Source organism: Raoultella sp. T31 (assembly GCF_002806725.1).
In the GTDB taxonomy this organism is placed as follows: domain Bacteria; phylum Pseudomonadota; class Gammaproteobacteria; order Enterobacterales; family Enterobacteriaceae; genus Klebsiella; species Klebsiella electrica.
Map to the genome: position 1 here is coordinate 57,672 of NZ_PIBO01000012.1, position 57,671 is coordinate 115,342.

A 57,671-nucleotide genomic window follows, 5' to 3' on the forward strand; every position below is an offset into this window, starting at 1 on the left:
GCGGTAAGCCCGAGGCGACGCCTGGCGCTTCGCTGCCGGAAGTATTGCGGCACGATGCCAGTGAGCGTTATATGCCCTTCCCGCTGACACCCATTCAGCACGCCTACTGGCTGGGGCGCACACATCTCATTGGCTATGGTGGCGTTGCCTGCCACGTCCTGTTTGAGTGGGACAAACGCCACGATGAGTTCGATCTCACCGTGCTGGAGAAAGCCTGGAACCAACTCATTGCCCGTCACGATATGTTGCGCATGGTGGTGGATGCCGACGGGCAGCAGCGAATCCTGGCGACAACGCCGGAATATCGCATCGCCCGTGATGATCTGCGCACGCTTTCCCCGACAGAACAGCGCATAGCGCTGGAAAAACGGCGGCATGAACTGAGCTATCGCGTTTTGCCTGCCGACCAGTGGCCTCTCTTTGAGCTGGCGGTCAGCGAAATCGACGATTGCCACTACCGCCTGCACATGAACCTCGACCTTTTGCAGTTCGATGTGCAGAGTTTTAAAGTCATGATGGACGACCTGGCGCAGGCCTGGCGCGGCGAAACGCTGGCGCCGCTCGCTATTACCTTCCGTGATTATGTGATGGCTGAACAGGCGCGTCGACAGACCCCGGCATGGCACGATGCCTGGGACTACTGGCAGGAAAAACTGCCGCAATTGCCCTTAGCGCCCGAGCTCCCGGTGGTTGAAACAGCCCCGGAAACGCCACGCTTCACCACCTTCAAATCGACGATCGGCAAGAAAGAATGGCAGGCAGTAAAACAGCGCTGGCAGCAGCAAGGCGTCACGCCGTCTGCCGCGCTGCTCACGCTGTTTGCCACCACCCTTGAACGCTGGAGTCGCACCCCGGCCTTTACGCTAAACCTGACCTTCTTCAATCGCCAGCCGATCCATCCGCAAATCAACCAGTTGATTGGTGATTTTACCTCCGTCACGCTGGTCGATTTCAACTTCTCAATACCGGTGACGCTGCAGGAGCAAATGCAACAGACCCAACGGCGCCTCTGGCAAAACATGGAACACAGTGAAATGAACGGTGTTGAGGTGATCCGTGAGCTGGGTCGCCTGCGCGGGTCACAACGTCAACCGCTGATGCCGGTAGTGTTTACCAGTATGCTGGGGATGACGCTGGAAGGGATGACTATCGATCGGGCAATGAGCCATCTGTTTGGCGAACCCTGCTATGTGTTCACCCAAACGCCGCAGGTCTGGCTGGATCATCAGGTCATGGAGAGCGACGACGAGTTGATGTTTAGCTGGTACTGCATGGACAACGTACTGGAGCCAGGCGCTGCTGAAGCGATGTTCAATGACTACTGCGCCATTCTGCAGGCCGTCATGACCAGCCCTGAAAGCCTGAAGACTAGCACCAGTGGCATCGCCGGGCATATTCCCCGCCGACGCTGGCCGCTGAGCGCGCAGGCCGACTACGATCTGCGGGATATTGAGCAGGCGACGCTCGAATATCCGCACATCCAACAGGCCAGGGCGGAAATAAGCGATACAGGCGCGTTAACGCTGGATATTGTGATGGCCGACAATCCGCCGCGCTTAACCGCCGTTTCTGACGGGCACGATCTCGCCCGGCTGGCGCTGCCGTTGCCTGAGCAGGCGCAACTTGATGAGCTGGAGGCGACCTGGCGCTGGCTGGAAGCGCGTGCGCTGCAGGGTATTGCGGCCACGCTAAATCGCCACGGCTTGTTCACCACGCCGGAGATCGCCCATCGCTTTACCGGGATAGCAGAGGCGCTGTCCGCGCAAGCGTCTCACCAGCGCCTGCTGCGCCAGTGGCTACAGTGTCTGACGGAAAGAGAATGGTTAATCCGCGAAGGTGAAAGCTGGCGCTGCCATATTCCGCTCAGCGAGATTCCTGAGCCTCAGCAGGCATGCCCGCAAAGCCAATGGAGCCAGGCGCTGGCGCAGTATCTGGACACCTGCATCGCCCGGCACGACGATCTCTTCTCCGGGCGCTGTTCTCCGCTGGAATTGCTGTTCAACGAGTCGCTGCGCGTCACTGACGCACTGTATCGGGACAACCCTGCCAGCGCCTGTCTGAATCGCTACACCGCGCAGATTGCCGCCTTGTGCGGCGCAGAACGGATTCTGGAGGTTGGCGCCGGAACCGCGGCCACTGCCGCACCGGTGCTGGAAGCCACGCGGAACACGCGGCAGTCGTACCACTTTACTGACGTCTCTGCGCAATTCCTCAACGATGCCAGAGGCCGTTTCCACGATCAATCACGCGTCACTTACGCATTGTTCGATATCAACCAGCCGCTGAATTTCAGCGCCCACCCGGAGGCGGGTTACGACCTGATCATTGCCGTCAATGTGCTCCACGACGCCAGCCATGTCGTCCAGACGTTGCGCCGATTAAAACTGTTGCTGAAAGCCGGCGGACGCTTACTGATCGTTGAGGCGACGGAGCGAAACAGTGTATTCCAGCTGGCGAGCGTGGGCTTTATTGAGGGATTAAGCGAATACCGCGATTTCCGCCGCCGGGATGAGAAGCCGATGCTCACCCTTGCGGCGTGGCAGGAGGTTCTTGTTCAGGCCGGGTTTGCCAACGAGCTGGCGTGGCCCGCGCAGGAGTCGTCACCGCTGCGCCAGCATCTGCTGGTGGCCCGTTCACCCGGTGTAAATCGCCCGGACAAAGAAGCCGTGCGCCGCGATTTACAGCAGCGTTTTGGCAGCGGTCTGCCCGTTTTACAGATCCGGCAAAGAGAAACGCTGTTTGCGCCGCTGCATGCTCCATCTGATGCGCTGGTTGAACCTGCTGAACCCATGCCAGCTGCCGGGGGGAACCCGGCGCTGGAAAAACAGGTGGCTGAACTCTGGCAATCGCTGCTGTCTCGCCCTGTGGCAAGACATCACGACTTTTTCGAGTCGGGAGGCGACAGTCTGATGGCGACAAGGATGGTGGCGCAGTTGAACCAAAGAGGGATTGCGAGGGCCAACCTTCAGGATCTGTTCAGCCATTCGACGCTGAGCGACTTCTGCGCCCATCTACAGGCGGCTACGTCAGGAGAGGACAACCCGATCCCCATTTGCCAGGGCGATGGCGACGAAACCCTGTTTGTCTTTCACGCTTCGGACGGCGATATCAGCGCCTGGCTGCCGCTCGCCAGCGCGCTGAATATGCGCGTTTTCGGCCTGCAAGCAAAATCGCCGCAGCGTTTTGCCACGCTCGACCAGATGATCGATGAGTATGTCGGGTGCATCCGTCGCCAGCAGACTCACGGCCCTTACGTGCTGGCGGGTTGGTCGTACGGCGCTTTTCTTGCGGCGGGCGCCGCACAGCGCCTGTACGCCAGGGGCGAGCCGGTTCGGATCGCGTTAATCGATCCCGTGTGTCGACAGGATTTCTGTTGCCAAAACCGGACAGCCCTGCTGCGCCTGTTAGCTGCAGGACAAACGCCTCTGGCGCTGGCGGAACATTTCGACCAACAGGCGCCCGACAGCCAGCTGGCCGACTTTATCAGCCTCGCTAAGACGGCCGGTATGGTGTCGCCAAACCTGACGCAGCAAGCGGCAGAAGCGTGGCTCGACAACATCGCGCATCTGCTGCGTTTGCTGGTTGAGCATACGCCAGGCGAAAGCGTTCCGATCCCCTGTCTCATGGTCTATGCCGCCGGGAGACCCGCGCGCTGGACGCCGGCAGAAACCGAATGGCAGAGCTGGATAAACAACGCTGACGACTATGTGATTGAAGCCAGCCACTGGCAAATCATGCTGGAGCCTCCCCACGTTCAGGCTTGTGCGCAACACATTACGCGCTGGCTTGGCGCCACCTCAACGCAACCGGAGAACACGTTATGATGCCGTCTGCCTCCCCAAAACAACGCGTACTGATTGTGGGCGCCAAATTTGGCGAAATGTACCTGAATGCCTTTATGCAGCCCCCGGAGGGGCTGGAACTGGTTGGCCTGCTGGCGCAGGGAAGCGCCCGCTCAAGAGAGCTGGCCCATGCGTTTGGCATTCCGCTGTATACCTCGCCGGAACAGATAACCGAGATGCCGGATATTGCCTGTATTGTCGTGCGTTCGACCGTCGCCGGTGGCACCGGTACGCAGCTTGCCAGACACTTTCTGACGCGCGGTGTGCACGTTATTCAGGAGCATCCCCTCCATCCGGATGACATCAGTTCATTACAAACGCTGGCGCAGGAACAGAGCTGCTGCTATTGGGTCAACACGTTTTATCCGCATACGCCTGCAGGACGCACATGGCTTCGCGATGCGCAGCAGCTGCGGCGCTGCCTGGCGAAGGCGCCGCCGGTAGTCCACGCCACCACCAGCCGACAGTTGCTCTACTCGACCCTGGATTTGTTGCTGCTGGCGCTGGGCGTGGATGCCGCCACCGTAGAGTGCGACGTGGTCGGCAGCTTTAATGATTTTCACTGCCTGAAACTCTGCTGGCCGGAAGGAGAAGCCTGCCTGCTGCTTCAGCGCTATCTCGACCCTGAGGATCCGGATATGCATAGTCTTATTATGCACCGTCTGCTGCTGGGCTGGCCGGAAGGCCACCTTTCGCTGGAGGCGAGCTACGGCCCCGTCATCTGGTCATCCAGCCTGTTTGTCGCAGACCATCAGGAGAACGCCCGCAGCCTCTATCGCAGGCCGGAGATCCTGCGCGACCCACCCGGTCTGACGCGCAGCGTAGCCCCTCTGAACTGGCGTGACTGTTGCGAAAGCGCCGGGCCGGAGGGCGTCAGTTGGCTGCTGCAACAGCTGTGCGGCCATCTGGCGGGCGAACATCCGCCAGCGGCCTGCCACAGTGCTCATCAGATAGCGCTATCCCGTTTATGGCAGCAGATATTACGTAAGGCTGGCAGCGCGGAGATCAGACGCCTTACGCCGCCGCACCACGACCGCTTAGTCGGTTTCTACACCGATGATAAGGAGGCGCTGTGATGCAATCTACAATGTGTATCCCGCTGTGGCCCGCCCGGAGCGCCAATACTGCGCATCTGGTCATGTGCCCTTTCGCTGGTGGCAGCAGTAGCGCGTTTCGCCACTGGCGAGATGCTCAAATGGCGAACTGCGCGCTTTCCCTGGTGATCTGGCCGGGGCGCGATCGCCTTCGCCATCTGGCGCTGGTCAGAAGCATTATGCAACTGGCGGAGCTGCTGGCCAACGAACTGGAAGAGACGCTATCGCCTGATACACCGCTTTTACTCGCCGGGCACAGCATGGGCGCTCAGGTGGCGTTTGAAACCTGCCGACTTCTGGAACAGCGGGGGCATGCGCCGCAAGGACTGATTATTTCCGGGTGCCATGCCCCGCATCTGCGTTCTGAACGCCAGCTCAGCCACCGCGATGATGCTGACTTTATCGCTGAGCTGATAGACATTGGCGGATGTTCTCCTGAACTGCAGAAAAACCAGGAATTAATGTCGCTGTTTCTTCCTCTTCTGCGCGCTGATTTTTACGCCACCGAGAGCTATCACTACGACTCGCCCGATGTCTGTCCCACCCTGCACACGCCCACACTGTTATTGTGCGGCAGCCACGATCGCGAAGCCTCCTGGCAACAGGTCGATGCCTGGCATCAGTGGCTGCGCCACGTTACAGGCCCGGTCGTGATTGACGGTGACCATTTCTATCCCCTTCAACAATCCCGATCTTTTTTTACGCAGATTGTCCGCCATTTTCCCCACGCATTTTCTGCAATGACCGCTTTGCAAAAACGGCCCAGCATTTTAGAAAGGTGATGTATGCATTCTTCTTTTGAATCTCTGATTAAACCGTATCCCTTCCCCATTGCCGAGCAGTTGCGCCACTGGGCGGTCCGCTATGCCTCGCGAATTGCCGTCGTTGATGCACAGGGTTCACTTACCTACAGCGCGCTTGATGCACGGGTCGACGAACTTGCCGCAGGTCTGTCATCACTGGGTTTGCGTTCGGGGGAGCAGGTGATTGTGCAGCTTCCTAACGGCAACGCGTTTGTTACCCTGCTGTTCGCCTTGTTAAGACTGGGCGTTATCCCCGTGCTGGCGATGCCCTCCCAACGGGCGCTGGATATCGACGCGCTGATTGAGCTGGCTCAACCCGTCGCTTACGTTATTCACGGGGAAAACCACGCAGAGCTGGCCCGACAGATGGCGCACAAACACGCCTGCTTACGTCATATTCTGGTTGTAGAGGAGCGCGCAGGAGACGATTTTACGCCACTCTTCTCCCTTCACGGTGAGCGACAGGCGTGGCCGCAGCCTGATGTTTCCGACACCGCGTTGCTGCTGCTTTCAGGCGGCACAACCGGCACGCCCAAACTCATCCCGCGCCGACATGCCGACTATAGCTATAACTTCAGCGCGTCTGCTGAACTGTGCGGCATCAGTCAACAGAGCGTATATCTCGCCGTCCTCCCGATGGCGCATAACTTTCCGCTGGCCTGTCCCGGCATTCTGGGTACGCTTGCCTGCGGCGGAAAAGTGGTGCTGACCGACAGCGCCAGCTGTGATGAGGTAATGCCTTTAATCGCGCAGGAAGGAGTGACTCACGTCGCCCTGGTTCCGGCACTGGCGCAATTATGGGTGCAGGCCAGGGAGTGGGAAGAGAGCGATCTCTCCTCTCTGCGCGTCATTCAGGTGGGCGGCGCCCGGCTCGACCCGACGCTTGCTGAGCAGGTTATCGCCACCTTTGACTGCACCTTGCAACAGGTCTTCGGTATGGCGGAAGGGCTGCTCTGTTTTACCCGGCTGGACGATCCGCGAACCACCGTTCTCCACAGCCAGGGACGTCCGTTGTCTCCCGAGGATCAAATCCGAATCGTTGATGAAAACGAGAACGACGTCGCGCCGGGCGAGATCGGGCAGTTGTTAACACGCGGCCCTTACACCATTTCGGGCTATTACCGCGCTCCTGCTCACAACGCGCACGCCTTTAATGCGCAGGGGTTTTACCGCACTGGTGACAATGTCAGGCTGGATGAGGCGGGAAACCTGTGCGTTGAGGGGCGCCTAAAAGAGCAGATCAATCGTGCCGGAGAAAAAATCGCCGCGGCGGAAGTCGAATCGGCATTGATGCGTTTAGAAGAAGTGAAGGATTGCGCCGTGGTCGCCGCGCCGGACACGCTACTTGGCGAGCGGATTTGCGCATTTATCATCGCGCAACAAACACCATCTGACTATCAGCAGCTACGTCAACAGTTGACCAGTATGGGGCTCAGCGCGTGGAAAATCCCTGACCAAATCGAGTTCCTGAACCACTGGCCGCTCACCGCCGTCGGCAAGATAGACAAAAAGCGCCTGACGGCTCTCGCCATCGACCGCTATCACCATTCTGCCCAATAAGCGTAACCCTACCCAAAACAGGTTGAAATAAACCCGTTTCGGGTAGCAGCTCGATTAGAAATGGTTATCATTTTCAACTCAATATTGTCGGTATTTTGGCGCTTCGCCGTTTTACAGGGACTCATAACAATGAAAATGACACTGTTTTATCCTCTGGTTCTGGGAGGATTTTTGCTTCCTGCCATTGCCCATGCCCAAACTTCACAGCCGGACGAAAGCACGATGGTGGTCACCGCCAGTAAACAATCTTCTCGTTCGGCCTCAGCCAACAATGTCTCTTCTACCGTTGTCAGCGCGCCGGAGTTAAGCGACGCCGGCGTGACCGCCAGCGACAAACTCCCCAGAGTCTTGCCCGGGCTCAATATTGAAAATAGCGGCAACATGCTTTTTTCAACGATCACGCTACGTGGCATCTCTTCAGCCCAGGACTTTTATAACCCTGCTGTCACCCTGTATGTCGATGGCGTCCCTCAGCTTTCCACTAACACCATCCAGGCGCTAACCGATGTACAAAGCGTGGAGCTGCTGCGTGGCCCGCAGGGAACGTTATACGGCAAAAGCGCTCAGGGCGGGATTATCAACATCGTCACCCAGCAGCCGGACAGCACGCTTCGCGGCTATATTGAAGGTGGCGTCAGCAGTCGCGACAGTTATCGTAGCAAATTCAACCTGAGCGGCCCCATTGAGGATGGCCTGCTGTACGGTAGCGTCACTCTGTTACGCCAGGTTGATGATGGTGAGATGATTAACCCCGCGACGGGAAGCGATGATCTAGGCGGCACCCGCGCCAGCATAGGGAATGTGAAACTGCGTCTGGCGCCGGACGATCGGCCCTGGGAGATGGGTTTTTCCGCCTCACGCGAATGTACTCGCGCCACCCAGGATGCCTATGTGGCATGGAATGATATTAAGAGCCGTAAGCTGTCGCTCGGCGAGGGTTCACCAGACCCGTACATGCGGCGCTGCACTGACAGCCAGACCCTGAGCGCGAAGTACACCACCGCTGACTGGGTTTACAATCTGATCGGCGCCTGGCAGCAGCAGGATTATTCGCGCACCTTCCCTTCCGGTTCGTTAATCGTCAATATGCCCCAGCGCTGGAATCAGGATGTGCAGGAGCTGCGCGCCGCAACCCTGGGCGATGCGCGTACCTTTGATATGGTGTTTGGCCTGTATCGGCAGAACACCCGCGAGAAGTTAAATTCAGCTTACGACATGCCGACAATGCCTTATTTAAGCAGCACCGGCTATACCAGCGCTGAAACTCTGGCCGCCTACGGTGACCTGACCTGGCATTTAAGCGATCGTTTTGATATCGGTGGCGGCGTTCGCTTCTCACATGATAAGGCCAGCACGCAATATCACGGCAGCGTGCTCGGTAGCCCATTTGGCGACCAGGGTAAGAGCAATGACGATCGGGTGCTCGGGCAACTCTCCGCAGGCTATATGCTGGCCGAAGACTGGAGAGTGTATACCCGCGTAGCCCAGGGATATAAACCTTCCGGATATAATATTGTGCCTACGGCGGGTCTTGATGCCAAACCGTTCATGGCAGAGAAATCTATTAACTATGAGCTTGGCACTCGCTACGAAACCGCCGATGTTACGCTACAAGCCGCAACGTTTTATACCCATACCAAAGACATGCAGCTCTACTCTGGTCCGGTCGGGATGCAAACTTTAAGCAATGCGGGGAAAGCCGACGCCACCGGCGTTGAGCTTGAAGCAAAATGGCGGTTCGCACCGGGCTGGTCATGGGATATCAATGGCAACGCGATCCGTTCCGAATTCACCAATGACAGTGAGCTGTATCGCGGTAACCGGGTGCCGTTCGTACCGCGTTATGGCGCAGGAAGCAGCGTAAACGGCATGATTGATACCCGCTATGGGGCGCTGATGCCCCGACTGGCGGTCAATCTTGTCGGGCCGCATTATTTCGATGGCGACAACCAGCTGCGGCAAGGCGCTTACGCCACCCTGGATAGCAGCCTGGGCTGGCAGGCGACTGAACGGATGAATATTTCCGTTTATGTCGATAACCTGTTCGATCGTCGTTACCGCACCTATGGCTATATGAACGGCAGCAGCGCCGTCGCGCAGATCAATATGGGGCGCACCGTCGGTATCAATACGCGAATTGATTTCTTCTAAGAATTAATGCAGGGATGCGGTGACCGCATCCCTGCCAATTTTCTTTTTGAAATTGACAAAAATTATTCTTTTCTCGACAACAAGATCTATTAGGAATGATTTAGGTATTCTGATATGACAGCCCCCATATCATGCCTCTCTCTGAATAGGCTATCGCAAATGTATATTCCGATGAATCCGACCACTGACTGTAACGCTCAGAAACGTTACTTTTGACGCAGCCAAATCAAGTTACTATTAAACAGTATATTACAATTATGCGCGAGCGCTTCTGAGTGATACAGATAAACCTATTCTGGATATCATGTTCGCATCAGGTTTTGATTCCAGCAGTCGTTTTTATCATGCATTCAAAAAATTATCCTCCCTCCTTGTTTATGCTATAGAGCAAGCACTGAGTCACCATACACGGCCGTACATCTGGAAGTCCGCAGGGCCAGTGCCCCATCGAATCTCTCACAGTTTATGCCGGCACGGCTTTATTGATTTATCCGACAATGTAAAAAACGATGACTGATTCCCGGACATACCTGTCATCCGGCGAAAAAAGGTAGCCAACGATCGCCGAAGATGATAGCTACTTTTAATCATTCGCTGCTATACTCTTTAACGGAATGTTTTATTTCTTCGGTATTTCAGTAATACTGATTGATATCGTTTCAGGAACAGGAGGCAGGGATCGTGTTCAGAATTCAAAGCTTCAATCGAACCGATGAAACACAGTTTTCATTGCCAACCAGTAATGTCAATTTACTTTATTATGACCTGCCAAAGAATTTTAGCGATGAGTATCGCTCTTATGATTCAGCACGGCTCTGTACGATTATCCAGGGTAGCAAAGAAGTCAGCATTAATAACTCTGAACGATTCGTTTATAACCATAAACAATTTGTTCTCCTGCCGCCGCATTCCACCGTATTCATGTCAATGACAGAATATACCAAAGCCCTGGTTTATGAATTTAATGATGAGATCATTGATGAGGTATATCAGAAAGTATCTGACATACTTAGAATTGACGCGGTCCAGGAGATCTCTTATTCGGCCTTCCGGCTGGAGACGTTAACCGACCGACTCTGCTCGCTACATCGCAGAACGCAGCAAATCATCATCGAAGAGGATGTTAACATCGATTTTTTGCTCGGGCTGACCAGCCAGGAGATCATCTATGAATTAATTAAGATAAAAGGATGTCATGAAATCATTCACCATCATCAGAAACATCCGATAAATAAAGCGATTCGTATTATGAACTCTTCAGAGGGTAATCGGATGTCAATTTCTGAAATCGCCGAGAGTGTCGATATGTCGCTGTCATTATTCAGTCAAAAATTTAAAACCATCACTTTACTGACGCCCAGAGACTATATAAAAAAACTTCGCCTAAGAAAATCCCTTGAGTATTTACAGAAAATGTCTGTGACGGATACTGCCTATGAGTTAGGTTTTGAAAACATCTCTCACTATATTAAAATTTTCAAACAAGAATATGGCATTACACCTAAACAATATCAATTAACAAAACCAGAAATTCTTCCGCTATTCGCCAGCAAATAAATTAACCTGAAGAATAGCGGAGCGCCAATCACAACGATTGAATGCATTCGCCACTGACGGTCAGGGTCGTTTCCCGGGCGACCTTATCTACCTGTTGTGCCTGAATAGCGGTCAGCGCAATGGTATAAACGATATCGTCCACCAGCGCCCCGCGAGAAAGATCGTTGACTGGCTTACGCATTCCCTGTAAGACGGGACCCATTGCAACGACATCTGCCGAGCGCTGCACTGCTTTATAAGCCGTATTCCCGGTATTCAAGTCGGGAAAGATGAGGACAGTGGCATTGCCAGCCACCGGTGAGCAAGGCGCTTTAGCCATCGCAACACTTCGTACCACCGCCGCATCATATTGTAACGGGCCATCAATCACCAGCCCGGGGCTTTTCCGCCTGGCGATGCGCGTGGCTTCCCTGACTTTATCGACGCTACTTCCCTGCCCGGACTCGCCTGTGGACCAGGAGATCATGGCCACTCTCGGCTCAATACCGAATATTCGGGCGGTTTGTGCCGATTGTATGGCAATATCAGCAAGCTGTTGGGCATCTGGACAGGGATTAACCGCACAATCCCCGTATATCAGGACACGATCCGGCAGTAACATAAAAAAGACTGAAGAGACGCCTGACACCCCAGGCGCAGTTTTAATGATCTGCAGTGGAGGCGTCAGCGTCATGGCGGTCGTATGCCCGGCACCAGATACCAGACCATCGGCATCGCCATTTTCCAGCATCATCGTTCCAAGATAGTTGGGATCCATTAACTTTTCCCGGGCTTTTACCTCATCCATGCCTTTTCCTGCACGTAACGCCACCAGACGGTCAAGATATTTTTCCCTGATGCTGTCAGGATCGATAATAATAATACTTTTACTTATTTTACATCGCGACTGCTCGGCAATCCGGCGCACCCGTTCAGGTTTACCGAGTAAAATACAGGTCGCCAGCCCCCTTTCAGCGCAAATCGTCGCCGCCTGAATCGTGCGGATTTCTTCCCCTTCCGGCAGGATAATTCGCTGCACCGTCTGACGGGCCATTTCTGCTATGCGATAACGAAAGAGAGACGGGGTCAGCGGCAGGCGTCGGTCAGGCGTATGTTTCAACCGCGCCAGCCAGTCGCAGTCAATATAACCGGCGATATAATGGCTGGTATTTCTGATCCTGACGCTATCATCCACTGGCAGTCCCATCCCTATCTCCGCAAGTTTTTGCGACAGCTGCCAGCTCGCTTTTTTAATACCCAGCACTGGCAAGCCACTTTTCATCGCTTTGCGGCACAAGCTTTCCATATTGACAGACAAGTGAGTTTCGCCCAGCAATAACAGCGCGCCAAATTCAATCCCTGCCATAGCAGCCAGCGAGACGGAAGCAATAATATCCAGACGATCTGCGGTCGTGACCAGCAATGTGCCGGGGCGATAATAGTCAATGACATGCGAAAGCGCATGGCCGCAAAAAACAGTCTCACGTATCCGGCGAGTCATCATATCTCCGGGATTAATTATTGATGCGTCGAGCCCGCGGGCGACATCAACAGCCCGCAATAGCGTCAGCTCTTTACATGCCGGAATGCAGCCTATAATGGGCAGCGCGCAGTTCCTCAGCACCTGCATCACGTGATCATGTCTGGTATTCACCGGATAACGAAGCGTCGTGGCCTGTAAAGGCCCGATACCCCCCTCCTCATCATCCGGCACAATATATCTATTGATGATAATCCCGGAAATTTGCGATTTTAACCCACGCATCGCGGTACACGCCCATTCAACACGCGTCTTAATATCAATAATTCTTTCTCCGCCCTGAGATGCAACCAGAATCACATCCGCGCCTGATGTTTTCGCCAGTGCCTCATTTATCTGGTAGGCTCCAGGAAAATGGTCAGCCGGATAGATGCCTTCAACAAGGATAATATCAGCCGTCTGTGCCTCAGCATGATTTTCAATACGATAGATAACCTCTTCCAGAAATAGATTAAGTTGTTCGCTGCGCAGAGCATGATTCAGATGTGCGACTGAAAAAGACGCTATAACATGTGCACTACTGTTTAATCCAACCAGCATGCTGGCCATATTGCCAGGTATGACATCCCGGGTCTCCTGTGCGACAGGCCGAAAATAAGCACAGGTCATGCGCTGTTGCTCAATTGCCCGCAACAGACCAAGGCTCACGCTGGTTAATCCCGCTTCCTGGTCGATCGGGATCAGAATAATTATCTTAGGCATAATAAACTCTTTTATTAACCATCACTCCAGAGATAATGACCGTAGCGATCTCATCTCTCCCATATCAACCCATATTTAGTGGCAGCCCCTGATACGATGAATATTTTCACATAGCGGCAGACAATATTTCTTTAATTTGCTGTTTTGTTGCTATTCTGGGGTTAGTTAAGCTGCAGGAATCCGCAAGTGTATTCTCGGCGAGGATATCGAAATCCTTCTCTTTAACACCTAATTCTGCTAACCCTTCCGGAATACCAATATCAGCAGAGAGTTGTTTAATTGCCGCCAGGGTTATGTCGACATTACGCGCGTGATCTACGGATAGTTTAAGTCCCATCGCGTTAGCGATATCCATTAAACGCTGCGCGACCGCGGGAAGCCCGGCATTAAACCGCTGAACATGTGGCAGCAAAATAGCATTACATACGCCATGCGGCAGATTGTAAAAGCCCCCAAGCTGGTGAGCAATCGCGTGCACATAGCCAAGGGATGCGGAGTTAAACGCCATTCCAGCCATAAATTGCGCAATGGCCATATTTTCACGTGCTGGTAAATTATCTCCCTGAAAGACCGTCGTACGCAGATTCTGCTGAATAAGATTAATCGCCTTCAGCGCCAGTCCGTCGGTCACGGGAAATGCCGATGTTGACATATAAGCTTCTATAGCATGGGTTAAGGCATCCATACCGGTAGCGGCAGTCAGCGATTTGGGCATATCCAGCATCAGTTCTGGATCATTAACCGACATAAGTGGGGTAACATTCTTGTCGATAATAGCCATTTTGATATGCCGCTGCTCATCGGTAATAATACAGAATCGGGTAATTTCTGATCCCGTACCGGCGGTGGTATTGATTGCGAAAAGAGGCAGTTGTTCTCTTTCTGAACAATTAATACCTTCATAATCTTCTATTTCACCGCCATTAGTAGCAAGCAACGCAATCGCTTTTGCACAATCATGGGGTGAACCACCACCAAAAGAGATAACCGCGTCGCAATGATGCTCCAGTAATACATTAAGCCCCGCTTTGACGTTGCTTGTAGTCGGATTAGGTAAGGCCCCTGGGAAAATGATGGTATCGACATCATGTCGATTAAGTAGCATTTTAAGCCGCCCCATCATCACTGATTCACTCAGAAAAACGTCCGTAACAATAAGACATTTATGAATACCAAAATCGCTAATTTGTTGAACCGCTTTGGCGATACAACCCGCTCCCATCATATTAATGGGAGGCATGAAAAATGTACTCTTCATAATATCCACCCTGATTTCAGGCAACATAAAGTTAAGCGAAAGCCGCTATTGCCATTTTAAATGGCAGCAATATTCATGATGTTTAGTAGAATTGGATAATTATAATGACATTAATTTTTCTGCATCATAGGCGACTCTTTTTATATTAATTAAGTGCTCCGGGCCGATATTATCCGATACCGAACTTCCTCCGATGGCACCGCACCCCAGCGTCAGCGCGGGCACCAGTTTTGTCGTCGCGCCGATCGCCCCCAGCGCACTGGGCGTATTAATCAAACAACGAGATACCGGCACCCGAGCAGCGTACTCACGGATCACCTGCGCATTTTGCGCATGAATTGATGCCGTATGACCGCTACCTTCGTTTTCCAGTAGCTCAACGCAACGGTCGATTGCATTCCCGGCATCTTCTTCGACATACAAAGCCAGAACCGGAGCCAGTTTTTCCCGTGAATAAGGATTTTGATGAGAAACGGAAAATTGCTGTGAAACTAATACTCTGACATCTCCCGGGATCTGGATACCCGCCATATCCGCAATATAACCAGCAGTACGACCGACAATTTCCGGATTCATCGAGCCATTGTCACGCAGGAGAATTTTGCTAATTTTTTCTGATTCCTGTTGTGAAAGGAGGTAACCGTCATTAATTTCAATAGCGCGTTTCACCTGATCCTCAATAGATTTTTCAATCACAATAGATTGTTCAGAAGCACAAATCACGCCATTATCAAATGTCTTACTTTTAAAGATTTTCTTGATGGCCTCTTCTGTATCGGCTGATTTATCAATAAATGCCGGGCAGTTTCCGGGACCAACACCGATAGCCGGGTTTCCCGAACTATAAGCTGCCTTAACCATCGCTTCGCCGCCCGTGGCAAGGATCATGGCAATATCCGGGTGACGCATCAGTGCCTGCGTACCGTCCAGGGAAAGAAGGGTCATACAACCGATAATCCCTTCCGGGGCCCCCGCTTTAAGGGCTGCCTGATACACCACATTTACAGCTTCAATAATGCTATTTCGGGCAGAGGGATGGGGGGAAAGAACAATCCCGTTAGCCGATTTGATCGCAATAATCGTTTTATAAATTGCCGTTGATGTCGGGTTAGTGGATGGAATCAGAGCTGCCAGCACCCCCATTGGTGTCGCGATTTCAACGGTACTGGTCATCGGGTCTTCTTTCAAAACGCCGACGGTCTTCAGATCTTTGATGTATTGATAAAGCGTAGTGCTAGCGAATCTATTTTTTACCACTTTATCTTCTACATTGCCGAAGCCGGTTTCATAGACGGCCATCTTCGCCAGCCGTTCCGATGCTTCTTCCGCCGCCGCAATCATCCCTGCGACAATAAAGTCAATTTTCTCCTGAGGATACATGTTCAATATTCGTTGAGCCTGTTTGGCTTTTTCGATCAGAGTAATAGCCTCATTTACAGAATCATTATGACAATTCATATCTTTCATCATTGGCTCCCGACAGCATCACTGTCTTTCTGGTTGGCTACACATATCTGCCTGCTTGCTTAGCAGCATAACGACCGGGAGAAATCGCAACTAATCTCCGTTAAAAAAAAATAGCTCTCATTTTAATCCAGCAGAAAAATATCCCTTATGCAGTTCACATTTTTGCTGTTTTTCTGATTTTACCCATTATGAACGCTACTCCGGCGGACAACGATGTGCCGCCCGTGCCACATGCATCCACAAAGCAGAACATCGGGATACTCGTCATGTTGTGATCCCTGCGCGATCAGATCACCCGGATGATTGCTGGAAAGCGTTCATCCCATCATATATTTACATGCAACATCATCGTTTTTAGCAGACAAAATTTGCACAATTTATTATATTTCATGATGTTAAATAAGCTACGAAGGGAGATGGAATACCGGAATGAAGGCGTAGGTAATTTTTTAATAGCAATATTTCTTTTTGCGTTTCAGATCACGGATTGTTTTTTTGATCAATGGAGTGAGGGCTCTATTAACCCAAGAGGTCGATCTCATGACACATTTTAAAAAGTCTTGTCGCCTCATCTCATATGGCGAGAAAAGCCAGGCCTGGTATAAAAATCAAGCCTGTCAATCACTGAAAGATATTGAGGAAATTCTAAAAAAAAGTCATGCATCGCTGGATACTGTAATTAAAACTACCTGTTTTCTTACCGATATGTCCCACTTTCCACAGTTCAATGAGGTCTATAAAAAATTTTTTAATGGTAAAAACCCACCCGCAAGATCCTGCATAGCCGTCGCTGGCCTGCCAAAAGAGGCTTTAGTGGAAATAGAGATAATAGCCTATATACCGTAAAGGCGATAAATTTTACCTTGGCGATATTCTGGTGCAATATTTTATAAACACTAAAAATATCCACCCTGCCTGATGTATAATGGGGATAGTTATCTTTCTGCGTTGATGGCGTCACTATCCATCAACGCAGCTTATTAATGGCAGACAGTGCCAGTAGAATAACGCCTACTCTCTGCTGTACAAGTCAGAAAAGCACCTCGACCTGCGCACCAAAACTTATCTGATAATTTTTATCGTCATTAAATCTCTGATGATCAATCTCATTTTCCAGCGCTTTCAGATAAGTACTATAGAGACGTAACTCGGGGCGGGAGTTGAGGATACTGGTATCCACTTTATATACCTGTGCCAATGTCACCTTATAACCAGACTCATTCAACGAGGTATTATTGGTGCGATTTTCCTGTGTAAACCAGCCTAGTTCCAGGGCGGTCTGCATGTTTTTGTTCCAGATCCATGACGGGCGAATTACCGCGCGTGCGGTTTTAAAATCAGTATGCGCGCCGGTATAGGGTGAATACAGATCGTAACCACGGCCATATATCAATGCATGTGCCATGATGATTTTCTCTCCCAAATAAATCTCTCCTTGATCCACCAGTCGCCACCCGATTCCACCACGGTGAATACCATAGTAAGAACTATTGAAATCAAAATCAGGATTGGCGCTGGAGATATTCATAAACTGGCTAGCCAGAGAGTTGTTGGCTATCTGCAGTGTTAACTCATTTGCCCCTTCCAGTACCGGGGTACGTAAAATCGCCTGCCCGAGCCAGGAGGATTTCACCTGATAATAGTCATTATCCGCCTGTGCTTTTTTCTGTTCATTCGTCTGGTTGGCGAAAGCATATTTCGCTCCCAGTTCCAGAGTTGAATGATCGGTTACTGGCAGGTTTTTATAACGAACTTCTGCAATATTAATGTTCACCTGTGTCGTATCGTTGCATGCGGAAGAGCCTGACGCGCAAACCGTACTGTAGTTATCTACATCATTACGCGTCAGCGCCATGCTGAGTGCGCCCACCGGTAGCTTCCAGTTTTCTATCCCTACGCCAGCACCTGATGAAGTCCGGTTGCTTTTCCAGTCCAGAAGCTGAATTTCATACTGAGGCAGCGTATGTTTGCCTACCCATACTGAGGCTTCAGGAGCAAACGGCAGCAGCCCGTTCCCCTCCACGTAGAGCTTACTGAGTTTGCCCATTCCACCGCCCGACATTCCTTTCTCAAATGACTCATTGCTCTGCGTGAGCCCCAGATCACCTTCGAATTGCACGATACGCCGGCGGAATTTCCGACAATAATTGCGAAAGAACATCAGCCAGACCTTCTGATTTTTTGATAAACTGACTCTCAATCTGGCTATTGTCGATCACATCTCCCGCTTTTTTGCCAAAACCAATACCCCGCCCAATTGCCACAATCTCTTCTTGCTTAGAGTTGGAGAGCAGGACAGCGTTGTTGCTGAGTATTTTTTCTACTTTCATTTCAGCCATCTCACTGTTTAATTCTGGGACCCTTTCTGACGAAGGCATACCAAAAAAAGCAAAAAAAAACCTGGTTCCATTGTTGCCGGATAAAGCAACAATGGAACCAGGTTTCGCTCAGGTCATTCTGATTACGTCCTGAGCATCCTTACAACGAATCACTGCATACAGCTCAAGTGCTTGTAGTGGAAAGTGTGACGATAATCATGGTTGGTTTGGCTACCGATGAAAAGCCGCGGTACATCGAAGGCAGGGAGAGGTGCCTGTCCCATCAGGCGGCGCAAGTAAAAAGTACAGGTGGGATCGCTTTCCTCATGTAGCGGACAGGGAGCATCGCTCCCCTTAGATGACAATCCCATAGCCCTCTTGCAGAGAGTACAGGAACATACCAGGAGAGATTGTTGTCATTTGTATGTCATGAAAATGACATTTAATGAGTGTTGTAAAAGACATCGCCATGACAAGGGTTAGATTATGACAGTGATAAAAGCTGTGAATATTGAACAAACGTATGAACTACTCAACTCTAATCAGCACGAAGAAATAGAGCTTGATTTTGATATAGATACTGATGACTTTTTTAATATCGCAATCACCTATGGCGACAGAGGCGCAAAAATCAAAAGGAAAAAAGGCCGGTTTGTTATTAAACTCAAAAAAAGTAACCCTGTAAATAATTCTGTGTAACTGCCACCACGTCAAAGGTGATCGCTCAGGCGGTCACCGAACTCGATAATAAATCGACTCATCGCCAGTCGCCAGTTCGGGATCGGCATACTCCATTTTTTCGATACGACCTTGATTGCCAGGTAAATAACTTTTCGTACCGAGTCATCCGTCGGGAACACCTTGCGCTTCTTGATAGCTACGCGGATCACGCTGTTCAGCAATTCGATGGCATTCGTGGTGTAGATAGATTTTCGGATGTCAGGCGGATAGCCGAAGAACGTATTGAGGTTTTCCCAGTACGCACGCCAGCTTTTACTGATTGTGGGTATTTATCGTCCCAGGCATCCGCGAATGTATCCAGCGCCGTTTCAGCGGTCATAACACGCCATGTTCGCATACTGACTTACAGCGATCCTGCCCCGATGCCTCTGCTGGTGGCAAGTGAGAGCGTGGAAGTGGAAGCCATTAGCGCTTTACGCAATGCGTTTCTGTCTTTGAATATGCCGCAGGATGCCGTATTTTTACAGGTACTGGCGCTACAAGGCTTTATTGCTCCGCCTTCCGATGCCTGGAAAATTGTCAATGATCGGGCACAAATCTCATTCGCGCGAGGCTATGGAACGTTGCAATAAAAATAAAATCTCTCCCGAAAGTCATCGCGATTAAAACAGAAACAGCTAATCAAGATTACTGGGTAAATCAGGTAACCGACGAAACTTTCGCCTCATACACGCTTGTTCAACCTTCCCATGTCATCCTCTCAGTAAGGGCATCTATCACGACACTCAGGTGACACATCCTGATGTTTCCTTCGCGGTACCGTCCACTCCTCGCGCTCACCCGGTTTTCGTCACGACTCTATCTTTATTCAAAAACTGTGATCTTATACATTATTTTTTAAAACCATATAGTTTTAAAATGCATCGCAACACAACAGGGATAAAGATGAACAACACACAATGACGGAATGAATCATGAAAAAAACAATACTGACAATTACATTAGCACTTGCTTCGTTCAATAGCTCAGCAGATATAAATTTCGATACCTCTTCCGGAAAACTTAAGCTGTACGGGGACGTCGAGTTCAATACCGATGCAGCCAGCAGCTCGAAGCAACTGACCTCCACACGCACCAGCCCAAATAAAGACTGGAGCGCAAGTGATAACGACCGCTGGAGCATTAATGGCCGCATATTACTGGGCCTGGACGGCTATCGGGAATTATCCAGCGGTAATTTTGCAGGTTTTACCGCTCAATCGTTGGCAGACATGAGTGGCCATATGAATCTGGATGATGCGGCCTTTTACTTCGGGCAGAAAGAGGGGAACAAAGATAGCTGGCGCGCCACTATAGGGCGCTTCGAAGCTTATGATATGTTCCCGCTCAACCAGGATACCTTTGTGGAATATTCAGGTAATACGGCTAATGACCTGTATGCCGATGGGTTTGGATATATCTATATGATGAAAGAAGGCCGCGGACGTAGCAACAGTGGCGGTAACTTCATGTTAAGTAAATCCATTGATGAATGGTACTTTGAACTGAATAGTCTGGTGGAGGATGGCAGCGACCTGTTCGCTGGCGGCTCTTATCATGGAAATACCCTGACCAGAAAGAAAAACACGATCTACCTTCGACCCGTTATCGCCTGGCGTGGAGACAATTTCACTACCGCCGTTGCAGCAGAAAGCAATGTCATTAACAATGCCTATGGTTACCATGATGCCAGTGGAGAATGGCAGGATCAGTCCAGACGCAACGGTTTTGGCTGGACGTCAACCCTGAAAGTTGATAACGATATTACCACTAACATAAATCTCGCGTTTATGGATGCTGAGGATGAAAAAGATTTCACCGCAGGTGCGAATATTTTGTGGGATAAATTTGAAGTAGGTTATATCTGGGCCAGGAATAAAATCGCCTCATTTAGTCCTACCCTGCATGTAAATAATGATGATTTTATCGATCGGGATGGAAAGTACCAGATTCACACTATCCACACCTCATATCGTTTCGCCCACGTATTAGATATGGATAACTTTGATATTTTCCTGGGAGCGTACTGGTCACAAATAAAACGCAATTCAGACAATCTCTATTCTGGTGAAGATAATTCTGACGATCGTTACGGTGTACGTGCACGTTTTAAATACTATTTTTAAACTTATTGTCATCCATTCACATTTTGCCGTAGTGAATGGGTTACAGGGGCCATGATGAAACATCAATCTCTGAAAACGGCATAGGTATTGAGAACGAAGAAAGCCGAATAGCCGATGGCCAGGTAAATAACGACTATCGTATCAGTTTTATGCGTCAGCAGCTGGTGGCAGCCCACCAGCAGAAGAATTAAAGGAGCCTTATGAATATCTCATTAGACAGTATTGCCAGTTTTTCACAAAAACTGGCGGGACAGGTTCATCTGAGAAGCCTGCGAGATAGTTTTATCATCGCGATCCCCTTTCTGGTCCTGGCTGGTCTGGTCATTATGGTTAACTATGTTTTTCTTGATCCCAACGGATTCATGAGAAATATTATTTCTGCCGAAACCATGACCTATTATCGCGGGATCGGTGAGCGGGCATTAAACGGCACCATGAATATATTGTCCGTTATGCTCGCGGTACTGGTAGCTTATTCTCTGGCCAGTAAACGCAAAGCCGAAAGTCCAATTATTGCCGCAATGGTCTCGCTTGCCTGCTTCTATGTGATAATGCCAACCACGGTACAAGTCACAGCACCGGATAGCGATGCCATAATGGTAAGCGGCGTCGTACCCTATGCGCTGACCAATGCAGGAGGGGTATTTCTCGCCATTATTTGTGCCTTCTTATCCACCACTTTGTTTCTGAAGATATCAGCCAGTTCGACGCTGAAAATCTCTCTGGGCGAAGAAGTACCGCCTATGGTGCAGCAATCATTTAATGCTCTGTTCGCCATTATGATCACCGTGGCGCTGTTTGCCTGCGGTACGTTCGCTATCACCTGTTGGTTCGATACCGAACTGTTTGCGCTGATTCAGACCGTGGTGCAAAAACCCCTGGTGCATCTCACTACCAGTCTGCCGGGCTTCATTACGTTAACCACCCTAACCAATCTGCTGTTTTCGCTCGGCATTCATCCTTCCGGGATTATTAACCCAGTTCTGGAACCCCCCTTATTGGTTGCCATGCAGGAAAACATGGCGGCATTCGCCGCCGGACATATACCGCCGCATATCATTGTCCTGCCATTTCGTGACCTGTACGGTCATATGGGCGGTACAGGCTCTACGTTAGCTTTGTTGCTGGCCATCATGTTCCGCACTCGCATGAGCAGCCATAAAAAATTCGCCCGGACGGTGATTGCGCCAGGCGTCTTTAATATCAACGAGCCGGTCATTTTCGGTCTACCGGTGATCCTCAACCCGCTTTTGATGATCCCTTTTATCATCTACCCACAAATCAACTTTATCATCGCCTACTTCGCCACCTCATGGGGCTGGGTATCACACATTGTTGCCTACGTCCCCTGGTCCGTACCGCCCTTCCTCTCCGGATGGTTGGGCTCTGGTGGTGACCTACGTAACGTTGTGTTGCAGGGGATACTGATCATTATTGGTGTCGCCGTTTACCTGCCGTTTCTGCACGCCTACGAACGCGCAATCATGAGCAAAAACACCCGAAAAATTATTGAGGATATCGAACAAACGCCCTCAGACACGACAGAGATAAATAACACATCGGACGGCCATGTGCTGGACGGCAAAACTATCATCCTGATGTGTAACGAAGGTATGTCCACCTCAATGGTGGCTAAAAAAATGCGCCTGTATGCTCAAAGTATCAATTGCACGGCCAATATCAGCGCAACCAACATAGGCAGTCTTGAAGATATTTATCCGCACACGGACCTTATATTCCTCTCACCACAATTGTCTTATATGGAAAGTAAAATACGGGAAACCGTACAGGATCAGTGTCGAGTTGCGCTGGTCAACCCACAACATTTCTCCCATATGGATGGTCAATCCATTATCGAACATGCCGTAACGTTGTTTAAATAAGGAAGCAGTATGATTAATTGTGCATTTATTGGGTTTGGGAAAAGTGCCACCCGATATCATTTACCCTATGTATTGATCCGCGATAAATTTAACGTCAAAACTATTTTTGATATTACACCAAAGCCGGAGGTAGAGTCACAGTTGCAATACCGCGGCATTCAGTTTACCCGTGATGTGAATGACATATTAAAGGATAAATCGGTTCAGCTTGTGGTTATTTGTACACATCCGGACAGCCATTTTGAATATGCCAGAATATGTATAAGACATGGCAAAAATGTGATGGTCGAAAAACCCTTTACCACCACTCTGGCAGAGGCAAAAGAACTGTTATGTCTGGCTAAAGAACATGGGGTAACGGTAACCCCCTTCCAGAATCGCCGCTTTGACTCCTGCTTTCTTACTGTCCGGGAGGTGATTAAAAGTGGCCTGATTGGCGATATTGTGGAAATCGAAAGCCACTTCGACTATTACCGCCCCGAGGCTGAGCCCCAGGAGAATCATCCGTTTAACGGTGCGTTTTATGGCCTGGGTATTCATACCCTTGATCAGATGTTGTCCCTGTTTGGCAGACCTCGTCAGGTCGCTTACGATATCCGCAGTCTGCGTCGGGATGGAAATCCGGATGATATATTTGAAACCCAGTTGTTCTATGGTGATCTGAAGGCGATTATCAAAACCAGCCACATTGTCATGACCCCATATCCAAAATTCATTGTCCATGGAACCCGCGGCTCGTTTATCAAAGGACAAATCGATCGGCAGGAAGCCTGTCTGAAAAACAACATTATGCCGGATGATCCTTTATTCTGCGCAGACAGCGAGCCAGGTATCATTGAGTACATCAACGAAAAAAACGAGATCGTTAAACGAGAAGTCCCGGCCGCTCGCGGAGATTATGGCGGTGTCTACGATGCGCTTTATGAGACCATCGTCAACGGTGCGCCAGGTTACGTGAGTGAGACCGACATTATCACGAACCTCGAAATTCTTGAGCGCGGCTTTGAGCACGCTTCACCATCAATAATCACACTGGATTACTGACATGAAACGTCTACTAAACTGTCGTGCGTCAGATTTTCGGAACCAGCCCACAGCCAGCGGTCTCTTTACGGCCATCCAGGCATCGGAAGGGCGAGTCGTTCTTGCCGAGGTGGCCGCAGAGAGCACCCCGCTCTATCCTGATATCACGGGTGCGGAACTGGTCAGCGCATTCGGCGCCGATATGATTTTACTCAAGAGCTATAACACCGATACCCACACCATAGCAGGTATGCCGGAAGGGGGCGGCTGGCAGCGAATAAAAGATCTGACCGGCAGGCTGGTGGGTATTAGCCTTGAAATCGGCGATAAGCAGAATACTGAAAATCCACGTCGGCTTTCGCTCAGGACACTGGAAAATATTCAACAAGCCGATTTTCTTTGCCTGACAGGGTATGACAAACCAGAACTGAATATGCAGACTATGCTGGAGGCGATAGACCTGGCGCAGGCGCATTTCCCTGGTTTCATCATCGCCGCGAAATTTTATGCCGCTGGTCTGGCTTCAGCAAAAGAGTATGCAGGCTATATTCACGCAGGTGCGCATGCCATCATCGTTCCGGCCCCTGGTACCTGTCAGGGGAGCAGTGAAAGTGTCGTAGCCGATATTATCCACGCGGTTCATCAGACCGGCGGACTGGCGATAACCACCATCAGTAGTAGCCAGGAAGGAGCGGATGCTGAGACGGTTAAGCTAATTGGTCTGGCAAGCAAGCGCTGCGGCAGTGATATACATAACTTTGGCGATGCCGGTTGTTGCGGGATAGCCGATCCGGAAGCGATTCGGGCACTTTCTGTTGCAATACGTGGTAAAAGACATACTTATGTGAGGATGGCAGCATCCATCTTACGTTAGGATGTTTATCTGCCGTAAACTATAGTATAACAGACCTATGTCTATAGGTCTGTTATGAAAAGTATATGCCTAAGTATATTGATATATATAATGAATTAAAAAAGAGAATTATTTCTGGTTATTATGAACAAAACAGCCAACTGCCTGAAGGACGAAAGCTTGCGCTGGTTTTTGATTGCAGTGAACTCACAATCACCAAGGCGCTTGATATCCTTGTCAAGGAAGGTTTCGTCGTCAGAAAAAGAGGATTAGGCTCTTTTGTAAAACTTCCGTTCAATGCTTCTTTCAATAACCATCTGACAGGGACAAAGGCACGCTGCCTGGGCTCCGGGAAAAATATTGAAACCCGGGTAATTGAATTCTCCGCAATCCCCGCGCCTCCTGAGATTCAGGAAAAACTACAGCTTAACAGCGATGAAATGGTTTATTCAATTCTGCGTGTAAGAGTGATCAACACGCTCCCCTCGATCATTGAAAAAACCTATATGCCGGTAAATATTATCCCCGGACTCAACTATAGTAACGTTGCCGATTCAATCTATGCTTATATTACCGAGGTACTGGGTTATAACGTACACAGTAGCCATATGATGATCACCGCAGCCCTGTCAGATGAACGACAATGCACCCTGCTTGAGTTCCCTTCCCCTGAAGTTGTTATTCACGTTGAACAAACAGCTTATTTAGATAACGGGAAGCTATTCGAATATTCTGTAGCCTCCCATCGCTATAATACATTTCAGTTTGCAACAGAATTTATCAAATACAATTGATCCCTGTTTTTTTTCCAAATCAATTCCGGGAGGAAATGGTGGCCTCCTGGTTTTTAAACTCTCATCACTGCTAAAGGCTGGTTGCCTGACGGCAAACCGATTTTAGCTTCTGGGTCCAGACATCGCTGAATTTTCTGATTAGCGATCTCCACGGGTTCAGCCAGCCGCCGGTACACAGCAGCGATATTTCTACGGATGAGACTATCTCTTTGCGGATTGATGCCAGTGATAATCCCCCCTCTTTTGCTATTCTCCTGGTGAAAAGTGTGGTGCCCGCCGGGTGGCGATGTGGAATACAGTAAGCTGGCAGACGAACACTTTACAGAACGTGGCGATGAGCGTTTTACCGGCGCATTTGTCGGCATTTGCTGTCAGGCATTCACCGATAAAAACATCCACACGGATTTCGATGACTTTGCCCATAGCACGCTGTAACCCGCCTCTCCGCCCACTCAACCTCATCACCCCTTCGTGGTTCTGACCGCTCCGAACGGCGGTATGGCGGGAACGCTCGCCTGGCGGCCCCTCGCTCTTTTTTACCCGGTTCAGGGGCTATCCTCTGATCCGCGCTCAACAAGTCTGTACATTTTTTAGCCCCACCGCCACGGATACACCGCGGCATTCATCGAATAATGTCCTGTGCAAACATAAGTTTTATTTTACTAATAAGATGCGAAATATGATTTTCTTATTTACACCGCAATAATAGCTCCGCGCGGAAGGTGAGATGCCATTAAAAGCCGTATCATTTCTGTCTGACGAGGATTATGATGATGGTCATTTCGCTATTCGGTGGTTGAGAGTTAAATGGATCTTATCGGCATTATTATGTCGGCGGGAAAATCCTCCGTTGATGTCGCACTTTATACGCTATTACCCATTATGGTCGTCATGCTGATGATCATGAAATACCTGGAAGTCCGCGGTGTGCTGGACGTTATCGTCCGCTGGGTCGCGCCGCTGCTCAAGCCATTTGGCCTTGGCGGCATGAGCGCATTCGCATTGATTCAGATAAACTTTGTCAGCTTCGCCGCGCCGTTGGCCACGCTGGCCATTATGGATAAGCGCGGCGTCTCAGATAGACAGATGGCCGCCACGCTCGCCATGGTCTTTGCCATGGGCCAGGGCAACGTCTTCTACCCTCTCACCCCTTTCGGCCTGCACTGGATGGCCTCGATTTGCATTTCGATTATCGGCGGTCTGTGCGCGGGTGCGGTCACCTGGCACGTCATCGGGCGCCGTCTGTCAGTGATGGAGAATGCCCGGGCGGAAGCGCTGCCCAACGCCGAACAAAACAGCCAGGGCGTGATTGCGGTCATTAACAATGCGGGATCTGATGCCATTCGTCTTGCGCTCGGCGCGGTGCCGATGTTGATCCTGTCATTAACTATCGTCGGGGTGCTACAGGCGGCCGGCATTATTAACATGCTTCAGCACCTGCTGATGCCGCTACTGCAGTGGCTGCATATTCCAGTCAACTTCGTCCTTCCTGCGCTGGTCAAATGTATCGCAGGCGGTATGGCCTATTTTGGCGTGGTCTCTGAACTGGTGCAGCAAGGCAAAGTCACCATCAGCCAGCTCAATGCCTCCGCCGGACTATTCATTCAGACCTTCGATCTGCCCGGCATTGGTATATTCCTCGGCGTGAGCTCGCGATTTGTTCGTCTGTTCCGCTTTGCCGCTCCCGGTGCTATCATCGGTATTCTTATTCGGACCATTATGCACGTGACAATATTCTGAATCTTTGTAAATTAAACGCAGCCTAAACCATTAGGCTATTCTTATTGTCATAAAAAAGGTAACGGGCAATTATCGTCGGAAATAGCGCTGATCAGGGAATGTCTTATGGAATGGTGGGTAAAAAAAGTACAATCTTCGGAGAAATCACCAGATTATTGCGCAGTATTACAAAGCTCGCATTTATTGGTTATTGCCGAAATCACCACCCGGCAGTGCGCTTTACAGTGCGGAGATAAACTCACGCCGCTGGCAAATGCCCTGTATTGCCTCAATGACGATCCGGCAAAAATACTAAAAGTGATAAAAGCCACGTACTTCAGCAACGAACGCTGGGCGGAAATCGCCAAATCTGAGTAATAAATAAGCACCATCCCCTTCAGCAATAATATTTAATGCAAACACCTTCACTGTACTGCGGATGAAATTCCCCTTCGCTCTTTTCCGTCTGTGACATACTATCAGGCATGTCAGCAGACCTGAAAAAAGGAGCGAAGATGAACCACAAGGCCGCCAGTCTGACCCCGGAACAAGCGCTGAATCAGCTTGAACTGCAATATGAGCGTTCGGTCAATGCATTACGTAAAGCCATCGGCGAATATATCAACCACAGCGTTCTCCCGGATGACGACGCTCGTGCTAACGGCTTGTTTGTTTATCCGCAACTGTCCGTGTCGTGGGACGGCACGGACCATAAAGCGCTAAAAACCCGGGCCTGGGGACGCTTCACCCATGCCGGTTGCTACACTACCACCATTACCAACCCTAAGCTGTTTCGCGCCTACCTGCTGGAGCAGCTAACATCGTTGTATCAGGATTACGGTGCGCATATCAGCGTCGGGTTGTCGCGGCATGAAATCCCTTATCCGTATGTCATCGACGGCTCCGCTTTAACGCTCGATCGCTCGATGAGTGCTGGCCTGACCCGCTACTTTCCGACCACCGAGCTGTCGCAAATTGGCGATGAAACCGCGGACGGACTGTTCCATCCCACCGAACACCACCCGCTTTCCCATTTCGATGCCCGCCGCGTCGATTTCTCTCTCGCGCGCCTGCGCCACTATACCGGGACGCCGGTCGATCATTTTCAGCCGTACGTTCTGTTTACCAACTACACCCGCTACGTTGATGAGTTCGTGAGCTGGGGATGCAGTCAGATTCTCGATCCTGACAGCCCCTATATCGCACTTTCCTGTGCCGGCGGGATCTGGATAACAGCCGATACGCAAGCGCCGGAGCAGGCCATTTCCGATCTGGCGTGGAAAAAACATCAGATGCCCGCCTGGCATCTGATCACCAAAGAGGGTCAGGGAATTACGCTGATTAATATTGGCGTCGGTCCGGCCAACGCCAAGAACATCTGCGATCATCTGGCGGTGCTGCGTCCTGACGTCTGGCTGATGATTGGTCACTGCGGCGGTCTGCGTGAAAGCCAGACCATCGGCGACTACGTGCTGGCCCACGCTTATCTGCGTGATGACCACGTTCTGGATGCGGTGCTGCCGCCGGATATCCCGATTCCCAGCATTGCCGAAGTACAGCGCGCGCTGTACGACGCCACCAAGCAAATCAGCGGCATGCCTGGCGAAGAGGTTAAACAGCGACTGCGTACCGGCACGGTGGTCACCACCGATGACCGCAACTGGGAGCTGCGCTATTCCGCCTCGGCGCTGCGCTTCAACCTCAGCCGCGCCGTGGCCATCGACATGGAGAGCGCCACCATCGCGGCCCAGGGCTACCGCTTCCGCGTCCCGTACGGCACGCTGCTCTGCGTGTCTGATAAACCGCTGCATGGCGAAATTAAGCTGCCGGGCCAGGCCAACCGCTTTTATGAAGGAGCTATTTCCGAGCATCTGCAGATAGGCATTAAAGCCATCGATCTGCTGCGTGCGGAGGGTGACCACATGCATTCGCGCAAGCTGCGTACCTTCAACGAACCGCCGTTCCGCTAGCCCTTCCCCCTCTTTGCCCGCCGCCACGGCGGGCAAAGATCAAGCGACGAACCGGCCTCGCCACCAACCACTATCGGCCCGGCAGCGGGTCCCGGTCAGGGTAAATCCTGAGCGCGGTATAACTCATCGCCTTCCGTTATAACGCCTGTTAATCAAAGCGCGATAAAATCGTTTCTTTCTATTGGGAGTGGATATGCGACCACTTGCGCAGGCATCACAGGGTTTATTCTCCTCGGTAAACTATGTTCTGACCGATATGGATGAGACGCTCACTTTCCGCGGGCGGCTTTCTGCCGCCACCTATGGGGCATTAGAGCGGCTGCAATCTGCCGGGATCCGGGTGATACCGGTCACTGGCGCCCCGGCAGGATGGTGCGATCAGATGGTCAGAATGTGGCCTGTCGATGGTGTCATCGGCGAGAATGGCGGTTTTTTCTTTCAGCGTGCCGCCGAGGGTCATGGGGTAACACGCCATTTTTGGCATGCGGACAAGCAGGCCGATGAGCAGGAAAAACTCACCGTGATGGCACGGAAAATCACCGCACAATACCGCTGGGCAACCCTTGCGGAAGACCAGCCTTTCCGCCTGTCCAGCCTGGCCTTTAACCTGCCTGCTAATACCACGCACCTTGGCGCTCTGCGTCAGTCATTGCACGAGGCCGGGTTAAAGACCACGGTGAATAATTTATGGCTGCTGGCCTGGTCCGGGGAATACGATAAATTAATCATGAGCCGTCACGTCCTCAGGACGTTTTACCACCTGGATGAACGGGCCGCACAGGATAGCGTCTTTTATAGCGGAGACTCTGAAAATGACGCCCCGATGTTTGCCGGATTCCGGCATACCCTCGGTATGAGTACCCTGCGCCATCAGCGGGCTTCCATCCCGGCGCTACCGGCATGGATAAGCCAGGGTCCCGGGGGAGACGGTTTTATCGAAGGGGTGGATAAAATACTGGAGCACAAAAGAGCACGGGCATCGCAGCTTAATGCCAAGCTTTAATCCGCCGGCTGCCGTTAGCAGGCATAGAGAGTTTACCTTCCTGCCAGGCGGAAATCGTTTTATCCCGGCCGGTCGCTTTGGGGGCGGGTGTCGGCACTCGCTTTTCACTGCCCAGCATCCGGAGCACATCTTGCGGGAATGGCGAAGCCAGCAGATGAAAGCGAATGCCTGACGGCGATAGCAGCGCCACTCTCAGGGCCCTGCAGTCGCGTGGGTAGGACGACGCGGGATTGTGGTCGGCTATCGGGGATACCATTGAAAGCAAAAAACCCGCTTAAGTTTCCTTAAGCGGGCTTTTAAAATATGGCTCCTCTGACTGGACTCGAACCAGTGACATACGGATTAACAGTCCGCCGTTCTACCGACTGAACTACAGAGGAATCGTGTGAACGGGGCGAATATTAACGGCGCTGCCTGACCTTGTCAAAGGCTGTTTTCACAATTTAAATCGTTTGCCGATTTATTCTCCACTTTGGGCAAAAAGTATCGTTTTGCCTGAAAAAGGGTTATGTTTCGTCCACTTGAATCTTGCTGCGCGGATATTTCCATAGCCAGCGCCCGCTGACCATTCGGCAATAGAACAGCACGCCACGCACCGCCCAATCGAGCACCATTCCCAGCCAGACGCCAATCACCCCCATTCCCAGCACAATGCCCAGGGTATAACCCGCCACGACACGGCAACCCCACATTCCTAGCATCGATACCCACATGGTGTAGCGTACATCACGCGCGCCTTTAAAGGCGCAGGGCAGGATCCACGAAGTCGCCCAGATTGGCATAAAGAAGGCGTTGAGCCACAGTAGATCTTTGACCACCACTTTGACATCTTCTTCGCTGGTGTAAAAAGAGGCGATCAGATTGGCAAACGGCGCCGTCCCCCACGCAATCACCGTCAGAACGATGGTTGATAACCAAAAGACATGCCACGCCTGACGCTCCGCCTGGCCGATTTGCCCTTTTCCCAGCCGTTTACCGGTAATAATCGTCGAAGCGGAACCCAGCGCGTTCCCCGGCAGGTTAATCAACGCGGCGAAGGAAAAGGCGATGAAGTTGCCGGCGATAACGTTGGTCCCCATCCCCGCAACAAACATCTGCGTCAGCAGCTTGCCGCCGTTGAACAGGACCGATTCAATACTCGCCGGGATGCCAATGCCCATCACTTCCCAGATAATCGCCAGGTTGAACGGCTGAAAGTAGCTTTTCAGCGAGATGCGCAGCGCCGGGTTAAAACCAATGGCCAGCACCCAGACTATCGCCACGGCGCCAATATAGCGGGCGATGGTCAGCCCGAGACCGGCGCCGACAAATCCCAGCCCCGGCCAGGAAAAAATGCCGTAGATCAGGATGCTGCTGATAATAATGTTGAGGATGTTCATCCCTCCATTGATCAACAGAGGGATTTTGGTATTACCCGCCCCGCGCAATGCCCCGCTGCCAATAAGCACGATGGCCGCCGCCGGGTAGCTTAATACCGTCAGCTCCAGATAGGTCAGCGCCATGGCCTTCACCTGCGCAGAAGCCTCGCCGGCGACAAAATTAATGATCTCGCTGCCGAATGCATGGATCGCGGCCGCCAGCAGAACAGAGAACAGCGTCATGATCGCCAGCGATTGTCTTGCCGCCGCCCTCGCCCGCCGCCGGTCGCGTTTGCCGAGGCTAAAGGCGACCACCACCGTCGTGCCGAGATCGATGGCGGCAAAGAACGACATAATCACCATATTAAAGCTGTCGGCCAGCCCCACCCCGGCCATGGCCTCTTTTCCCAGCCAGCTGACCAGGAACGTACTCAGTACGCCCATCAGCAAAACGCAGGTGTTTTCGAGGAAAATAGGCACCGCAAGAGGGCTGATTTCACGCCAGTAAAGAACCCGATAACTTTTACGCTTTTTGAACCAGGAGGTGCGTGTAAAGACCTGGCTTACTGCGGAGGTGACGTTCAAAGGAGACCTTAGTGAGAAAAGTTGAAACTACATTTCAAATAATGATAGAGAATGGCGGATCCTGCAAAACATTTTTCCTGATTAATTGTCGTTAATAGCAACAAATTGTTGACGGAAGCGGCAGTTGAACATTTGCGGGCAAATTGATGTTTGACAAAATTTTTTTCGCCGCTAAGATACGACCCCACAACGATTCCTCTGTAGTTCAGTCGGTAGAACGGCGGACTGTTAATCCGTATGTCACTGGTTCGAGTCCAGTCAGAGGAGCCAAATTCCTGTTTTCAGGCGTACTTATAAGTCCCTATTCAATTAGGTTTCAATAAGTTAGCGTGAAAATATTTCCCGATGCGTATCTAGTTTTCCCTGCGCATCCGGCGAAATTGGTAGTCTGATTTGGGGTCATTTCAGTTCGATAATGGAGTGACCACCACATGTCCCTGTCCGACACGAAAATCCGCAGTATCAAGCCTTCTGATAAACCCTTTAAACTGACCGATTCTCATGGTCTGTATCTGCTTGTCAGTCCGGGCGGTTCACGCCTCTGGTATCTCAAATATCGCTTCAACCGAAAAGAATCCCGCATCGCATTAGGTGCATATCCGCAGGTCTCGCTTTCCGACGCCCGCCAGCAGCGCGATGGTATCCGTAAACTGCTGGCGCAGAATATCAATCCCGCGCAACAACGCATGACTGAAAAAGCCGCCGCGTCCCCGGAAAAATGCTTTGAAGCTGTTGCGCTGGCATGGCACAAAACCAACAAGAAATGGTCAGCTGACTACGCTGAACGCATCCTTGCCAGTATGAAAAATCATATCTTTCCGGCTATTGGTCATCTGCCCGTCATTCTGCTGAAAACACAGCTTTCCCCGGCGCGCAGGCCGATAGCTCCTGTTTTTGTCGGGGCTGCGAACGATACCTTAGCGCCGGGGCGGCAGCCGTTGAGGTATTCTGGGGTATCGGTTGTGCTCTCTGAGCAGCCGCCCGCGTTAGCGGGTTATCCCCCGGATCGTCCTGATCCACCTCCGGTATCGGTTCATGTTCTCCTTATGGGTAAAATGGCCTGAAAAGGCAGTGTCAGAATCCAGCCATGAGCTGGCATAGTTGAGTTATCTGGTGCAGGTCGAAAGGGCTGCGTGCGTCACTTTCCCGCTTCGCGCGGGTAAAAGTGACGCACGGGTCTGGTGCAGTGTTAAAAATTATGGTACGGGTGCAGTTTTACGGCCATGCGGCAGCAAAGCCTGACGGCAATGCAGGCCGCTGTCCGTCAGGTAAAAGGCGCTAAGAGTGCCAGAAGATACAGGTCAGCCGGGATAATTCCGGTGCGGGACAGAATCGGGTCAGCAGGCTGGCGCAGTAAAAGGATATATCGTGTTAAAACAGGGGCCTCCGTCGCGATAATCTGCGACCCGGTGTTTGCAGAGGTCTGCACCGATAAAGGGCTCAACCATCCTGATAACAGGCGCTTCTTTCAGGTTGTGAAGCGAGGGAACCGTCCGCAGACAGTGTATGGCAAGAGGGAGATTATGCCGGTATTGCAGGTGCAGAAAGGAAAAACTGTTTTTACCTGCAAAAAGATTTTTAATCACCTGTAGTGATTAAAAATGAAGGAGCTGTATGTGGCAGCGCCCTCACTCAGTTTACATAAAAAGGATCAGCTCAGAATGGTTACCGGTCGGACAAAACGTCATTCACAACAGCGCCGGGTATACGTTCCGGTCGCATACCCGGCCTGGCGTGCTGCTCTGCTTTCATGTGTTCATCCGCTCCAGTGAACTGCACCTTCCCTGCAGGTCAGTGATTGATTGCAGAAACCGGGTCCGGACGATACCCGCCACATGTGAAGCCGTTCAGGGCCGTTCTTTTGGCATCATTATCTCCTCGGATGTTACGATGTACTCCCGGACGAAATCAGCCTCCGATAATCCAGGGGCGGATTTGTTGCCGCAGGTTTTGTCCGGGGCTTTACTTCTTCGATAAACGGGATGTTATATGAAGATAAACTGGACACGAAAGAGTATTCCTGAACTCGCAGATCTTCCTCCGCGGCTGAGGAATAAAAACTTTAAAGACGCACATAATGCCATTTCCACCCACATTGAATACTGGGCTGGTGCAGCGATTGCTGTCATTTGTAACTTAATTATTTTCAGAATATATGAATATTTCTTTCCGGCTCAGAATACATTTCCTTATAATATAGTCAGGATGTTGTATGTCATCTTTCCCGGAATGATAATCTGGTATCAATTCTGTATTTATGGATGAGGAAACATTATCATCATATACTGGAAAGAGGAAAGGCAACAGATAATGAAAGTGATTCAGAAAAGCTAATAAGGGAAGCGGACGCCAGAGAGTATTACCAGTGGAGAAATGCGCGTCGCTTTATATTTATACTTACCATTATTATGGTATTTTATCTGTTCTGATGCTGACTAAAACAGTAAGGTAAGTGGAAAATGAATGCGAACCCTGTCAAGACAATTCAGATACAATGGTGGAGCGCGCCACTTGCCGTATTGTTTACAGTAGTGCTCTTTTTTATTTTAGATAACACCGGGTTATCGGAAGATATTCATCCTGTGATTCGAACACTGATGCTTAGCGCTGTCTCAGTTATTATGCTATGGGGCATTAACATGTTTTATGGCCGTACGAAGAATGGGAGAACATCGCCATGATAAAATATGCCATTATCGGAGGGATAGCCGGAAGGCTGTTCTTTAGCCTCTGGTCATTGTGCAAAACACTGTCCTGTGATACACCCGTGAATATTGTTTATGCGCTTCCCCTTATTTTGGTATTTGCAGCAGGTGCCGTGGCTGCATACCTCACCAGGAATCGACAGTCGTCACTATAAAAACGGCAATCAGGAATAGAGATTGATATCACACCCCGGTCTCTGCGGCGTCGTACCGGTAATGAGGTAAGTGATAAAAGGTGTCTGGAAATACAGGGGCGAATACAGCACAGCTTGTTGATATTGACTTACTGAGACTAAGGATATTGACAGTAAGGCTTTGCAGGCGCATCTTATACAGGTGAATCAAACAGTTGCATTTTCTCTGGAATTCAGCGGGATGTCCTGTGGTCGTTCAGCTTTAGTTGAAGTCTTACCATCCCGACATGGTTCCGTCAGGTTGGTTCCAGAGTTATGTGCTTTTCCAGTGACTGGATTAAGTTCGTAAAACGGAGAAGGATTTTCTCGTGCGTATTCTCTTTATTGGACCGCCTTTGTATGGGCTGTTATACCCGGTAATTTCCCTGGCTCAGGCTTTTCGTGTGAACGGGCATGAAGTCGTGATTGCCAGTGCAGGTAAATTCACGAATAAAGCGGCAGAAGCTGGTCTGGTTGTTTTTGATGCAGCGCCAGAACTGGATTCAGAAGCGGGCTATTGCTATCAGGAAGAGTTGAGAAAGAAAAGTAACATTGTGGGGCGTTTCTCTTTTTTCAGTGATGAGATGGCGGACCGTCTCGTTGATTTTGCAGGACAATGGCACCCGGATTTAATCGTCTACCCTCCACTTGGTTTAGCCGGACCGCTGATTGCCGCTAAATATGGGATCCCTTCGGTCATGCAGACGGTTGGATTCGCCCATACTTCTGCCCATATCCGGATGGTAACCCGTTCTCTGACCGATGCTTACAGGCGACATGGTGTCAGTGGCCCTGCGCGTGACCTTGCATGGATTGATGTCACACCACCGAGTATGAGCATTCTTAAAAATGATGGTGAGCCTGTTATTTCGATGAGATATGTCCCTTACAACGGAGGCGCTGTCCGGGAGGCCTGGTGGGACAGAGTATCGGGAAGAAAACGTTTGTTGATCAGCCTTGGTACAGTCAAACCAATGGTAGACGGGCTGGATTTGATATCATGGGTGATGGATTCTGCAAATGAGGTGGATGCTGACATCATTCTGCAACTGGGGATGAATGCACGTGCCGGATTGCGAAAACTGCCATCAAATGTGCGTCTGGTTGAGTGGATCCCTATGGGGGTATTTCTCAACGGCGCTGACGGGTTTATTCATCATGGCGGAGCGGGTAATACCCTGACAGCTCTGTATAACGGGATACCTCAGATTGTGTTTGGTGAAGGTGCGGATCGCCCTGTTAATGCAAAAGCAGTTGTGACGCGTGGATGTGGGATCATTCCTGGAGACAATGGCCTGACCAGTGATTTGGTCAATACCTTTCTTTATGATGATTCACTGCGCTTATGTTCAGCACAGGTTGCTGCTGAAATGGCTGAACAGCCCAGCCCTGCTGAGATCGCTGGCCTCCTGGTAGCGAAACTGAAAACCAACTGGCAATAATTTCAGCAGTTGTACAGCATTGCTGGAATTATCTACGCAAGCTGTCATTGGCAATAGTATGTCCTTCATCATATGAGTGAAGGACATTGTTGTGGGGAATGAACCTAAAATAATGATGCAGAAAGGGCTACCAGAACGGTGGAATTATTGCTGGTAAGGCGTTACTCTCTGGTATCTGCTCACGATTATATATCTGTTAATCCATCGATAATTGCCCCACGCCACCAGGCATAATCGTGACCGCCGGTATAGACAGAAACTTCACTTTTCAAACCAGCGGCGAGCAACGATTGATGTAACTGCTGAACATGCGGCACTGTTGCACCTTCTAAAGAACCGACCCCTAACCGGATATTAACATCTTTTGGAAGCGTAGAAAGTACCTGTTTACTTACCCATGAGGTATCATTATCAGTAAACATGATCGGTGTGTTCCTGTCGGGACTCCACCACATTGAAGGGGAGTGGCTGATTACCGTACCAAATATGTCCGGTGCATATAAGGCTGCCATCAGCGCGGTGACTCCGCCGAGGCTTTGCCCGGCCAGGATTGTATTCGAACGACCAGCCCATACGATATCAGGATAATCCTTATATAATCGGGGTATCAGATTCCCTGCAATATCGAGAATCAGTTTTTTGTTACCCCCCAGGATATTCACACGATCAGATTCATTAATATTGTCTATCCCCAGAATGGCCATCGGCGCGATACGTCCAGTAGTAATGGCAATATCTATTGCCCGGGTAATACCGATACGGCCAAACCATGTTTCTGCATCAGGTAATACAAGTAATCCAAGAGGATCTGAGGTTGGATTCTTCGGAAGATAGAAACGAATCTGGCGCTGGTGTCCCGCAACAAAGGAATATGACGTTGAGAGTATACCGGAACAGGTGTGGGAAGTATCATCCCATTCCGTTTGTTCAGGAGCCAGATCAAGAGAAAGGACCGATTCCCCAAACCCTCGTATATTAATTTCTGATGTTTTGTTAAACGGGTCAGACTGGCCGGGTAACGGTGAGAAGCGACCTCCAAGCTGAGAAATTTCTTCCGAAGTCATTCCTGGCGGGATTTCAATGAAGGAGTATGAACCTCGATATGAGGCTGGTAACTCCAGAGTCAGTGTCCAGATATCTGTTGAAGGGATATGAGTCATAAGTCCTTTTTTGACATCTTTTTTATCTGTAACACGGTTCAGGCGAAGATATACGCCTTGTAGCGCCTCTTCCGAGCGCCACAGAAATGTGACCTCCCTATTTTCTGTGTTGCTGCTGCTTTTTGTCATCAGAGGAAAAGCAGCAGACTCAACTTCATGCCAGAAGTGGGTGATATCTATTGGTAGACTTGTGGACAACTGTGCGCGTATTCGTGCTTCCGCACAGATATCATCAAGATTTCCAGGAATAAGAGCCCTCATAAATGGTATACCTTGTAGATAAAATTTATATATTTTATATGATACTGATATGCGATCTTTTTTCAATGACTCAGTACTCATAAATAACTTTAACTATGGCCAACGCAGGCGCGGTTATTTTATTAAATTGTGATGTGGCGATAACTATTTACATCGTCAGGATTTCTCATCCTATGAATTACATAAGATTGATTGTTTTTTCACCGTTAAAATGCCATCTGGATGGACAAAATTCTTTAGGATGTGGCAAAACTATAATTCATAAAACGTAGTTAAACCAATTATATTACTGGGAAGTATAACGCGAATTATAGAGAAGAGATCCGGAGGGTTACAATTACTATTTGAGTACATATCGTTATCTGTGTTTTATCGATAAGGTTATGCAAATTGCGTATTCTGCTCTGAGCGCTCATGGACTGGCATCGACATGTCCTTATCCATAAGTATTTTTTAGCCACTTCTATAGCATTTATTGATAATATTAATCGGGTTAATCCTGACCATATAAATTTAGATCAGAAACACAAATCAAGCGACTTTCCCATCGGACAAACTGCTTTTCAACGTCTGCTGAGATGCACGCGAAGGTCATCGGAGCCTTCATCGAGAGATACATGTTTTACTGACTGGAGTCATTACCATCACCACCACAATTGATTATTCAAAATAGCCCGCATAAGTTACATGCGGGCTTAATTACTCCTCTTGAAATAAAGACATTCCTGACTAAACTCAATAAAAATTCAGTTACAGATCACGCGAATTCACGCACCAATTGTTAAAATCAGGAACATATTGAGGGTAAATCTCAGCTGTTATCTTTCACCAGAGACTGCATTTTTTTATCTTCAGCAGAAGAATCCTCTCCCATATAATCAACGCCCCAACGATGAATACCAGCCACTCCTTATCTGGTAAAAGATATAATGAAAACATTAAAAAAACGGTTACTATAGCTGTTATTAGAATGTTAATTTTTTCATTTGAGAAAAATAGAAAGCTTATCTCAAAGTTAATTAATCTATCCAGCATATATTCCCCCAAATTCTGTTATGAGCCGCCACCAGATGAGGCTGAAGAGGATGTGCAGGCCCCAATTGCTCCAAGAACACCAACAAACGCAGCACCGGGACCAAGAAAGGCTGAAGCTACAGCACCTGCGGCACTAAAGAAACAACTGTTATCAACGCTTTCATACAAAGCACCCGATGCAACTTCTAATTCACTTTCAGTTAATTGTCTCAAGGTCATCACGTTATCCTGGGGATTTAATAAAATATCCATTTATACATGATTTAAAATCTAACAACATGGTTCAGAGATCATGCCCACAACCACAACAGCAGTCACAACCACAGCCGCAAATATATTCATCGTATTCATGTAATGGTTCATTTTTATTGTTATCTTCTCCGGCAGGGACATGAGTGCTATTAGTAGCCTGAATTACAGGATTAAAAGATAAAGGATCCATTTGTCGAAAATGAGGATGAAATTGAGAGTCTTTTACGATCTGGTGCATATCTATTACTGACGGGATATACAGTTTTTCAGCCATTGTAGCATCCTTACTCCGGTTTTGCGCGTTATCAAAATTCATCCTGATATCTCCTTTGAAAGCCGCCATCATTGACAACTGATTAAATTGCCCATGTCAGGAATGGGCTGCTTACCCAGGGTTAACCACTGAAGGTTTATCTAAGGTTACACACCTATCCCTGAACAACGATGAAGATAGTAGCCTTCCAAAAAAACATTTGACTTAGTGTGGTTACTATGTCAGCCTTGCAATGAAAAGTAAATGCTAATTATTATCTTTTACATAAGCATTTCGGGGAGGGGGTATGTGGCTTATTCTTAAAAGACATAATAACAACAGCAGTGTTCCTGGTATGAGACAGCAGATGCAGATTGCCTTAATAATGACGGCAACATTACTCGAGTATTCTTTGTCAATGTTCTGACATTTTGTAACCCGGAGAGAGATATCTTATACGGTCTTATTCCGTATAGCCCCCTTGTCTTTATTGGGTTGGGTTACATAACTGATTTGAGTATGCAAGAAAAGGGATGAAGCCTGTCCGGAGTCAACGGCTCTTTAGGCCATTGTAACGGAGAATACACTGTGATGAACCAGCAATGCTCGCTTGCTGAACTCAATGAAAACCTGGTGCCTTTCACTGCACGACGAGTAACCTCATCGTTGATCTGGTGCGCTGAGGATGCCTTGAATATCGAGGCTTTACAAAAAGCCTGCAGCTATATAATAGATCCTGTCAGTTCAACTCATTCTAAAATATTCCATGCAGAGCGCTATGGTGGGAGTGGTATTCAGCGTAATGGCGGTGGCGCACGTTGTGGGTTTGATAGTAACTATCAGGTCAAAGGCATGGGAGCCAATCCTTTAGTCGGTGACGGGACTGACGGACGTCATTCTAACGGCGCGCTCGGCGCCATCCATGCAATCTATGAGGCTTTATGGGGAGAGGTGCTGGCGCAAATATTACCCTATGGCGCAGTGCGTGCCCGGGCAGTTTTACTTACGGATGTCTATACCGACAAAGCATTTGACCGCTCCCACGGGAAATCCCGACGAGCGCTGTTGGTACGCGAACCCGCGGTTCGCCCGGCGCATTTTGAACGCGCGCCTTATTTCCGACCACAGCAGGAATATGCCGATCGGTTGATTCATGATGCCCGCCGGGTCAGGTCCGTGATCCGCATGCTTCCCGGAAATTTACCTGTACCAGCAGAGGGGGTCAGTGAAGAAGCCCGACATAATCCCCGACTTTATTGTATTGAGGGGTTATGTGAACTGGCTCACCGTGAAGCATGGCAGATGGCATTTTGTCGTACACGTTTCCTGAGACTGACGACTTCGCCTTCCAATATTGCGATGGATGGCAGATTAATGGATTTTAACGGGCTCAGTTGTCTGTTCCCTGGAGATTATCCCGATAATTTTGGACATCAACTCAGACTCACCGAACTGGTAAAAGAACCGATGGTGCTGATGCAGGGACTGTCCGATCTCTGTCTGTACCTCGGAAAATACCTGTTTGAACCTGATTTCACACTGGTGGCCCGTCAAAAGGTTGAGGAGACCTTTCAGAAAACATTCCGTGAAGCATGTTATTACTGTTATCTCGAACAACTGGGTATCCCCGCAGAGTTTATACCACAGGAAGGGATCCCGGAGACGCTGAAACAACTGGTCAACAGCTTCGTTGTATTGGTCAATAAACACAGCGGGCGGTTGTACCGTCCGGATGCTGGAAGTAAAGATGATTCACCACTGCAAAGGCTGGTAGTGGAACTGATTCGACGGAGCCAGAACCCAATCCGCCTGGCGGATAACAACGATAAGCGTGATGTCCATTTCACAGAAGCACAACACTGTTTTACCCGGGCAATCCACTGGCTGACGCAGGTGGGTATCAGACGCCCGATTAATGCTTCGTCCCTCCGTAAAGAAATGGAAAACCATACAAGGAAGAGACTGCAGCCCAGAAAAGGTCTGGGTAAAGCATATATGTCCGAGAAAATTGCCGCCCTGCTGGATAAACACGGAGATGATCACCAGTTTTTGCAGGAGGCATTTTCTGATATGGAAACCCGGATGAAGGCATTTTCCAGAGAAGCGTTCGGCCATGTAAACCCGATCAGAATTGCAGAGTAATATACAAGGATAATGACAATGATGTCGCATATACGAGAAACCATCAGAGGCAGAGATGAATGGACCGTCTATGAGCAGATGGGTTTTGCCGTCACTTGTATGCTCCATAACCGTAATTATAGTCTGTATCCGGTGTTAACCATTCAGCTCTGGACCGAATATGCGATACAGCACCATCAGATAAAGTTCCTGTTTGATTCACGAGGTTTTCCCCTGGCGTATATTACCTGGGCGTATCCTGAGACAGATACGGAAGCGCGTCTGCTCAACGATCCGGAGTTCAGACTGCATCCTTCTGAATGGAATGAAGATGGAAGGATCTGGATCCTCGATTTTTGTTGTAAGCCAGGATTTGGGCGAAAGGCCATTGAATGTTTCAAAGAGCTTCGACCATGGGGAGAAGGAGAAGTACGATGGCTGAACAGAAGAAAGAAAATCATGACACGCGCGCCAGAGCGACAGAAGAAATCACGTGGTATCCCTAAGCTACAGGAAAAACGGTAAATATCGGGGATGGATGCAGTCTGCATTGTCCTGGTGGGTTTACTGAATTATTGAATTTCTATGTATGCCTGTTCATGCAAGTCGTAAAGGCATAGCAGAACACGGATGATTAAGGACATGTATTTTGTTTCGTCAGGATGCGTTAGAAAACAGGAAAATGAAATGGCGTGGGCGGGCTATTTTACTTCCCGGAATACCTCTGTGGTTAGTCATGCTGGGGAGTATTATTTTTATCACGGCATTTCTGACGTTTGTTATCGCAGGCACTTATAGTCGTCGCGTCAATGTCAGTGGCGAGGTTTCGACTTTGCCGCGAGCCGTAAATCTATACTCAGGTGTGCAGGGCGTTGTGGTCGGACAGTTTGTTCATGAAGGGCAGTTGCTTAAAAGAGGTGACCCGATTTACCAGATCGATGTCAGCAAAAGTACACGCAGTGGCGTGGTCAGCGATAATCAGCGCAGAGATATTGAAAACCAGCTGGTTCGCGTGGATAACATCATTTCCCGGCTCGAAGAAAGTAAAAAAATCACCCTACACACACTGGAAAAACAACGTCTGCAATACAGTGAGGCCTTCCGTCGTTCATCGGATATTATCCGACGGGCAGAGGAAGGGATAAAGATAATGAAGAACAATATGGAGAACTATAGAAGCTATCAGTCAAAAGGTCTGATTAACAAGGATCAGTTAACTGACCAGGTGGCACTATATTATCAGCAACAAAATAATTTACTCAGTCTGAGTGGGCAAAACGAACAGAATGCTTTGCAGATCACTAGCCTGGAGAGCCAGATTCAGACCCAGGCTGCGGATTTCGATAACCGCATCTATCAGATGGAACTGCAACGCTATGAGCTTCAGAAAGAACTTGTTAATACTGATGTGGGTGGGGAAATTATTATCCGGGCGTTGTCCGACGGAAAAGTGGATTCCATGAGCGTCACCATCGGGCAAATGGTCAATGCTGGAGACAGTCTCCTCCAGGTCATCCCTGAAAATATCGAAAACTACTACCTAATCCTCTGGGTTCCTAATGATGCGGTTCCTTATATTTCCGCAGGGGATAAAGTGAACATTCGTTATGAAGCTTTTCCTGCAGAAAAATTTGGCCAGTTCTCTGCAACAGTGACAACTATGTCCAGAACGCCTGCCTCAACTCAGGAAATGCTGACCTATAAGGGGGCTCCCCAGAATACACAGGGTACCTCTATTCCCTGGTATAAGGTCATTGTGAAGCCTGAAAAACAGGTGATCATCTATGACGGTAAATCCCTTCCTCTTGAGAATGGGATGAAAGCCGAAAGTACATTATTCCTGGAAAAAAGGCGAATTTACCAGTGGATGCTTTCTCCTTTCTATGACATGAAACACAGTGCCACAGGACCGGTCAATGAATAACGGAAATTTCAGACGATTGATAAGCCAGCTTGATATGCGATGGCGTCGTCGGGTTCCGGTTATTCATCAAACGGAAACCTCCGAGTGTGGTCTGGCCTGTCTTGCAATGATATGCGGACATTTCGGAAAGAATATCGACCTGATCTCCCTTCGCCGACAGTTTAATCTTTCGGCTCGTGGAGCCAATCTCGCGGGGATTAACGGCATTGCGGAACAGCTGGGGATGGTAACACGGGCACTCTCACTGGAGCTGGATGAACTCGCCATACTTAAAATGCCCTGTATTCTCCACTGGGATTTCAGCCATTTTGTTGTATTGGTCAGCGTGAAGCATAACCGTTTTGTACTCCATGACCCGGCCAGAGGAAGAAGAACAGTTGGACTGGAGGAAATGACCCGGTATTTTACCGGAGTTGCGCTTGAAGTCTGGCCTGGCAGTGAGTTTTCGGCAGAGACAGTTCAGAATCGTCTCAGTTTCCGTTCACTGATTAACAGCATTTATGGCATTAAAAGTACACTGACAAAAATCTTCTTCCTGTCGGTGGTTATTGAAGCTATTAACCTTGTGATGCCAGTGGGTACACAACTCGTTATGGATCATGCGATCCCGGCTGGAGACAGAGGACTGCTGACACTCATTTCCGCTGGCCTGATGTTCTTCATTCTTCTCAGGGCTGCAACGGGTATGCTTCGGGCATGGTCCTCACTGGTCATGGGCACGCTCATCAATGTGCAATGGCAATCAGGCCTGTTTAACCATTTGCTTCGGTTACCATTGGGGTATTTTGAACGTCGCAAATTAGGTGATATTCAGTCTCGTTTTGGTTCGCTCGATACCTTGAGAGCCACCTTCACCACCAGTGTGGTGGGGGCCATCATGGACAGTATTATGGTGGCAGGCGTTTTCGTGATGATGCTGTTATACGGCGGATATATTACCTGGATTGTTCTGGTATTTACGGCAGTCTACGTGTTGATACGTCTGATAACTTACGGTTATTACCGGCAGGTTTCGGAAGAAACTCTTGTCAGGGGAGCCAGAGCCAGTTCCTATTTTATGGAAACGCTGTACGGTATTGCCACAGTAAAAATTCAGGGAATGGCAGAGCGACGCGGAACTCACTGGCTTAACCTGAAAATTGATGCCATCAATTCAGGTATAAAATTAACCAAAATGGATTTGTTCTTTGGCGGAATAAACACCTTTGTTGCCGCCTGTGATCAGGTGGCAATTCTGTGGCTGGGAACCAGTCTGGTTATCGACAATCAGATGACGATTGGGATGTTTGTGGCTTTTGGTTCTTTCCGTGGGCAGTTTTCTGAGCGGGTCGCATCCCTCACCAACTTTCTTCTGCAACTGAGAATAATGAGTCTGCATAACGAGCGTATTGCTGATATCGCGCTGCATGAAAAGGAAGCGAAGAAACCTGAACTTGATATTGTTGCTGATATGAGGCCGGTCGCTCTGGAAACCACTGATTTAAGTTACCGGTATGACAGCCAGTCTGCTCCGGTGTTCAGTGGTCTGTACCTGTCAGTGGCCCCGGGGGAAAGTGTGGCTATAACTGGTACTTCCGGTGCAGGAAAAACCACATTAATGAAAGTATTATGTGGGTTGTTTGAACCTTATAGCGGAAAAGTACTGGTGAATGGTACGGATATCCGACAGCTGGGGATAAATAATTATCACCGGATGATCGCCTGTGTGATGCAGGATGACCGGCTATTTTCAGGTTCAATCAGGGAAAATATTTGTGGGTTCGCAGAAGAAATGGATGAAGCCTGGATGACAGAGTGTGCCAGGGCCAGTTATATTCATGATGTGATAATGAAAATGCCAATGGGTTATGAAACACTTATTGGTGAGCTGGGTGAAGGGCTTTCAGGAGGACAAAAGCAACGAATTTTTATTGCCCGAGCACTTTATCGAAAACCAGGGATATTATTTATGGATGAAGCAACGAGTTCTCTCGATACAGAGAGTGAACGTCATGTAAATGTAGCCATCAAAAAGCTCAATATAACCCGAGTTATTATAGCTCATAGAGAAACTACGCTTAGAACAGTTAACAGAACTATTAACATATAATGCTTGCAAGAACAACTTCAGATGGATTAATAAACATGAAAAGAATACTTTCTTTTTTTAAATATTTTTTTGAAAAATCAAGTTTAATATATTTCGCATTATCCTGTTTACTAGCGATAAAAGGCGATTTGGATGGTCATACAACTGAGGTTTTATTGATAAGCTGTTTTTTTGGCGTAGTTCAAATGCTAATAAACCTCAAGAAAATAATTTAACCAAAGCAACCCCAAAAAAGGAGTGTATATGAGAGAGTTATCATTATTAGACTTGAAAATGGCAAAAGGCGGATATGACCGAGGCGAAACAATTGCCGGAGCTGTAGGTGCTGCGATCGGCTCAGATATAGGAGGACCCGTAGGAGGAATTATTGGTACTGTAGTTGGTACTGAACTCTATAACAGCATTAATGAAGGTTGGACAATGGCACCTGGAGTTTCTCAAGGTGTAGGCTCTTATAATCCAAATTATAATGGTTCATTAGTTAGCCCAGGATATTCATCATCGTGGGGTGGTTCATGGGGAGGATCGACTTCAAGTGCAGGTGGTGGTAGCTAATTAAGACCTTGAAATTGAAGGGTCTGATACCGACCGAAAATCACATTCTGTGGATGCGGATATCGACAACTTTCGGTTTTGCCTTGTATTTTGGGTTTTAATATTACAGGGCTAGCAGAGACTTCTTTTCAATAGTTTTGGTATGCCTTAAATCTATAACTAATGCCGCCTTCTATGAAGGCGGATTTTTACTTAGATAAATAGTATGTTAGATCAGAACCTCTGTACTTATCAGTAAATGTTGAAGATGAAAGAGGTCAAGCGATGCATAACTTATACAACCACATTTCAAAATGACTAGACTTTTTCAGAAAAGATAGACACAAAGACTACGTTGAACAATCAAGTCTGTTTCTATTAAGCTTTCTCTAAAGAGTGATACGCAAGATGCTGGCGTTGAACATTGATCCGAACGCCTGTAGAACGCTTTCAACATATTGCGTACAAGCCCGCTTTAACCAGACACGGGCGGAGACGGCTCAATAAGTACATTGAATTTACTCAGCGGGGCTGAGTTTCGCGCAGGCCGATGCAATGCGCCGCCCGGCTTCAGCTACAGTGGCGTTGTCTGTGGCAATCGATAATCGAAAATAGGGCGACAAGCCGTATGCGCTGCCGCCAACGCCGGACACGCCGCTTTCCAGCAGATAATCCAGCACGTCAGCTTCGTTTTCGATTTTCGCCCCACCCGGCCGGTAACGCCCGATTAATCCGGCGCAGCGGCAAAAGACAAAGAAACCGCCCTGCGGCACCCGCAATTCCAGCCCGTCAATATTCGCCAGGATGTCAGTTATCACGTCGCGCCGTTGCTGATAAGCCGCAACCTGTGGCGCAATAAAATCCAGCCCGCCGTTAAAGGCTGCCAGCGCAGCCGCCTGACTCACCGAACTGGCACCGGAACTGATTTGCGACTGTACCACGGTCATGGCGGCAATAAGCGCTTGTGGCCCGGCAGCGAAACCAATCCGCCAGCCGGTCATCGCATACGTTTTGGATACGCCGCCCACCAGCAGGCTGCGCTCCTGTAAATCAGCGGCCACATTAAGCAGATTCTGGTGTTCACAGCCATCAAACAGAATGTGCTCATATAAATCATCGAGCATGACCAGCACCTGCGGATGCTCACGCAGGACGGCGGCCAGCGCCTGCAATTCCGCGGTGGAATATACCGCACCGCTCGGATTTCCTGGATGATTGAGCACCAGCCAGCGGGTGCGCGGCGTAATACTGGCGGCCAGCTGTTCTGGCGTCAGTTTGTAGGCCTGCTCCAGATGACATTCGACAAAAACCGGCGTGCCGCCGTTAAAACGCACGCTATCCGCAAACGTCGGCCAGTACGGAACCGGCACAATCACTTCTTCGCCATCATTGAGCGTAGCGGCAAAGGCATTGAAAATGACCTGCTTGGCACCGTTAGCAATCAGGATGTTAGCCACAGCGAATTGCAGCCGGTTTTCCCGCTGCAATTTCTGCTGCACCGCCTCGCGCAGCGCCGGAATGCCCGGCGTCGGCGTGTATTTGGTTTCACCACGCGCAATCGCCTCGTATGCCGCCTGTTTAATGTGAGCGGGCGTATCAAAATCCGGCTCACCGGTAGTGAGATCCAAAATATCCACCCCCGCTTTTTTCAGGTCATTGGTGCGCTGTTTCGCCGCCGCATTGGCGGAAAGTGACACCCGCTGAACGCGGTCTGACAAAGAAATCGTCATCGTAATGTTCCAACGCTAAAGTGAAGACCGGAGGTTAAAGTCAGGCTCAGGCAGACCGAGATTTTCACGCAGCGTGCTGAATTCGTATTCTTCACGGAACAACCCACGGCGGCGCAATTCGGGGAGCACCAGCTCAACAAACAGCGAAAGCTGTTCCGGCATCACTGCAGGCATGATGTTGAAACCGTCTGCCCCGCCTTCTTCCAGCCAGTGCTGGAAATCATCGGCGATATCTTCCGCCGTACCGACCAGCACGCGATGCCCACGCGAACCGGCAGCAATCGCGGCCAGTTCACGCAGGGTCAGATTTTCGCGATACGCCAGATCGGTCAGCAGTTTCACACGGCTCTGATTACCTTCACCGGCAGGCACATCCGGCACCGGGCCATCGAGCGGAAACGCACTCAGATCCCGATTAAAACGGGTGGAAAGCTGGCGGATGCCGTTATCAATATCCACCAGCGAATTCAGTTGGCGCCAGGTTTCATGCGCTTCTTCCCGCGTGCGGCCCACGATGGGCATTACGCCCGGCAAAATCAGCACGTGATCTGGATGACGTCCGGCCTCTTTCACCTGCTGTTTCTGCGCGCGGTAAAACGTTTGCGCTTCTTCCAGCGTGGCCGCCGCAGTAAACACAACTTCGGCGGTGGCCGCCGCCAGTTTCTGACCATCAGCAGAAGAACCGGCCTCAATAATCACCGGCCGCCCCTGCGGCGAACGGCTGATATTCAGCGGACCCTGTACCTGAAAATATTTGCCCTGATGATTCACCGGCCGGATTTTCTCGTTCACGAAATACTGACCGCTGGCGTTGTCCGGCTGCACCGCCCCCTCCTGCCAACCTTCCCACAATTTGAACGTCACCTCGAGAAACTCATGCGCCACGGCGTAACGTTCGGCATGCGTGGGCATATCGTCGCGGCTGAAATTGCGCGCCACGTCAGCGGAAAACGACGTCACCACGTTCCACGCCGCCCGACCGTGGCTGATGTGATCAAGAGAAGAAAAGCTACGAGCCAGATTAAACGGATCGCTGAATGTCGTTGAAGCCGTGGCGGCCAGCCCGATATGGCGTGTTTGCACTGCCAGCGCCGACAGCAAGGTCAGCGGCTCAAGCCGCGCCATGGTGGACGGCAACCGGTAGACGCTGGTCGCCAGGGCATCGCCGACGAAGAACATATCGAACTTGCCCTCCTCGGCTTTTTTGGCTATCTTCGTCAGCCAGTCGATGTCGGTCGGCGAACCGAGCTTTTCAGTTAAGCGCCAGCCACTAACGTGATGCCCGAGCGGCTGTACAAACAGCCCAAGACGCAATTGACGTGTGTTTTTTGCAGAAGATGAAGCAGAGGCCATGGCGCTATCCCTGTGAATAATGGTGAGTTTCGGTTGCCTGCAGGGCTTTTTCGATATTTTCCGCTGCTATTGAAAACGGTAAACGGGCGGCATTTTCGGCGGAGAATTTCACTTCACGGGCAATGGCCGCGATGATCACGTCCCGGTCGCCATTCAGTGGCGGCAATGCCAGCGGCGCGTCATATTCACGTAACAATGACAGCAACTGCGGCTCCGGCTGGCCGTCATCGCTTTCCATCAGCGACTGCAGCAGTAACCCGAAACCCACCTTTTCGCCGTGCAGCCAGTCATGCAATTCCGGCTGATGGGTGAAACGATTGTGGATCGCGTGCGCCACGCCCGGCGCGGGGGTGTCATCGCGCATGCTGTTAGCCATACCTGCCACCGCGATATTGGCGTCGATAACTTTCATCAGCGCCGGTGTGACGTCATGGCGGGCGTTGTCCTGCACCGCCTGAGCGCCGTATTGTTCAAAGACATCCAACGCCAGTTTTGCCGCCTGAACTTTCAGGTTCAGCGCCAGACTGTCATCGCTTTTCTGTTTATACGGGCGGAATTCGTACCATTTCGCCAGCGCATCCACGATGCCCGCTTTGAGATAACGCACATCGTTTTGCGCAATCACATTCGTGTCGACCAGCAGCATCAGTGGCATACGCGACAACGGCTGGCTGCGCACCTGCCCGCCGTGCTCATTATAAATAATGCTGACCGGCGACCAGGCGGCGCAGGTCGCGGCAACGGTCGGTATGGTCACCAGCCCGACGTTAGTCAGCAGGTTCGCCACCGCTTTGGCACAATCAAGCACCCGCCCGCCGCCAATGCCCAGCACCAGCGTGGCGTTTTGTTCTCGCACGTTATCCAGATGCGTTGCGATAGCCGCATCGGTGCATTCCGAGGTGAAAAAATTGACCTGCCAGCGAATACCGGCTGCCTTCAGGCTGGTTTCCAGTTGCGGATTCACCGCCCGCCACGCTTGCGGGCTGGTGATGATGGCGATATCGGAGGAATGAACGGCAAGCAGCTCACCGCTGCGTGAAAGCAGGCCGGGCTGATGATGATAGGTCTGCGGTGATTTTATGGCGAACACGTCGATGCCCTGTATTTGTCGTCTGGTTAAAGAGAAACTGCCCGTAATTAAACAGGAATTTAATATGGAATATATTCAAGTGTTAATAAAAACATCCTACGAGAATTGAAAAAATTAACAAACTACTAAGTGGAGATCCTTATTAACTTATTCTCAATAGTATAGATTAATTTTTGCTATAGACTATAAACCCCTTGCATCCTGTGCTGGATCAAAGAAATGATAGCGCCATAAAGGGCTAATTTAACGCAATGAAAACAGACGCATCTGGCATCTTCCTGTACCTGATACGCTATTTCGATAATTTGTTTTTAATGACGGCCTTAAAAACAACGTTAATTATCCCTTATATAAGAAGAGAGCATTATGTCCTCACATCCGATAGATTTTCTTTTACTTGGTAATAATTTTGGCACACCAGAAATGCGGAAAATCTGGTCAGAGCAAAATCGCCTGACACAGCAAATCAATGTCGAAGTTGCGCTGGCATTGGCCGAAGGTGAACTGGGTGTGATTCCGCAGCAGGCCGCGCTGAGTATTGCGGAACTGGCCGATGCCAGCCAGCTGAATATAAAGGGCATCGCCGCCTCCGGCGCGCAAATGAAACATTCCCTGATGCCAGTGCTCACCGCACTACAACAGCAATGCGGTGACTCGGGGGAATACATTCATTACGGCGCAACCACGCAGGATATCATCGATACCGCCACCGTTTTACAGCTGGCACAAACCCTGAAAATCATCGTCCGTGACAGCACCGCCGTGGCGAATGAGCTGAAAGCGCTGGCGCGTGAGCATCAGTACACGCTGATGGCTGGCCGCACCCACGGTATGCAGGCGCTGCCGACCACGTTTGGCTTTAAAGTTGCCGTCTGGCTGGATGAATTTATCCGTCATCTCGACCGCCTTGCCGCCATCACGCCGCGCCTGCTGACCGGCAATATCAGCGGCGCGATCAGTACCTACGCTGCGCTTGGCGAAGCGGGCCCGGAAGTTGAACGCCGTACACTGGCGCTGCTGAACCTCAATGCGCCGAATATCGGCTGGCAGGCTGCGCGTGACCGCTTTTCGGAATACGCCTCAGTGGCGGTGTTGATCAGCGGCACGTTGGGCAAAATCGGCAACGAACTTTACAACCTGATGCGCACCGAAATTAATGAAGTCGAGGAGCCGTTCAGCAGCGGGAAAATCGGCTCCACTACCATGCCGCATAAACGTAATCCCGCGGCCCTCGAAGGTCTCGCCAGCCTGACTCAGCCGCTGCTGCACAGCGCATCACTGATTTATCAGTCGATGCACGTGGAGCATGAACGCGATGCGATGAGCTGGCGCGCCGAGTGGATTGCCCTGCCGGAAATCTCGATTTATCTCTCTGCACAACTGCAAAACGCTCAGGCAATTCTTTCTGGCCTGACGGTCAATAAAGCCCGCATGCTTGCGAATTTGCAGATGCAGGACGGCCTGCTGCTGTCCGAAAAAGTGATGTTTGAGGTCGGTAAAAAACTCGGTAAACAAACCGCGCATCATCTGGTTTATGAATGCGCCATGCAGGCATTTGAAAAACGACTCGCTTTTAAAACCGTTCTGCTTGCGCATCCGGCGCTGGCGGCCTGTATGACAGAACAGGATCTTGACCACTGGTTAGATCCGGCTCATTACATCGGCTGCGCCGCGCAGAAAGTCGATGACGTCATCCGCTTTGCCGTGCAGTCCGGCCATCTGACTTCTCCTGAGGAATCCGGGTTATGACACAACATTTCAGGCGGCTGACGCTGGATGATAAACACGATTATCTGACACTGATGCTGGCCGCCTACGCGCCCATCAAAGCACTCGGGATTCAGTTTGATGCTGCCACCGCCGATCTGGTACGCGTGACGCAACACCTCGATGATCATGCGGTGTTTGCGCTCTTTGATGACCAGCGGATGGTGGCTTCGGTTACCCTGCGCTTCCCGTGGGGCGCCATGCCTGGCCCTCTGGGCCTGCCGCATATTGGCTGGTTTGGCACGCATCCAGATTACGCCGGTCAGAGCCTCGGCAAAAAACTGTTGGGCTGGCTGGAAGACAACATTCTGATCCGCGAACTGAAAGCCCCGGCTTACTCACTCGGCACCGCCACCAGCCATCCGTGGCTGCGCGATATGTACCTGAAACTGGGTTTTCAGCCGGTCTTCGAAAGAGACCTCGGCAAAGGACACACCACGCTGTACCTGAAAAAAATTCTCGATGAAAAAAGCCACGCCCACTGGCTGGAACGCCAGCCACCTACAGGAGTTTAAATGTCAGATATCACGCAGGAACATCAGCCACTGGCGGCGTTTATTCAGGATTTTCGCCACCACCTGCACCGCCATCCGGAGCTGTCCAACGCAGAATTTAACACCACCGCCAGCATCCGGGCGGTACTGGAGAAACATCAAATCCGCGTGATAGATTTGCCGCTCAAAACTGGCCTGGTGGCAGAAATTGGCGGCATCAATCCCGGCGAACTGGTAGTGCTGCGTTCTGATATCGATGCCCTGCCGATTGAAGAAAACTCCGGCGTGGATTACGCCTCGCAAAATCCCGGTGTGATGCACGCCTGCGGCCACGATTTCCACGCCTCAGCGGCGCTTGGCGCAGCGATTTTGCTGAAAGCGCAGGAAGCGTTGCTTTCCGGCACGGTGCGCATTCTGTTTCAGGCGGCTGAAGAAACCGGTCACGGTGCTCCGGCGCTGATTGACACCGGCGTACTCGACAACGCCGCCGTCATTTTCGGCATTCATAACGATCCGTCTTTGCCGGTCGGCGTTATCGGCAGCAAAGACGGTGCATTAACCGCGGGTGTGGATCGCTTTGCGATCGCCATCTCCGGTACCGGCAGCCACGCGGCACGTCCGCACGAAGGCAACGACCCGATTATTATCGCCGGACAGGTGATTTCCGCGCTGCAAACCCTGATCGCCCGCAACGTGCCGTCCGCAGACAACGCGGTGGTTTCCATCACGCAGATTCACAGCGGAAGTACCTGGAACGTGATCCCGGATTCCGCCTGGCTGGAAGGCACCGTCCGCACCTTTAATCAGGGCACACGGGAACTGATCGAACGCCGTTTCCGGCAGGTTCTCGCGGGCATCGCTGCGGCATTTGATACCGACATCCGCCTCGACTGGCAGCCGGGCCCGCCGTCAGTCATCAACATCGCTAAATGGGTAGATTTCGCACTGGCGCACGGTGAAGGCTCCGGCTTCGAAGCCCGCCGCGTTGAAGCCAGCCCGATAGGGGAAGACTTCGCGTTTTATCAGCAAAAATTGCCCGGCGCATTCATCATGATCGGCTCCGGAGGCCCTTACGCGCTGCATCATTCGCAATTTCGCGTTGATGATCGCGCCCTGTTTCCGACGGCACACTACCTGTCGCAACTGGCGGTACAAGCGCTGCGCACTCTCAGTGCGGAAAAGGATAAAAGCGCATGAATCGACAAGCAGAAACCGACTTGCCGGGCATTGATTCTCATCGTTGACCCTTAATGGCCGATGAACCTGAATACCAGAGGCATCGGCAATGCCAGCGCGACGAGCGCCCGGTTTCTGGCGCTACCGCATGCGCTCTGCAAGCGTGAACATTTTTTATTATCTCCGGCCCCCCGGGCCTGAAACGGGAAAGACACCGATGACATTAACGCAATCGCTGGCGAAACTTATCGTCACCTCGTCCCCTTCCCCCGCAGCTCACGAAGCCGCACGCGAAGGGTTGCTGGATTTTTTGGCGGTTACCCTGCCGGTTTTACGCGGCGACTTCCCCGATGCAGGGCTGAACAGTTTGCATCAGGTTTACCGCGCTGACGATCCGCCGACCCGCGCATTGCTGCTCGGGTATGTCGGGCACGCGCTGGATTTTGACGATTTCCATCCCGATTTTCGCGGTCACCCCAGCGTGGTGATTTTGCCCGCGCTTCTGGCGCTGGCCTCACAAAGACCCGAGATCAATGGCGGACATTTTCTCGATGCGTACGTGACCGGAGTGGAAATGTCCGGACGCCTCGGGCTGGCCGTCGGTTCTCAGCATTACACTCTCGGTTTTCACAATACCGCCACGCTCGGCACGATTGCCGCCGCTGCTGCCTGCGCGCGGCTGGTGAATGCCACTGAACGGCAAACGGCGGTGATTCTGGGTATCGCCACGACGCAGTCCGCAGGTTTACGTGCGCAGTTCGGCAGTGATGTCAAACCGCTGCACGCCGGTCTGGCGGCGCAGACCGCCGTCATTGCCACACAGCTGACGCTGGCAGGCTTTCACGGCCAGCCGGACAACGTGCTGGACAGCTTTTTATCGACTTATTGCGCCGGTCAGCAGCAGCCGCAAAAGCTCATCTCGGGCTGGGGCGCGCCGTGGCGGATTATCTCGCCCGGTCTGGAATTCAAACCCTATCCGACCTGCGCAGGCACGCATAGCGCCGCCGATGCCGCACGGGCTCTCCGCCAGGAGTGGCTGAAAACAGGCAACAGCACGGATGCACTGGTCGCGGCCATCGAACGCATTGACGTTTCTTTTCCGCCGGGTGGCGATATTGCGGCGTCGGTGCGAAAACCCAACACCGGCGTTGAAGCCCGGTTCAGTCTGGAGTACGTGATTGCGGCGTGTTTGCTGCGCGGGGAACTACGCTTAGAGGATTTCTCACCGGCCCCGGTGGAGAAAGATATTGCCGCGCTGGCAGAAAATGTGGCGCGTTGCCCGGATTTCTCCGCGCCGCCGGACGAGCAGAACCCGGCCGCGCGTTTTCATCAGGTGACGATGTTTTTGCGTGACGGCAGAATGCTGCAACGGCGTTTCACCCGGCAGCAAAGTCTGGCGATCCCGTTTGATTTACCGGCAAAACTGCGTGCCTGTTTGCCCAACTTCACAGACGCAAAGCGGGCGGAGCTGGTGGCGCTGAGCAGGCTGGAAAACCGCGACAGTCTGCCGCGGCTGGTTGATATGTTATTTGCGAAACAAATTAACGCAGCGTCATTATAAAACCGTCGACAGGAAATGGCGGACACGGACGTTCTCCGTTTCATCGAGCACACTTTTCGTTGGCCCCGACGCCACAATCTTGCCACCCTCCATAAAGATCACGTTATCTGCCACTTCTCGTGCAAAGCCGATTTCGTGGGTGACAATCACCATCGTTATCCCCGAATGCGCCAGCTTTTTAATCACCTGCAACACTTCGCCCACCAGTTCAGGATCCAGCGCGGAAGTGGGTTCATCGAACAACATCACTTCAGGATCCATCGCCAGCGCACGGGCAATGGCTACACGCTGCTGCTGTCCGCCGGAAAGCTGCTGCGGCCAGTCATCTTCACGACTGGCTAACCCAACCTGCCGGAGCAACGCGCGGGCTTTACTGAATACCTGCTGACGGTTTTGCTTCTTCACCCGCAAAGGCGCATCGGTAATATTTTGCAAAACGGTGCGGTGCGGAAACAAGTTAAATTGCTGAAATACCATGCCGGTACGGCTGCGCTGCGCGGCGATTCTGCGGCTGCTCAGTTCATACAATGCCTGCCCTTTCTGCTGATAACCGACCAGTTCGCCACCGATACGGATCGTGCCGCCATCCAGTTTTTCAAGATGATTAATACAGCGCAGCAAGGTGGACTTCCCTGAACCGGAAGGCCCGAGGATCACCGTGACCGAACCGGCCGGAATATCGAGGCTGATTTCATCCAGAATGGTATTACCGGAGAAACGTTTAGTGACTTTGCGAAATTCAATGGCTTCACCCATGGCTGGCTTCTCCTGCGCTGATACTGGGGGAACTCACCGTGCCGGATGCCGATGCTTTCCCGGCTTTGCGTTTTACCTTGCGGTGACTACTGCGGCTGAAATGTCGTTCAACGTAATACTGAATCACTGAAAGCAATGATGTCAGCAGCAGGTACCACAAGGTGGCGACCAGCAGCAGCGGGATCACTTCATAGGTGCGCTGATAAATAATCTGCGCGGAGAACAGCACATCCTGTAATGAAATCACCGAGACAACCGCGGTGGTTTTCAACTGACCGATCACTTCATTCCCGGCCGGCGGCAGAATAGCGCGCATCGCCTGCGGCAAAATGGTGTGGAGGAATATCTGCGCCGGGCGGTAACCCAGAGCACGTGCAGCCTCGACTTGCCCGGTACCGACGCTCTGGATCCCGGCGCGGATAATCTCTGCGGCATAGGCAGACTGATGCATGACTAATGCAATTACGGCAGCGCTGAACGGGCTAATCAGTGAGTTCGCGGAAACGCTCCAGATTTCACCTGCCCACGGCAGCGAAAGCGAAATATTCGGGTAAAGCGCGGCAATGTTGTACCAGAGAAACAACTGAACCAGCATCGGCACCCCGCGGAAAAACCAGGTATATCCCCAGCTGACAGCGACCAGCACCGGATTGGATGACAGGCGCATCAGCGCCAGAATCGTGCCGCCTGCAAAGCCCAAAATCACGGAAATTGCGGTCAGTTGCAATGTCATCAGTACGCCCTGAACGATCGACGGACCGGTAAAGTTTTCGGCAATCACCGACCATTCAAAACGCGGATTGCTGAGCATGGAGTTCCCCATAGCCAGCAATATCAGCAGTACTATCAGGGCGCTTATCCAGCGCCCGATATATTTTTTACCGATGATCCTCAGTTCTTCCGGCTGCCGATCGTGTGTTTCACTGCTCATCCGAAAATCTCTTCATTGCGTTTCGACTCTTTGACTGCGCCAAAACCGATGGACCATTTATCGAGGATCTGCTGGTAAGTGCCGTCCTTGATCAGCGAGTTCAGGGATGCCTGCACCGCCTCTTCCAGCCCCGACTGTTTAGGAAACGCCACGGATACAGGCGCATCATCAACATGAATAGTGCCGGTCAGCGTCAGCGGTTTGACCTGGCTAACCTGATAGGTCAGACCTTCATACGGGCCGAAGAACATCGGTACGCGACCGCTGACCACAGCCTGTACGCCCGAAGGGCGATCCGGGAAGACGGCAATCTTGATCGGCGGTTTCCCCGCATCAGTACAAATTTTGCTGGCCGCTTCAAGACGCCCGATCTGCGTCGTGCCCGCGCCGGCGCCCACTTCCTGCCCGCACACGGCATTAAAAGAGGTAAATGGCGCAATATTGGCGTCTTTACGCGAGATAACCCCCAGCCGCGACGCATCGTAATAACTGACGAAATCGACCTGCTCGAGACGTTTTTTGGTGGCATTGATGTTGGATAGCGCGACGTCATAGCGAC

General features: G+C 50.7%; 45 protein-coding genes, 2 tRNA genes and 4 pseudogenes (2 of these 51 cut by a window edge). 34 read left to right on the forward strand and 17 right to left on the reverse strand.

The genetic code is table 11. The features are described from left to right. The 7 genes and pseudogenes from irp1 to CWM52_RS10970 all read left to right on the forward strand — a co-directional run. Nucleotides 1–3,824, forward strand: the 3' end of a protein-coding gene (gene irp1 / locus CWM52_RS10940; RefSeq protein WP_100684133.1) for a yersiniabactin polyketide synthase HMWP1. The gene continues 5,668 nt to the left of window position 1, outside the view; only the last 3,824 of its 9,492 coding nucleotides appear in the window; the start codon falls outside the window, past its left edge; it ends in the stop codon at nt 3,822–3,824. Continuing rightward, the gene (gene ybtU, locus CWM52_RS10945) at nt 3,821–4,918 is read left to right on the forward strand and encodes a yersiniabactin biosynthesis oxidoreductase YbtU (protein ID WP_100684134.1); all 1,098 of its coding nucleotides are present in this window, start codon (nt 3,821–3,823) and stop codon (nt 4,916–4,918) included. Before irp1 ends, ybtU begins: the two co-directional genes overlap by 4 nt. Further along, entirely contained in the window at nt 4,915–5,718 is an 804-nt protein-coding gene (ybtT, locus tag CWM52_RS10950) for a yersiniabactin biosynthesis thioesterase YbtT (protein WP_100684135.1), read from the forward strand. The genes ybtU and ybtT overlap by 4 nt, the downstream gene beginning before the upstream one ends. A 3-nt stretch (nt 5,719–5,721) precedes the next feature. Next, complete coding sequence (gene ybtE / locus CWM52_RS10955; protein ID WP_100684136.1) at nt 5,722–7,299, forward strand: yersiniabactin biosynthesis salycil-AMP ligase YbtE; 1,578 nt, start codon at nt 5,722–5,724, stop codon at nt 7,297–7,299. A 129-nt stretch (nt 7,300–7,428) separates the two neighbouring features. Beyond that, entirely contained in the window at nt 7,429–9,450 is a 2,022-nt protein-coding gene (locus CWM52_RS10960) for a TonB-dependent receptor (protein ID WP_100684137.1), read from the forward strand. Nucleotides 9,451–9,703: 253 nt separating this feature from the next. Further along, nucleotides 9,704–9,967, forward strand: a pseudogene (locus tag CWM52_RS26020) (hypothetical protein); the annotation flags it as partial. A 164-nt stretch (nt 9,968–10,131) separates the two neighbouring features. Continuing rightward, the gene (locus CWM52_RS10970; protein WP_100684138.1) at nt 10,132–11,007 is read left to right on the forward strand and encodes a helix-turn-helix transcriptional regulator; all 876 of its coding nucleotides are present in this window, start codon (nt 10,132–10,134) and stop codon (nt 11,005–11,007) included. A gap of 28 nt (nt 11,008–11,035) precedes the next feature. Here CWM52_RS10970 and pta read toward each other — a convergent pair whose 3' ends face one another. From pta to CWM52_RS10985, 3 genes are all read right to left on the reverse strand, one after another. Then, nucleotides 11,036–13,228: a phosphate acetyltransferase gene (gene pta, locus CWM52_RS10975; protein ID WP_100684139.1), complete on the reverse strand. Its 2,193-nt coding sequence runs from the start codon at nt 13,226–13,228 to the stop codon at nt 11,036–11,038. Nucleotides 13,229–13,334: 106 nt separating this feature from the next. After that, nucleotides 13,335–14,489 (reverse strand): iron-containing alcohol dehydrogenase, encoded by a 1,155-nt coding sequence (locus CWM52_RS10980; RefSeq protein ID WP_206057706.1) that lies wholly within the window; start codon nt 14,487–14,489, stop codon nt 13,335–13,337. A gap of 96 nt (nt 14,490–14,585) precedes the next feature. Next, nucleotides 14,586–15,956, reverse strand: a complete 1,371-nt coding sequence (locus tag CWM52_RS10985) for an acetaldehyde dehydrogenase (acetylating) (protein WP_206057702.1) — start codon at nt 15,954–15,956, stop codon at nt 14,586–14,588. A 537-nt stretch (nt 15,957–16,493) separates the two neighbouring features. Here CWM52_RS10985 and CWM52_RS10990 point away from each other — a divergent pair. Beyond that, entirely contained in the window at nt 16,494–16,799 is a 306-nt protein-coding gene (locus CWM52_RS10990) for a Rid family hydrolase (protein WP_100684187.1), read from the forward strand. Between the two features lie 184 nt (nt 16,800–16,983). Here the strand turns inward: CWM52_RS10990 and CWM52_RS10995 are convergent, their stop codons facing one another. Together CWM52_RS10995 and CWM52_RS11000 are read right to left on the reverse strand one after the other, a co-directional pair. Then, nucleotides 16,984–18,072: a carbohydrate porin gene (locus tag CWM52_RS10995; protein ID WP_227521285.1), complete on the reverse strand. Its 1,089-nt coding sequence runs from the start codon at nt 18,070–18,072 to the stop codon at nt 16,984–16,986. Further along, nucleotides 18,056–18,292, reverse strand: a complete 237-nt coding sequence (locus tag CWM52_RS11000; RefSeq protein WP_416308801.1) for a CAT RNA binding domain-containing protein — start codon at nt 18,290–18,292, stop codon at nt 18,056–18,058. Before CWM52_RS11000 ends, CWM52_RS10995 begins: the two co-directional genes overlap by 17 nt. Nucleotides 18,293–18,757: 465 nt before the next feature. On the opposite strand from CWM52_RS11000, the gene CWM52_RS11005 reads away from it, so the two are divergent. Continuing rightward, entirely contained in the window at nt 18,758–18,970 is a 213-nt protein-coding gene (locus CWM52_RS11005; protein WP_100684142.1) for a hypothetical protein, read from the forward strand. Between the two features lie 11 nt (nt 18,971–18,981). On the opposite strand, the pseudogene CWM52_RS11010 reads toward CWM52_RS11005, so the two are convergent. Next, nucleotides 18,982–19,316: pseudogene (locus CWM52_RS11010) on the reverse strand (transposase); the annotation flags it as partial. A gap of 34 nt (nt 19,317–19,350) precedes the next feature. Between CWM52_RS11010 and CWM52_RS11015 the strand changes: the two are divergent. The 11 genes from CWM52_RS11015 (at nt 19,351) to CWM52_RS11060 (ending at nt 30,362) form a co-directional block, all read left to right on the forward strand. Next, on the forward strand, nt 19,351–19,584 hold the full coding sequence (locus CWM52_RS11015) for a hypothetical protein (RefSeq protein ID WP_416308802.1): 234 nt from the start codon (nt 19,351–19,353) through the stop codon (nt 19,582–19,584). A gap of 339 nt (nt 19,585–19,923) precedes the next feature. Continuing rightward, complete coding sequence (locus CWM52_RS11020) at nt 19,924–21,117, forward strand: carbohydrate porin (RefSeq protein WP_416308803.1); 1,194 nt, start codon at nt 19,924–19,926, stop codon at nt 21,115–21,117. A 200-nt stretch (nt 21,118–21,317) separates the two neighbouring features. Beyond that, a complete protein-coding gene (locus tag CWM52_RS11025; protein ID WP_100684145.1) occupies nt 21,318–23,000 on the forward strand; it encodes a PTS transporter subunit EIIC in 1,683 nt (560 codons plus the stop codon). Between the two features lie 9 nt (nt 23,001–23,009). Next, nucleotides 23,010–24,044 (forward strand): oxidoreductase, encoded by a 1,035-nt coding sequence (locus tag CWM52_RS11030; RefSeq protein WP_100684146.1) that lies wholly within the window; start codon nt 23,010–23,012, stop codon nt 24,042–24,044. Between the two features lies 1 nt (nt 24,045). Continuing rightward, on the forward strand, nt 24,046–24,897 hold the full coding sequence (locus tag CWM52_RS11035; protein WP_100684147.1) for a hypothetical protein: 852 nt from the start codon (nt 24,046–24,048) through the stop codon (nt 24,895–24,897). A 65-nt stretch (nt 24,898–24,962) separates the two neighbouring features. Continuing rightward, nucleotides 24,963–25,670 carry a GntR family transcriptional regulator gene (locus CWM52_RS11040; protein ID WP_100684148.1) on the forward strand — a complete coding sequence of 236 codons (708 nt, stop codon included), beginning with the start codon at nt 24,963–24,965 and terminating at the stop codon, nt 25,668–25,670. 288 nt (nt 25,671–25,958) lie between these two features. Further along, nucleotides 25,959–26,105, forward strand: a complete 147-nt coding sequence (locus CWM52_RS26330) for a hypothetical protein (protein ID WP_165457131.1) — start codon at nt 25,959–25,961, stop codon at nt 26,103–26,105. 372 nt (nt 26,106–26,477) lie between these two features. Further along, nucleotides 26,478–27,410, forward strand: coding sequence for a nucleoside recognition domain-containing protein (locus CWM52_RS11045; protein WP_100684149.1), 933 nt, complete (start codon nt 26,478–26,480; stop codon nt 27,408–27,410). 105 nt (nt 27,411–27,515) lie between these two features. Further along, the gene (locus tag CWM52_RS11050; RefSeq protein ID WP_100684150.1) at nt 27,516–27,767 is read left to right on the forward strand and encodes a histidine kinase; all 252 of its coding nucleotides are present in this window, start codon (nt 27,516–27,518) and stop codon (nt 27,765–27,767) included. A gap of 137 nt (nt 27,768–27,904) precedes the next feature. Then, complete coding sequence (locus CWM52_RS11055) at nt 27,905–29,359, forward strand: AMP nucleosidase (RefSeq protein ID WP_100684151.1); 1,455 nt, start codon at nt 27,905–27,907, stop codon at nt 29,357–29,359. A 193-nt stretch (nt 29,360–29,552) separates the two neighbouring features. Further along, nucleotides 29,553–30,362, forward strand: coding sequence for an HAD-IIB family hydrolase (locus CWM52_RS11060; protein WP_100684152.1), 810 nt, complete (start codon nt 29,553–29,555; stop codon nt 30,360–30,362). A 304-nt stretch (nt 30,363–30,666) separates the two neighbouring features. Here the strand turns inward: CWM52_RS11060 and CWM52_RS11065 are convergent. From CWM52_RS11065 to CWM52_RS27110, 3 genes are all read right to left on the reverse strand, one after another. Further along, a tRNA-Asn gene (locus CWM52_RS11065) sits at nt 30,667–30,742 on the reverse strand. Nucleotides 30,743–30,868: 126 nt separating this feature from the next. Further along, entirely contained in the window at nt 30,869–32,305 is a 1,437-nt protein-coding gene (locus CWM52_RS11070) for an EmmdR/YeeO family multidrug/toxin efflux MATE transporter (RefSeq protein ID WP_100684153.1), read from the reverse strand. An 8-nt stretch (nt 32,306–32,313) separates the two neighbouring features. Next, nucleotides 32,314–32,493 carry a DUF5951 family protein gene (locus CWM52_RS27110; protein ID WP_224742532.1) on the reverse strand — a complete coding sequence of 60 codons (180 nt, stop codon included), beginning with the start codon at nt 32,491–32,493 and terminating at the stop codon, nt 32,314–32,316. 6 nt (nt 32,494–32,499) lie between these two features. On the opposite strand from CWM52_RS27110, the gene CWM52_RS11075 reads away from it, so the two are divergent. From CWM52_RS11075 to CWM52_RS11105, 3 genes and pseudogenes are all read left to right on the forward strand, one after another. Then, nucleotides 32,500–32,575 (forward strand) — tRNA-Asn (locus CWM52_RS11075). Nucleotides 32,576–32,736: 161 nt separating this feature from the next. Then, a pseudogene (locus CWM52_RS11080) lies at nt 32,737–33,165 on the forward strand (tyrosine-type recombinase/integrase); the annotation flags it as partial. A gap of 2,347 nt (nt 33,166–35,512) precedes the next feature. Then, complete coding sequence (locus CWM52_RS11105; protein WP_100684155.1) at nt 35,513–36,625, forward strand: nucleotide disphospho-sugar-binding domain-containing protein; 1,113 nt, start codon at nt 35,513–35,515, stop codon at nt 36,623–36,625. A 185-nt stretch (nt 36,626–36,810) separates the two neighbouring features. On the opposite strand, the gene CWM52_RS11110 is transcribed toward CWM52_RS11105, so the two are convergent. Continuing rightward, nucleotides 36,811–38,046 (reverse strand): alpha/beta hydrolase-fold protein, encoded by a 1,236-nt coding sequence (locus CWM52_RS11110; protein ID WP_100684156.1) that lies wholly within the window; start codon nt 38,044–38,046, stop codon nt 36,811–36,813. A gap of 524 nt (nt 38,047–38,570) precedes the next feature. Between CWM52_RS11110 and CWM52_RS11115 the strand changes: the two are divergent. Further along, a pseudogene (locus CWM52_RS11115) lies at nt 38,571–38,675 on the forward strand (IS1 family transposase); the annotation flags it as partial. A 263-nt stretch (nt 38,676–38,938) separates the two neighbouring features. Then, entirely contained in the window at nt 38,939–39,343 is a 405-nt protein-coding gene (locus CWM52_RS26115; protein ID WP_133121740.1) for a hypothetical protein, read from the forward strand. A gap of 21 nt (nt 39,344–39,364) precedes the next feature. On the opposite strand, the gene CWM52_RS26120 is transcribed toward CWM52_RS26115, so the two are convergent. Further along, complete coding sequence (locus CWM52_RS26120; protein WP_133121741.1) at nt 39,365–39,607, reverse strand: hypothetical protein; 243 nt, start codon at nt 39,605–39,607, stop codon at nt 39,365–39,367. Between the two features lie 570 nt (nt 39,608–40,177). Here CWM52_RS26120 and CWM52_RS11125 point away from each other — a divergent pair. The 5 genes from CWM52_RS11125 (at nt 40,178) to CWM52_RS26125 (ending at nt 46,275) form a co-directional block, all read left to right on the forward strand. Further along, nucleotides 40,178–41,728 (forward strand): MchC protein, encoded by a 1,551-nt coding sequence (locus CWM52_RS11125; protein WP_100684158.1) that lies wholly within the window; start codon nt 40,178–40,180, stop codon nt 41,726–41,728. A 21-nt stretch (nt 41,729–41,749) separates the two neighbouring features. Further along, the gene (locus tag CWM52_RS11130) at nt 41,750–42,232 is read left to right on the forward strand and encodes a toxin-activating lysine-acyltransferase (protein ID WP_206057708.1); all 483 of its coding nucleotides are present in this window, start codon (nt 41,750–41,752) and stop codon (nt 42,230–42,232) included. Between the two features lie 124 nt (nt 42,233–42,356). Beyond that, on the forward strand, nt 42,357–43,631 hold the full coding sequence (locus CWM52_RS11135) for an HlyD family secretion protein (protein WP_206057704.1): 1,275 nt from the start codon (nt 42,357–42,359) through the stop codon (nt 43,629–43,631). Next, a complete protein-coding gene (locus CWM52_RS11140) occupies nt 43,624–45,720 on the forward strand; it encodes a peptidase domain-containing ABC transporter (RefSeq protein ID WP_100684161.1) in 2,097 nt (698 codons plus the stop codon). The genes CWM52_RS11135 and CWM52_RS11140 overlap by 8 nt, the downstream gene beginning before the upstream one ends. A gap of 243 nt (nt 45,721–45,963) precedes the next feature. Continuing rightward, nucleotides 45,964–46,275 carry a colicin V family bacteriocin gene (locus tag CWM52_RS26125; protein WP_133121742.1) on the forward strand — a complete coding sequence of 104 codons (312 nt, stop codon included), beginning with the start codon at nt 45,964–45,966 and terminating at the stop codon, nt 46,273–46,275. A gap of 497 nt (nt 46,276–46,772) precedes the next feature. Here CWM52_RS26125 and CWM52_RS11145 read toward each other — a convergent pair whose 3' ends face one another. From CWM52_RS11145 to CWM52_RS11155, 3 genes are read right to left on the reverse strand one after another with little or no spacing between them, the layout of a single operon-like run. Beyond that, a complete protein-coding gene (locus tag CWM52_RS11145) occupies nt 46,773–47,984 on the reverse strand; it encodes an aminotransferase class I/II-fold pyridoxal phosphate-dependent enzyme (RefSeq protein WP_100684162.1) in 1,212 nt (403 codons plus the stop codon). A gap of 15 nt (nt 47,985–47,999) precedes the next feature. Continuing rightward, nucleotides 48,000–49,337 (reverse strand): LLM class flavin-dependent oxidoreductase, encoded by a 1,338-nt coding sequence (locus CWM52_RS11150; protein WP_100684163.1) that lies wholly within the window; start codon nt 49,335–49,337, stop codon nt 48,000–48,002. A gap of 4 nt (nt 49,338–49,341) precedes the next feature. Next, complete coding sequence (locus tag CWM52_RS11155; RefSeq protein ID WP_100684164.1) at nt 49,342–50,427, reverse strand: iron-containing alcohol dehydrogenase family protein; 1,086 nt, start codon at nt 50,425–50,427, stop codon at nt 49,342–49,344. 366 nt (nt 50,428–50,793) lie between these two features. On the opposite strand from CWM52_RS11155, the gene purB reads away from it, so the two are divergent. The 4 genes from purB to CWM52_RS11175 all read left to right on the forward strand — a co-directional run bounded on the left by purB (nt 50,794) and on the right by CWM52_RS11175 (nt 55,425). After that, nucleotides 50,794–52,176, forward strand: a complete 1,383-nt coding sequence (purB, locus tag CWM52_RS11160) for an adenylosuccinate lyase (protein WP_100684165.1) — start codon at nt 50,794–50,796, stop codon at nt 52,174–52,176. Beyond that, on the forward strand, nt 52,173–52,709 hold the full coding sequence (locus CWM52_RS11165; RefSeq protein WP_100684166.1) for a GNAT family N-acetyltransferase: 537 nt from the start codon (nt 52,173–52,175) through the stop codon (nt 52,707–52,709). The genes purB and CWM52_RS11165 overlap by 4 nt, the downstream gene beginning before the upstream one ends. Next, nucleotides 52,710–53,885 carry an amidohydrolase gene (locus tag CWM52_RS11170; RefSeq protein WP_100684167.1) on the forward strand — a complete coding sequence of 392 codons (1,176 nt, stop codon included), beginning with the start codon at nt 52,710–52,712 and terminating at the stop codon, nt 53,883–53,885. A 196-nt stretch (nt 53,886–54,081) separates the two neighbouring features. Next, on the forward strand, nt 54,082–55,425 hold the full coding sequence (locus CWM52_RS11175; protein ID WP_100684168.1) for an MmgE/PrpD family protein: 1,344 nt from the start codon (nt 54,082–54,084) through the stop codon (nt 55,423–55,425). Here CWM52_RS11175 and CWM52_RS11180 read toward each other — a convergent pair. The 3 genes in view from CWM52_RS11180 to CWM52_RS11190 are tightly spaced (each overlapping or abutting the next) and all read right to left on the reverse strand, a layout consistent with a single transcriptional unit that may run on beyond the window. Beyond that, entirely contained in the window at nt 55,420–56,181 is a 762-nt protein-coding gene (locus CWM52_RS11180; RefSeq protein ID WP_100684169.1) for an amino acid ABC transporter ATP-binding protein, read from the reverse strand. The two genes, CWM52_RS11175 and CWM52_RS11180, sit on opposite strands and share 6 nt — an antisense overlap. Beyond that, a complete protein-coding gene (locus CWM52_RS11185) occupies nt 56,174–57,112 on the reverse strand; it encodes an amino acid ABC transporter permease (protein ID WP_100684170.1) in 939 nt (312 codons plus the stop codon). Before CWM52_RS11185 ends, CWM52_RS11180 begins: the two co-directional genes overlap by 8 nt. Further along, nucleotides 57,109–57,671 carry the 3' portion of an ABC transporter substrate-binding protein gene (locus tag CWM52_RS11190; protein ID WP_100684171.1) on the reverse strand. Its footprint extends 334 nt past the window's final position, so only the last 563 of its 897 coding nucleotides appear in the window; the start codon falls outside the window, past its right edge; it ends in the stop codon at nt 57,109–57,111. Before CWM52_RS11190 ends, CWM52_RS11185 begins: the two co-directional genes overlap by 4 nt.

What these genes read in the sequence shown, in the direction of transcription:
- pta (WP_100684139.1), bottom strand. Translation starts at nt 13,228, where the DNA reads ATGCCTAAGATAATTATTCTGATCCCGATCGACCAGGAAGCGGGATTA.
- CWM52_RS10990 (WP_100684187.1), top strand. Translation starts at nt 16,494, where the DNA reads ATGACACATTTTAAAAAGTCTTGTCGCCTCATCTCATATGGCGAGAAA.
- CWM52_RS11025 (WP_100684145.1), top strand. Translation starts at nt 21,318, where the DNA reads ATGAATATCTCATTAGACAGTATTGCCAGTTTTTCACAAAAACTGGCG.
- CWM52_RS11180 (WP_100684169.1), bottom strand. Translation starts at nt 56,181, where the DNA reads ATGGGTGAAGCCATTGAATTTCGCAAAGTCACTAAACGTTTCTCCGGT.
- CWM52_RS26115 (WP_133121740.1), top strand. Translation starts at nt 38,939, where the DNA reads ATGAATACCAGCCACTCCTTATCTGGTAAAAGATATAATGAAAACATT.
- CWM52_RS11145 (WP_100684162.1), bottom strand. Translation starts at nt 47,984, where the DNA reads ATGACGATTTCTTTGTCAGACCGCGTTCAGCGGGTGTCACTTTCCGCC.
- CWM52_RS11170 (WP_100684167.1), top strand. Translation starts at nt 52,710, where the DNA reads ATGTCAGATATCACGCAGGAACATCAGCCACTGGCGGCGTTTATTCAG.
- CWM52_RS11040 (WP_100684148.1), top strand. Translation starts at nt 24,963, where the DNA reads ATGCCTAAGTATATTGATATATATAATGAATTAAAAAAGAGAATTATT.
- CWM52_RS11140 (WP_100684161.1), top strand. Translation starts at nt 43,624, where the DNA reads ATGAATAACGGAAATTTCAGACGATTGATAAGCCAGCTTGATATGCGA.
- CWM52_RS11185 (WP_100684170.1), bottom strand. Translation starts at nt 57,112, where the DNA reads ATGAGCAGTGAAACACACGATCGGCAGCCGGAAGAACTGAGGATCATC.
- CWM52_RS11045 (WP_100684149.1), top strand. Translation starts at nt 26,478, where the DNA reads ATGGATCTTATCGGCATTATTATGTCGGCGGGAAAATCCTCCGTTGAT.
- ybtE (WP_100684136.1), top strand. Translation starts at nt 5,722, where the DNA reads ATGCATTCTTCTTTTGAATCTCTGATTAAACCGTATCCCTTCCCCATT.
- CWM52_RS11110 (WP_100684156.1), bottom strand. Translation starts at nt 38,046, where the DNA reads ATGAGGGCTCTTATTCCTGGAAATCTTGATGATATCTGTGCGGAAGCA.
- CWM52_RS11130 (WP_206057708.1), top strand. Translation starts at nt 41,750, where the DNA reads ATGTCGCATATACGAGAAACCATCAGAGGCAGAGATGAATGGACCGTC.
- CWM52_RS11055 (WP_100684151.1), top strand. Translation starts at nt 27,905, where the DNA reads ATGAACCACAAGGCCGCCAGTCTGACCCCGGAACAAGCGCTGAATCAG.
- purB (WP_100684165.1), top strand. Translation starts at nt 50,794, where the DNA reads ATGTCCTCACATCCGATAGATTTTCTTTTACTTGGTAATAATTTTGGC.
- ybtU (WP_100684134.1), top strand. Translation starts at nt 3,821, where the DNA reads ATGATGCCGTCTGCCTCCCCAAAACAACGCGTACTGATTGTGGGCGCC.
- CWM52_RS11035 (WP_100684147.1), top strand. Translation starts at nt 24,046, where the DNA reads ATGAAACGTCTACTAAACTGTCGTGCGTCAGATTTTCGGAACCAGCCC.
- CWM52_RS11050 (WP_100684150.1), top strand. Translation starts at nt 27,516, where the DNA reads ATGGAATGGTGGGTAAAAAAAGTACAATCTTCGGAGAAATCACCAGAT.
- CWM52_RS11005 (WP_100684142.1), top strand. Translation starts at nt 18,758, where the DNA reads ATGACAGTGATAAAAGCTGTGAATATTGAACAAACGTATGAACTACTC.
- CWM52_RS11125 (WP_100684158.1), top strand. Translation starts at nt 40,178, where the DNA reads ATGAACCAGCAATGCTCGCTTGCTGAACTCAATGAAAACCTGGTGCCT.
- CWM52_RS10985 (WP_206057702.1), bottom strand. Translation starts at nt 15,956, where the DNA reads ATGATGAAAGATATGAATTGTCATAATGATTCTGTAAATGAGGCTATT.
- CWM52_RS11030 (WP_100684146.1), top strand. Translation starts at nt 23,010, where the DNA reads ATGATTAATTGTGCATTTATTGGGTTTGGGAAAAGTGCCACCCGATAT.
- CWM52_RS26125 (WP_133121742.1), top strand. Translation starts at nt 45,964, where the DNA reads ATGAGAGAGTTATCATTATTAGACTTGAAAATGGCAAAAGGCGGATAT.
- CWM52_RS10960 (WP_100684137.1), top strand. Translation starts at nt 7,429, where the DNA reads ATGAAAATGACACTGTTTTATCCTCTGGTTCTGGGAGGATTTTTGCTT.
- CWM52_RS11175 (WP_100684168.1), top strand. Translation starts at nt 54,082, where the DNA reads ATGACATTAACGCAATCGCTGGCGAAACTTATCGTCACCTCGTCCCCT.
- CWM52_RS11150 (WP_100684163.1), bottom strand. Translation starts at nt 49,337, where the DNA reads ATGGCCTCTGCTTCATCTTCTGCAAAAAACACACGTCAATTGCGTCTT.
- CWM52_RS11165 (WP_100684166.1), top strand. Translation starts at nt 52,173, where the DNA reads ATGACACAACATTTCAGGCGGCTGACGCTGGATGATAAACACGATTAT.
- CWM52_RS11060 (WP_100684152.1), top strand. Translation starts at nt 29,553, where the DNA reads ATGCGACCACTTGCGCAGGCATCACAGGGTTTATTCTCCTCGGTAAAC.
- CWM52_RS26120 (WP_133121741.1), bottom strand. Translation starts at nt 39,607, where the DNA reads ATGGCTGAAAAACTGTATATCCCGTCAGTAATAGATATGCACCAGATC.
- CWM52_RS11000 (WP_416308801.1), bottom strand. Translation starts at nt 18,292, where the DNA reads ATGGCTGAAATGAAAGTAGAAAAAATACTCAGCAACAACGCTGTCCTG.